The sequence below is a fragment of the Streptomyces populi genome, from assembly GCF_002911015.1.
GTDB lineage: Bacteria > Actinomycetota > Actinomycetes > Streptomycetales > Streptomycetaceae > Streptomyces > Streptomyces populi.
Genome location: NZ_KZ626851.1, coordinates 1 through 57,671, shown reverse-complemented (window position 1 = coordinate 57,671; position 57,671 = coordinate 1). Strand labels below are relative to the sequence as shown.

At 71.7% G+C, this 57,671-nt stretch carries 49 protein-coding genes and 1 pseudogene (1 of these 50 running past the window's edge); 22 read left to right on the top strand and 28 right to left on the bottom strand.

Features of this window, described 5'->3' with window-relative positions; genetic code table 11:
- Both CW362_RS09195 and CW362_RS44390 read right to left on the bottom strand, forming a co-directional pair.
- Positions 1–641 carry the 5' portion of a hypothetical protein gene (locus CW362_RS09195; RefSeq protein ID WP_103548878.1) on the bottom strand. The gene continues 157 nt to the left of window position 1, outside the view, so the window shows 641 of its 798 coding nt (coding positions 1–641); it begins with the start codon at positions 639–641; the stop codon falls past the left edge of the window.
- Between the two features lie 512 nt (positions 642–1,153).
- Positions 1,154–1,605, bottom strand: a pseudogene (locus tag CW362_RS44390) (RNA-guided endonuclease InsQ/TnpB family protein); the annotation flags it as partial.
- A 152-nt stretch (positions 1,606–1,757) separates the two neighbouring features.
- Between CW362_RS44390 and CW362_RS09180 the strand changes: the two are divergent.
- Together CW362_RS09180 and CW362_RS09175 are read left to right on the top strand one after the other, a co-directional pair.
- Positions 1,758–2,525 (top strand): MerR family transcriptional regulator, encoded by a 768-nt coding sequence (locus CW362_RS09180; RefSeq protein WP_103548876.1) that lies wholly within the window; start codon positions 1,758–1,760, stop codon positions 2,523–2,525.
- A 237-nt stretch (positions 2,526–2,762) separates the two neighbouring features.
- On the top strand, positions 2,763–3,485 hold the full coding sequence (locus tag CW362_RS09175) for a hypothetical protein (RefSeq protein ID WP_103548875.1): 723 nt from the start codon (positions 2,763–2,765) through the stop codon (positions 3,483–3,485).
- 133 nt (positions 3,486–3,618) lie between these two features.
- Here the strand turns inward: CW362_RS09175 and CW362_RS09170 are convergent, their stop codons facing one another.
- On the bottom strand, positions 3,619–4,155 hold the full coding sequence (locus CW362_RS09170; RefSeq protein ID WP_103548874.1) for a hypothetical protein: 537 nt from the start codon (positions 4,153–4,155) through the stop codon (positions 3,619–3,621).
- Positions 4,156–4,638: 483 nt separating this feature from the next.
- Here CW362_RS09170 and CW362_RS09165 point away from each other — a divergent pair, with 483 nt between their 5' ends.
- Both CW362_RS09165 and CW362_RS09160 read left to right on the top strand, forming a co-directional pair.
- The gene (locus CW362_RS09165; RefSeq protein WP_103548873.1) at positions 4,639–5,319 is read left to right on the top strand and encodes an NADPH-dependent F420 reductase; all 681 of its coding nucleotides are present in this window, start codon (positions 4,639–4,641) and stop codon (positions 5,317–5,319) included.
- A 227-nt stretch (positions 5,320–5,546) separates the two neighbouring features.
- Complete coding sequence (locus CW362_RS09160; protein ID WP_103548872.1) at positions 5,547–6,008, top strand: pyridoxamine 5'-phosphate oxidase family protein; 462 nt, start codon at positions 5,547–5,549, stop codon at positions 6,006–6,008.
- A 232-nt stretch (positions 6,009–6,240) separates the two neighbouring features.
- On the opposite strand, the gene CW362_RS09155 is transcribed toward CW362_RS09160, so the two are convergent.
- Entirely contained in the window at positions 6,241–7,350 is a 1,110-nt protein-coding gene (locus CW362_RS09155) for an FAD-dependent oxidoreductase (protein ID WP_103548941.1), read from the bottom strand.
- Between the two features lie 70 nt (positions 7,351–7,420).
- On the opposite strand from CW362_RS09155, the gene CW362_RS09150 reads away from it, so the two are divergent.
- From CW362_RS09150 to CW362_RS09135, 4 genes are all read left to right on the top strand, one after another.
- Positions 7,421–8,101, top strand: a complete 681-nt coding sequence (locus tag CW362_RS09150; RefSeq protein ID WP_103548871.1) for a TetR/AcrR family transcriptional regulator — start codon at positions 7,421–7,423, stop codon at positions 8,099–8,101.
- Between the two features lie 209 nt (positions 8,102–8,310).
- Positions 8,311–8,928 carry a hypothetical protein gene (locus CW362_RS09145; protein ID WP_162684014.1) on the top strand — a complete coding sequence of 206 codons (618 nt, stop codon included), beginning with the start codon at positions 8,311–8,313 and terminating at the stop codon, positions 8,926–8,928.
- Between the two features lie 177 nt (positions 8,929–9,105).
- Positions 9,106–11,361, top strand: a complete 2,256-nt coding sequence (locus CW362_RS09140; protein WP_103548869.1) for a DUF4139 domain-containing protein — start codon at positions 9,106–9,108, stop codon at positions 11,359–11,361.
- Positions 11,362–11,370: 9 nt separating this feature from the next.
- Positions 11,371–12,930 carry a mucoidy inhibitor MuiA family protein gene (locus CW362_RS09135; RefSeq protein ID WP_103548868.1) on the top strand — a complete coding sequence of 520 codons (1,560 nt, stop codon included), beginning with the start codon at positions 11,371–11,373 and terminating at the stop codon, positions 12,928–12,930.
- A gap of 73 nt (positions 12,931–13,003) precedes the next feature.
- Here the strand turns inward: CW362_RS09135 and CW362_RS43225 are convergent, their stop codons facing one another.
- The 10 genes from CW362_RS43225 to CW362_RS09090 form a co-directional block, all read right to left on the bottom strand.
- Positions 13,004–13,165 (bottom strand): hypothetical protein, encoded by a 162-nt coding sequence (locus CW362_RS43225; RefSeq protein WP_162684013.1) that lies wholly within the window; start codon positions 13,163–13,165, stop codon positions 13,004–13,006.
- Positions 13,166–13,189: 24 nt separating this feature from the next.
- The gene (locus CW362_RS09130) at positions 13,190–13,723 is read right to left on the bottom strand and encodes a 2'-5' RNA ligase family protein (RefSeq protein WP_103548867.1); all 534 of its coding nucleotides are present in this window, start codon (positions 13,721–13,723) and stop codon (positions 13,190–13,192) included.
- 537 nt (positions 13,724–14,260) lie between these two features.
- A complete protein-coding gene (locus CW362_RS09125) occupies positions 14,261–15,001 on the bottom strand; it encodes a hypothetical protein (RefSeq protein WP_162684012.1) in 741 nt (246 codons plus the stop codon).
- A gap of 394 nt (positions 15,002–15,395) precedes the next feature.
- Positions 15,396–16,034, bottom strand: a complete 639-nt coding sequence (locus tag CW362_RS09120) for a TetR/AcrR family transcriptional regulator (RefSeq protein ID WP_103548865.1) — start codon at positions 16,032–16,034, stop codon at positions 15,396–15,398.
- A gap of 64 nt (positions 16,035–16,098) precedes the next feature.
- Complete coding sequence (locus CW362_RS09115) at positions 16,099–17,178, bottom strand: alcohol dehydrogenase catalytic domain-containing protein (RefSeq protein WP_103548864.1); 1,080 nt, start codon at positions 17,176–17,178, stop codon at positions 16,099–16,101.
- 198 nt (positions 17,179–17,376) lie between these two features.
- The gene (locus tag CW362_RS09110) at positions 17,377–18,846 is read right to left on the bottom strand and encodes an aldehyde dehydrogenase (RefSeq protein ID WP_103548863.1); all 1,470 of its coding nucleotides are present in this window, start codon (positions 18,844–18,846) and stop codon (positions 17,377–17,379) included.
- Between the two features lie 162 nt (positions 18,847–19,008).
- Positions 19,009–19,587: a TetR/AcrR family transcriptional regulator gene (locus CW362_RS44385; protein WP_103548862.1), complete on the bottom strand. Its 579-nt coding sequence runs from the start codon at positions 19,585–19,587 to the stop codon at positions 19,009–19,011.
- Positions 19,588–19,743: 156 nt separating this feature from the next.
- Entirely contained in the window at positions 19,744–20,154 is a 411-nt protein-coding gene (locus tag CW362_RS09100) for a GntR family transcriptional regulator (RefSeq protein ID WP_103548861.1), read from the bottom strand.
- A complete protein-coding gene (locus CW362_RS09095) occupies positions 20,147–20,947 on the bottom strand; it encodes a hypothetical protein (protein WP_103548860.1) in 801 nt (266 codons plus the stop codon). The genes CW362_RS09100 and CW362_RS09095 overlap by 8 nt, the downstream gene beginning before the upstream one ends.
- Positions 20,948–21,233: 286 nt before the next feature.
- Positions 21,234–22,181, bottom strand: coding sequence for a M28 family metallopeptidase (locus CW362_RS09090; protein ID WP_103548859.1), 948 nt, complete (start codon positions 22,179–22,181; stop codon positions 21,234–21,236).
- A 610-nt stretch (positions 22,182–22,791) separates the two neighbouring features.
- On the opposite strand from CW362_RS09090, the gene CW362_RS09085 reads away from it, so the two are divergent.
- From CW362_RS09085 to CW362_RS09070, 4 genes are all read left to right on the top strand, one after another.
- Positions 22,792–23,403, top strand: a complete 612-nt coding sequence (locus CW362_RS09085) for a hypothetical protein (protein WP_103548858.1) — start codon at positions 22,792–22,794, stop codon at positions 23,401–23,403.
- On the top strand, positions 23,403–25,712 hold the full coding sequence (locus CW362_RS09080; protein WP_103548857.1) for a bifunctional serine/threonine-protein kinase/ABC transporter substrate-binding protein: 2,310 nt from the start codon (positions 23,403–23,405) through the stop codon (positions 25,710–25,712). The genes CW362_RS09085 and CW362_RS09080 overlap by 1 nt, the downstream gene beginning before the upstream one ends.
- Positions 25,712–27,958 carry a bifunctional serine/threonine-protein kinase/ABC transporter substrate-binding protein gene (locus CW362_RS09075; RefSeq protein WP_103548856.1) on the top strand — a complete coding sequence of 749 codons (2,247 nt, stop codon included), beginning with the start codon at positions 25,712–25,714 and terminating at the stop codon, positions 27,956–27,958. Before CW362_RS09080 ends, CW362_RS09075 begins: the two co-directional genes overlap by 1 nt.
- A 180-nt stretch (positions 27,959–28,138) precedes the next feature.
- A complete protein-coding gene (locus tag CW362_RS09070; RefSeq protein WP_103548855.1) occupies positions 28,139–29,155 on the top strand; it encodes a DUF6215 domain-containing protein in 1,017 nt (338 codons plus the stop codon).
- Between the two features lie 133 nt (positions 29,156–29,288).
- Here the strand turns inward: CW362_RS09070 and CW362_RS09065 are convergent, their stop codons facing one another.
- Entirely contained in the window at positions 29,289–30,569 is a 1,281-nt protein-coding gene (locus CW362_RS09065; RefSeq protein ID WP_103548854.1) for an MFS transporter, read from the bottom strand.
- A 49-nt stretch (positions 30,570–30,618) separates the two neighbouring features.
- A complete protein-coding gene (locus tag CW362_RS09060) occupies positions 30,619–31,377 on the bottom strand; it encodes a GntR family transcriptional regulator (protein WP_103548853.1) in 759 nt (252 codons plus the stop codon).
- Between the two features lie 400 nt (positions 31,378–31,777).
- Between CW362_RS09060 and CW362_RS09055 the strand changes: the two genes are divergently transcribed.
- Positions 31,778–32,263 (top strand): hypothetical protein, encoded by a 486-nt coding sequence (locus CW362_RS09055; RefSeq protein ID WP_240657728.1) that lies wholly within the window; start codon positions 31,778–31,780, stop codon positions 32,261–32,263.
- Between the two features lie 57 nt (positions 32,264–32,320).
- On the opposite strand, the gene CW362_RS09050 is transcribed toward CW362_RS09055, so the two are convergent.
- The 7 genes from CW362_RS09050 to CW362_RS43220 all read right to left on the bottom strand — a co-directional run bounded on the left by CW362_RS09050 (position 32,321) and on the right by CW362_RS43220 (position 39,127).
- The gene (locus tag CW362_RS09050) at positions 32,321–33,517 is read right to left on the bottom strand and encodes an ABC transporter ATP-binding protein (RefSeq protein WP_103548852.1); all 1,197 of its coding nucleotides are present in this window, start codon (positions 33,515–33,517) and stop codon (positions 32,321–32,323) included.
- A gap of 38 nt (positions 33,518–33,555) precedes the next feature.
- Positions 33,556–34,389 (bottom strand): carbohydrate ABC transporter permease, encoded by an 834-nt coding sequence (locus CW362_RS09045; RefSeq protein ID WP_103548851.1) that lies wholly within the window; start codon positions 34,387–34,389, stop codon positions 33,556–33,558.
- Positions 34,389–35,231 (bottom strand): carbohydrate ABC transporter permease, encoded by an 843-nt coding sequence (locus CW362_RS09040; RefSeq protein ID WP_103548939.1) that lies wholly within the window; start codon positions 35,229–35,231, stop codon positions 34,389–34,391. The genes CW362_RS09045 and CW362_RS09040 overlap by 1 nt, the downstream gene beginning before the upstream one ends.
- A 95-nt stretch (positions 35,232–35,326) precedes the next feature.
- Positions 35,327–36,598, bottom strand: coding sequence for an ABC transporter substrate-binding protein (locus tag CW362_RS09035; RefSeq protein ID WP_206300904.1), 1,272 nt, complete (start codon positions 36,596–36,598; stop codon positions 35,327–35,329).
- A 239-nt stretch (positions 36,599–36,837) separates the two neighbouring features.
- Entirely contained in the window at positions 36,838–37,176 is a 339-nt protein-coding gene (locus CW362_RS09030; protein ID WP_162684011.1) for a hypothetical protein, read from the bottom strand.
- 586 nt (positions 37,177–37,762) lie between these two features.
- Positions 37,763–38,116, bottom strand: a complete 354-nt coding sequence (locus tag CW362_RS09025) for a hypothetical protein (protein ID WP_162684010.1) — start codon at positions 38,114–38,116, stop codon at positions 37,763–37,765.
- A 105-nt stretch (positions 38,117–38,221) separates the two neighbouring features.
- Complete coding sequence (locus tag CW362_RS43220) at positions 38,222–39,127, bottom strand: hypothetical protein (protein ID WP_162684009.1); 906 nt, start codon at positions 39,125–39,127, stop codon at positions 38,222–38,224.
- A gap of 83 nt (positions 39,128–39,210) precedes the next feature.
- On the opposite strand from CW362_RS43220, the gene CW362_RS09015 reads away from it, so the two are divergent.
- Genes CW362_RS09015 through CW362_RS09005 form a run of 3 tightly spaced genes read left to right on the top strand, consistent with a single transcriptional unit; the run spans position 39,211 to position 44,374 of the window.
- A complete protein-coding gene (locus CW362_RS09015) occupies positions 39,211–40,971 on the top strand; it encodes an FHA domain-containing protein (RefSeq protein ID WP_103548848.1) in 1,761 nt (586 codons plus the stop codon).
- A complete protein-coding gene (locus CW362_RS09010) occupies positions 40,968–42,536 on the top strand; it encodes a serine/threonine-protein kinase (protein WP_103548847.1) in 1,569 nt (522 codons plus the stop codon). Before CW362_RS09015 ends, CW362_RS09010 begins: the two co-directional genes overlap by 4 nt.
- A gap of 44 nt (positions 42,537–42,580) precedes the next feature.
- Complete coding sequence (locus CW362_RS09005) at positions 42,581–44,374, top strand: hypothetical protein (protein WP_162684008.1); 1,794 nt, start codon at positions 42,581–42,583, stop codon at positions 44,372–44,374.
- A 164-nt stretch (positions 44,375–44,538) separates the two neighbouring features.
- Here the strand turns inward: CW362_RS09005 and CW362_RS09000 are convergent, their stop codons facing one another.
- The 5 genes from CW362_RS09000 to CW362_RS08980 all read right to left on the bottom strand — a co-directional run bounded on the left by CW362_RS09000 (position 44,539) and on the right by CW362_RS08980 (position 48,436).
- The gene (locus CW362_RS09000) at positions 44,539–45,420 is read right to left on the bottom strand and encodes an alpha/beta fold hydrolase (RefSeq protein ID WP_103548845.1); all 882 of its coding nucleotides are present in this window, start codon (positions 45,418–45,420) and stop codon (positions 44,539–44,541) included.
- A 422-nt stretch (positions 45,421–45,842) separates the two neighbouring features.
- Positions 45,843–46,121, bottom strand: coding sequence for an STAS domain-containing protein (locus CW362_RS43215; RefSeq protein WP_162684007.1), 279 nt, complete (start codon positions 46,119–46,121; stop codon positions 45,843–45,845).
- A 2-nt stretch (positions 46,122–46,123) separates the two neighbouring features.
- Entirely contained in the window at positions 46,124–46,624 is a 501-nt protein-coding gene (locus CW362_RS08990) for an ATP-binding protein (protein ID WP_103548844.1), read from the bottom strand.
- 179 nt (positions 46,625–46,803) lie between these two features.
- Complete coding sequence (locus tag CW362_RS08985) at positions 46,804–47,469, bottom strand: phosphoribosyltransferase (RefSeq protein ID WP_103548843.1); 666 nt, start codon at positions 47,467–47,469, stop codon at positions 46,804–46,806.
- A 763-nt stretch (positions 47,470–48,232) separates the two neighbouring features.
- Complete coding sequence (locus CW362_RS08980; protein WP_037623149.1) at positions 48,233–48,436, bottom strand: cold-shock protein; 204 nt, start codon at positions 48,434–48,436, stop codon at positions 48,233–48,235.
- Positions 48,437–48,971: 535 nt separating this feature from the next.
- On the opposite strand from CW362_RS08980, the gene CW362_RS08975 reads away from it, so the two are divergent.
- The 6 genes from CW362_RS08975 to CW362_RS08950 all read left to right on the top strand — a co-directional run bounded on the left by CW362_RS08975 (position 48,972) and on the right by CW362_RS08950 (position 57,624).
- Complete coding sequence (locus CW362_RS08975) at positions 48,972–51,584, top strand: glutaminase domain-containing protein (RefSeq protein WP_103548842.1); 2,613 nt, start codon at positions 48,972–48,974, stop codon at positions 51,582–51,584.
- 38 nt (positions 51,585–51,622) lie between these two features.
- Positions 51,623–53,494, top strand: coding sequence for a glycoside hydrolase family 76 protein (locus CW362_RS08970; RefSeq protein ID WP_103548841.1), 1,872 nt, complete (start codon positions 51,623–51,625; stop codon positions 53,492–53,494).
- Between the two features lie 759 nt (positions 53,495–54,253).
- Positions 54,254–55,303: a GNAT family N-acetyltransferase gene (locus CW362_RS08965; RefSeq protein ID WP_420856865.1), complete on the top strand. Its 1,050-nt coding sequence runs from the start codon at positions 54,254–54,256 to the stop codon at positions 55,301–55,303.
- A gap of 131 nt (positions 55,304–55,434) precedes the next feature.
- Positions 55,435–55,974 carry a GNAT family N-acetyltransferase gene (locus CW362_RS08960; protein ID WP_103548840.1) on the top strand — a complete coding sequence of 180 codons (540 nt, stop codon included), beginning with the start codon at positions 55,435–55,437 and terminating at the stop codon, positions 55,972–55,974.
- A 151-nt stretch (positions 55,975–56,125) separates the two neighbouring features.
- Positions 56,126–57,067: a MerR family transcriptional regulator gene (locus CW362_RS08955; protein ID WP_103548839.1), complete on the top strand. Its 942-nt coding sequence runs from the start codon at positions 56,126–56,128 to the stop codon at positions 57,065–57,067.
- A 281-nt stretch (positions 57,068–57,348) separates the two neighbouring features.
- Positions 57,349–57,624, top strand: coding sequence for a hypothetical protein (locus tag CW362_RS08950; protein WP_376452172.1), 276 nt, complete (start codon positions 57,349–57,351; stop codon positions 57,622–57,624).
- The last annotated feature ends 47 nt before the right edge of the window (positions 57,625–57,671 follow it).

Below are 57,671 nucleotides of genomic sequence, written 5' to 3'. Positions count from 1 at the left end.
CCCTCCGCGTCAGCGGTCGCGGCGAACGCCACCGACTCGTCACCGTTCCCGGAGGCCTTCTCCCCCACGACCTTCGAGAACTTCTGCGGCTCGTCCCCGCCCGTGACGGTGAAGCCGCCGCCACAGCCCTTGAGCGCCTCGGAGACCGACGACATGGTCTCCTTCGCGCCGTCCCCCTCGTACGAGGAGAGCGAGACGATGGTCGTCGTCGAGCCGAGTGCGTCGGTGACGGAGTCCAGCGCCTTCTCGAGCTCCTCCGGCGACATGTCCTCCATCTTCTTGCTGGGGGACGCCGCCGCCTTGGCCGCCGGGTCCTCATGGGCCATGCGGCTCGCGAAGGAGGCCGAGTCGCCCGGCGCGAAGCCGGTGAGGACGTACGCGAGAGGCGCGCACTTCTCGTCGACGACCTTGACGTCCCCCTTGGAGGCGGCGAACGCGTCGGCCTTGCCGGGCGGGGTGACCTTGAAGCCCTTGACGTCGGCCGTCGTGATGATCAGTTCGCCCAACTCGCTGTCGCTGAGGGGCTTCGCGGCCGCGGCAGAGTCCTTGCCGCTGTCCTTGCCGCTGCCCTTGCCGTCAGAACCCGACCCGGACCCGCTGTCGGAACAGCCGGTGACCAGGGCCAGGGAGAGGACGGACACAAGCGCTGCGGCTCCGGTACGAGGCCGCGCGAATCTCTTCATTATTTCGAAAATTCCTTCGATGATGGGGAGTTGCAGGGGAAGTCTGAGGTCAAGGTCAAAGAATCGTCAAGTCGATTCATCCGGAGCGGCACGCCGGGCCTCGGAGCCCGCCAAGTCCACGGCCGCTTCCGCCCGTTCAGATACCGTTTGACGCGCCGTCACCCGGGCCGACCTCGCCGAGGCGAAGCTCGGCTTCGGCGCGTCCGTGACCGGAGCGAAGGGCCGGATCCGGGTGACACCGACGGACAGGAGTGGCTACGCAGTCGGCACGCAGGACCCCGTCGAGCGGAATCTGCCGCCAGCCGGCACGCAGCACCTCAGGCCGGGCACGCGCCGCACGCCGAACTTCGACACCGGTGCGGTCGGCCCCGATCCGGCAGACGGGTACACGGTCACCACGGGTTGAACCTCACGCGAGGTGAGGGTGCATCGTGGATCCTTGACCCCCTCCTCCTGAAGGAGGGGGATTCCTACGGCCCGCGCCGTGGGGTTTCCTGCTTCGTCGCCGACCGTCCCGTCCGGGAGGACTCCCGTTGAGGTCTTGCATCGGCTCCACAGGCTGTCACCGCCGGTGCGGCGGCCGGCAGGTTCTTCGCCGCGTTCACGTCCCGGTCGTTGACCGTGCCGCAACCGCATGTCCAGGTAGCGACCTCGCGCCGGGCCTTGGCCCGATTGGCGCCGTCACCTTTCGCTTTCTTCGCCAGGCGGCACTGGGCGAGTGCGAGGCGGGCAGTGGTGTCACGGCCGGGTCCTCGACGAGGAGGGAGACGGACCAGCGGCCGGCCGCGTACCGCGACACCGTCACCGTCGAAGGCACCGCGCCCTCGGGCAAGGGACGCGACCACACGATGCCCAACGGCTCCGCCGTCTTGGCCAGGGTCAACTTTCCCGCACGGAAACGGAATCCGCTGGTGGTGTGCTCGGGGGCCGATCAAACCCGCTGGTCACCGCACCGCGATCCGCTCTGGCGGCGGATCGCGGTTCTTCGCCTGCTCCGCAGGAGTCCGTCTCCGCTCGCGAACGGGAGGCACCCCCGCCCCGCCCTGAAGTGCAAGGTATCCACGGAGGAATCCGATGACCGCATCTGAGACCTGGAAAGTGGGCCGGCTCGCGAAGGCCAGCGGGCTGACCGTGCGCACACTGCACCACTGGGACACCATCGGTCTGCTCAGCCCCTCCCGACGCACCGTGGGAGGGCACAGGGAGTACACCGAGGACGACCTCGTCCGTCTCTATCAGGTGCTGGCGCTGCGCGGTCTGGGCCTCTCCCTGGACAGCATCGCCGTCTGCCTCGATGCCGGGGTGGATCCGGTACGGCTGATCCGCGACCACCTGGCTGGTGTGGAGGCGTCCATCGCCGCGCTCGGCGTGCTGCGGAAGCGGCTCGTGCTGCTCGAAACCGCACTGGTCTCGGGCCGGGAACCAGGTGCCACGGCTCTGCTCGACGCGCTGGAGGCGACCTGCCGCACGGGTCCGGAGGGCGAGCACGCGCTGGACCGTCATCTGGACGCCGACCAGGTGCAGGCCCTCCAGACGCGCGCCGCGGCCCTCGGACCTTCGATGCATTATCTGCTGGAGGTCGAGTGGCCAGAGTTGTATCGCAGGGCCGAGCGGCTCCGGACGGCCGGGATCCCTGCCACCGATCGAAGAGTGCGCCGGCTGGCCGATCGCATGGACGAACTCAGCACGCTGTTCACCGGCGGAGATACCGGCCTCTCCGCCGGGGTGCGGGCCGCATGGCACGACGATCCGGCCGCCCTGTCGGGAAACCCCGACGCTCCGGCGGACGACTGGCGTGAGCTGGCCCGGTACCTGGACCGCGCTCGCCATGGCACCGCATGACCCGCGCCCACCGAGGTCACCCGTCCCGTCCTTCTTCCTCTCCCGCGGTTTCCCCGGCCGAGGCGTCAGTCGAGTCGCGGTGCCGCCTTCGAACTGCATCTGGTCGAGAAGTGACAGCGGCTGGACGGCGTCGGTGCGACCGCTCATGCCGTCGCCGGGTCATGTCGAGCCGCCGACGACCGGGGACGAGGCCCTGTGCGTCGCTGCTCGGTCGGGGAACGCGCTAGCGTCCTCCGCATGCCGGACCGTCCTGACGTATCGATGGCACTGCGCGGCGGAGTGCGCACTCGCTTCCAGGCGTGGGAGTTCGTGCGCTGGTACGCCGACACGTGGATGGGCTGCCCGCTGCGGCCGGAGGACGGCTGCACCACGGAGGAACTGGCGGACGCGGAAGGTGATCTGGGCTTCGAGCTGCCGGCGGTGCTGAGGCAGGGGTACGCGCTCTTCGGCCGCCGGGACGACCTGACCCGTCGGCAGGACCCTCTGGTCCTGCCGGCGGGCCTCTGCGTCGATGACGCCCTGGACGGCGTCCTGGTCTTCCGCCGCGAGAACCAGGACTGCGCCTCCTGGGGAATTCCGCTCGCCCGGATCGAGCAGGACGATCCACCGGTGGTGGTCGAATCGCACCAGGGCTGGATCCCCTTTCTCGACCGGATGTCCCTGGCCTGGGTCGAGTTGGTGCTGAGCGAATCGCTCTTCGGGACGGGCAGCCGCTACGACGCCTGCGAGCTGCCCGACGCGCTGATGCCGAATCTCCACGCCCGCTACACCCGGGTCGGCCTGCCCGACCATCCGATGTGGGCGAGTGAGGAGGACTCGCCGGTGCGCTGGTACGCGGCCCCCGGTCGGCTGGTACGCAGGGACGGACTTCAGGACCAGTCCTGGATCCACGCGCACGGGCACACGATTTCCGATCTCGAGACCATCCGTGAAGAATTGCCGGGCCCTTGGGTCGGCTGAGGCCGCACCCGGCACCGGCCGGGGGTAGGAGAAGCCGCGAGTCCGCCCGGAGCGACGTCCGACCGGTCGTCGGCCCCGCCCCACCGACTCCGGCCACATGCGCGGCTCGGCCGGTCGATCCGGACAGAACCGCCTAGGCCCACTCCTCGTCGTCGTCAACGGGTTCGGGCTCCCGGCTGTGGGCGAGGTCCAGGACGTACCGTTCGGCGACCGGGCAGTTGTTCCACGCCTCGGTGAGCCAACTGTCGGGGGCGTCGTCGGCGAGCCGGGCGAGGGTGGTGTCGTAGTAGTCGCCTGCCGCCTGCCGGCCGGCCCACCAGGCGTGGCCCTCGTAGACGCCCGGGCGGGGAAGGACGACGTCGCCGGGGGCGGGGCCGCGGTCGAGCTGTCTCACCACGAGGATGCCCGTCTCGGACTCGAGACTGATGCCGACGTGGCCCTCGGCGTCGGCCGGCGGCTCGGGTGGGGTGTCCCAGATGCGGATGGTGATCCGGACGGGCATGTCGGGTTGCAGGCTGAGGAGGTACAGGTGGTAACCGTTTCCCGCCACCACATGCGCCTCGGCGGCGTCCAGGGCAACCGTGTCGCCGAGGAAGGCGTCCGCGTCGTAGACCTCCAGGACGCGACGGCCGGGGGTTGCGGTGACGTGGTGCTCGGCGAGAAGCGCCATGGCCGGTCGGTCCCTTCACGGCCATGAGGACGGCCGTCTCGTCGACGCCGGCCAGACGCTTCTCGGAACAGCCCCCGCCGATGACGAGGCGGGCGCGGGTGCCGTCGGGGCGCAGCTCACGCCGGGAACCGCCCCGGATCCCGGCGGCGACACGTGTCGCGTTCCACCACTGGCCGTCGGGTATTCCTACCACCCCCAACTCACCTGGCGGGACCGAGCGTCGGCCCTCGCCGAATTCCTCGGCGGCGGTCTCCGCCTCGCTCGGGCCGATGACGGTCGGCCGACGTGCGCGATGTCCACGAGACGCGGTGTCGCCCCGGCGTTCTTCGAGTTCGGCCACGGCCCGGACCGCTCCGGCGGACCGCCTCCTGCTCCCCGCCCCGCGCCATGAGAACGAGCGGGCCAGGCGCCCCTCACACGTCCGGCCGGACGGTTCCTGGCCTACGGCGGAATCAGCGGCCGTGACGCGAGGTTGTGATTGGCATGGCGACTCTCGGACTCATCGGCAGTGGACACATCGGCGGCACGCTGGCCCGGCTGGCGGTGGACGCCGGCCTGGACGTGGTGCTCAGCAATTCGCGCGGCCCGGAGACCCTCGGCGACCTGGTCTCCGAGCTCGGCCCGCGAGCCCGCGCGGCAACCCCCGCGGAGGCCGGCGCGGCGGGCGACTGGGTGGTGGTGACCGTACCGCTCAAGGCGTTCGACCGGATCCCGGTGGCTCCGCTGGCCGGGAAGACGGTCATCGACACCGGCAACTACTACCCGGAGCGGGACGGCGAGATCACCGCGCTGAAGGACGGCACCACCACGGAGAGCCAACTGCTCCAGGGCCACCTGCCGGACGCGCATGTGGTGAAGGGGTTCAACAACATCTTCTTCCGTCACCTGGGTGCGCTGTCCCGCCCGAAGGGGGTGCCGGACCGCACCACGCTGCCCCTGGCGGGCGACGACCCGGCGGCGGTGGCGCACGCCGCCGAACTGCTCGACCTGCTCGGCTTCGACGCGCTGGCGTACGGCGGCCTCGCCGACAGCTGGCGCTCGCAGCCCGGCACCCCCGTGTACGGACTGCCGTACGCGGGCGACGCCGCCGACTTCATGAACGCCGAGGCCACCCCGGCCGGAGCCGACGTCGTCCGCGCCCGACTCGAGGCCGCCACCCGCTGACACCCGCGTCCCTCAGGGCTCGGCGCCAGTGCTTCGGCGCTGCCGGACGGATCGAGGATTCCCGGGCCGCTGTCCGCCTCGTCCATGTCGGCGAGCGCGGGCAGCGGCGGTGGCCCGCTCAGAAGGGCCAGGGGCCCATCGGTCTCCGGACGAGGGGTTCATCGGTCTCCAGGAGTAGGTCCTGCGCCCCAGGCGCGCCCCGTGCCTGCTGGTTAGGGTCGGTCCTCATGAAGACCACGGAAACCGTTCGCCGCCACACGGCGGAACGCGTGCGCGACACCCTGGAGCGGCTCGTCACCGAGCGGGACGTGTGGGTGTCGACGGCTCACCCTGATCGCGGGCCGCACCAGGTGCCGTTGTGGTTCTCGTGGGACGGGCGAGCGGTGTGGATGTGCACCGGCGCCGCTTCCGTGACCGCGCGGAACGTCCGCGAAGAGCCGCGCGTGCGCCTGTCGCTGCCGGACACCTTCGACGTGGTGCTCCTCCAGGGTGAGGCGGAGTGCTTCTCGGACCAGGATGTGCCCGAAGACGCGGCGGAGGCGTTCACGGCCAAGTTCGGGTGGGATCCACGCGCGGAAGAGGGCTCCTTCCTGTACGTACGCGTGGTCCCGAGGACCGTGCGTGCTTGGCGCGGCGAGCCGGAACTACGCGGGAGGGTCGTCATGCGCGACGGGATGTGGCTGGAGTGACGGCCGTCCCTCGCCGACGCGCCCCTCTCGGATCACGGTCCGTGGCCCGAGCAGCGGCCGTCGCGCCGGTCGGAGGCGGCTTCGCGGGCGGGACGGCCGGGATGAAGCCTCCGGGACCACAGGCATCACTGTCGGTTCAAGCGGTCGGACTCCCGTCCGAGCGCTTCGGTCCGCTCGCGGCCCGTGCCGTGGAGCGACTGCCGGAGGCGGCGCCCGAGCCCTTCCGGCCGCCTCAGCCGGGCTGGAAGAACGCGAGCACCTTCTGGGCGGCGTCCGGCGACGCCAGCAGTTCGTGCATGCGCGCGGACATCCGGGCGGCGGCGCCGGCACGTTCGAACATCTCGCGTTCGTATTCTTCGACGGCGGCGGGAAAGTCGTCCGGGTGCGCGGCCAGCGCGAGACCGAGCAGGGCACCGTCGAGCAGCGCCATGTTGGCGCCCTCCCCCACCGGCGGCATCAGGTGCGCGGCATCGCCGACCAGCGTGACGTCCGGCATCGACGGCCAGGTCAGGCCGACCGGGAGAGTGGTGATCGACCGCGGCATGATCGTGTCGTCGCAGGCCTCGATCAGCGCGGTGAACCGTGGGTCCCAGCCGGGGAGCAGTTCGATCAGCCGCGCCCGGGCGGCGGCCGGGTCGTCGAACGGGATCCCGCTGGTGGCGAACCAGTCCTCGGCGGTGTTGTAGAAGCCGAGGCCGATGCGGACGCGGCCGTCGCCGTTGCGCTGTGCCGCCAGGGACAGCCCGTCGCCGAGCGCCCAGTAGGTGCCGCGCCCGACCATCGCCGCGAGGTCGGGGTGCGTGCGGTCGATGTCGGGGATGCCGACCTCGACGACGTTGTGGCCCGTGTGCGCCGGGCGGGCGTCGGTGAGCAGCGGGCGGACCCGGGACTGCGCGCCGTCCGCGCCGACCAGCAGGTCGTACGGCGCACTGCCGCCGTCGGCGAAGTGCAGCCGGCCGTCGTCGGCGGACCGGAACGCGTGCCCCCAGCGCACGGTGCCTTCGGGGAGGGAGTCCAGCAGCAGGTCGCGCAGGTCGGCACGGTCGACCTCGGGTCGCAGGAGCGGGGCGTCGTCGGGCGTGTCCTCCTGGAGCAGCAGGGTGCCGTCCGGCTCGAGGAGGCGCATGTCCTGGCCCTCACCGCGGGCGATCTCGTAGAACCCGTCGATCAGACCGGCCTCGCGCAGCGCCCGCTGGCCGGAGTGGATGTCGAGCATGCCGCCCTGACCGCGCGCGCCTCGTGACGACTCACGTTCGTACACGACGGAATCCATGCCGTTCACGTGCAGCACGCGGGCGAGCGCCAGGCCTCCGAGGCCCGCTCCGACGATGGCTATGGTCATGATCACTCCTCCTCGATACACCGTATCTTTCGATACACTGTATCGCTCGATGCGATGTATCGTTATCCGCATGTTGGTGTGGGAGAGGCCGGAGCCACCGAATCGACCCGTGCCGGCCTCGTTGAGCCGGGAGCGGATCGTGCGAGCGGCGATCGATCTGGCCGACGCGGACGGCCTGGAGGCCGTGTCGCTGCGCAAGGTCGCCACCGCACTGGACGTCCGTCCGATGCGGCTGTACGGCTACATCGCCGGCAAGGAGGAGCTGCTCGACCTCATGGTCGACGCCGCCTACGCCGAGATCCGGGCGACCGGGGACGGCTGGCGGGAGGCTCTCCGGTCTCATGCCGAAGCCACCCGCCGCGCCGCTCACGAACACGAATGGCTCGCCGACCTCCTGGGCGGCCGGCCCCAGCTCGGGCCGCACGCCCTGGCCAGCGGGGAGACCGTGCTGGCCGCGCTGGGCGACGTGGACGTGGACTCCGTCATGCCGATGGTCGCCGCGGTCAAGGCGTACGTGATCGGCGCGGTGCGCCGGGAGATCGCCGAGCGGCGTGCCGAACGGGCCACCGGGATGGACGAGAAGCACTGGCAGGCCGCGCTCGGGCCCTATCTCCAGCGGACCCTCGCCACCGGCCGGTTCCCCGCGCTGGCCACGGTGGTGCGCGACGCCGCGCACCTGGACGCCGACCAGACCTTCCGGATCGGCCTCGACTTCCTGCTCGACGGCATCGAAGCCCGCGTCTCAAGGTGACGCACGGCTGAAGGACCCGTTCCGGTCGACGGCCGCCGGTTTCCTCCGCGGCCAGAATTCACCCCGCCGACCCGATGCGACCGGGCACACCCGAGTGGGGCGATCCGCCCCTGATTCCCGGAACGTCGTAGCCGTGGCGAACATCCTCAAGGACGGAAGATCTTGCCCCACGCCGTGTCCGCGCGGCGTTCGACAGAGTCCGAGGAAGCATGACCAGGCATGAATCCGTGCTGTGGCACGGCCGACGGGGGGCCGGAACGAGTCCTGCCCTTCCGGTCCGGGAGCGCCGGACGGGGGCGGGTGCCCCGGCGCGCGGCCCGATGACCGCGGCGCTGGCGGTCGGCGTGCTGTTCGCGGCGCTGACCGGGTGCTCGTCCATGGACGACGTCCGCTACGCCGAGGACTACGCCGGCCATGAACCCCTGCACGTGCTCGGCTATCCCTCCACCGGCTCGCTCGGCGTCACGCAACAGCTCGTCTGGCGGATCGCGGACGACTCCCCCGACCGGCTCGCGGCACTCGCCACCGGTGACGGCGGCGAGGACGCCGCACGCAGCACGGCCGACAACTGGATCGAGGCATTCGGAAAGGGAGCGAAAGGGAAGGTCGCGGCCGACTTCTACGACGAGGGCTCCGAGCGCCAGACCGTCGTCCTGTACTTCCAGGACACCGGGCAGAGGAAGGAGATCAACGTGCGCCTCGACGGGAACGGGGGTGACGACGGCTGGCACGTCCTGATGGACGAGCCGTCCATGAAGGAAGCCACGGCCGAGCCGACCTGGGCGCCTCGTACCCCGGGCGGCTCGGGAGCGTCCCACACCCGCTGACCCTCCCCCCGGGCAGCCGCGGCGCCCTGGCGTCCGTGTCGCGCGTGCCGTCGGCCTGCCCGGCACGCTTCCGGAACCGACCGCCCCGGCCCCATGGATTCCACCCCGTTCCTCGGGAAGCACGGATCACCTGGACGTAAGCTTCGCTCAGCACGAGCGAGGCGGGGGACGGAGCACATGACGGCGGAGACGGCGCACAGGTGGGGGTCGGCCCTCGATTCGGTCGTGGTGTACGCGCAGGGCGCGGTCTGTCGGCGCCTGGCGCGGGGCAGCGTGCCGCCGGACGGCCGCGTCCGGGTGACGGGGCTGCCGCGCTCGCTGGACCCGGGGTCGTTGCGGGCTCGTGTCACGGGCGCCTCCGGGCTGCGCGTCATCGAGGTCCGGGTGGAAACCGAGGCCGAGCCGCTCGACGCCGCCGTGCCCGACACCCTGCTGGGCGAGGTGGAGCGGCTGCGTGAGGAGTGCGCTGCGGCACAGGGACGCCGGGACCGGCAGCTGGGTCTGATCGAGGAGGTCAGGGCCCTACGGCCGGTCGCGCCGCCCCGCGGCCCGGACGACCCGCACCGCCGCACCCCGGTCGATGCGTGGCTGGAGCTCGCCGAGTTCGTCGACGAGCGGCTGGCCGGGCTGCACACCCGTCTCGTCGAACTGGAGGAGACGCTGGGCGACGTCGAGCACAGGCTCCGCGTGGCAACCGACCGGCTCGCTCGCGCCTCCACCGACGCACCGCAGACGCAGGTGGAGACCACGGTCTCGGCGGTCGTGACCTTCGACGGCACCGGTGACGCGGAAGTGGAGCTGGAGTACGGGGTACCGGGCGCGGTGTGGGTGCCGGCCTACCGTCTCACCCACCGCCCGGGCGACAGCAGCGGCCGTCTGGTGCTGCGCGCCTCCATCGCCCAGCACACCGGCGAGGACTGGACCGGCGTACGTGTCGCGCTGGCCACCGCCGACCTGCGTCGCCGTACCGACCTGCCCAGGCTGCGCTCCCTGCGGATCGGACGCCGCCAGCCCTCCCCCGCGCCTTCCGGCTGGCGCGAGCCGCCGACGGGGCTGGCCGACCTGTTCGCCGGATACGACGGAGCGGGCCCCCGCCCCTCCGTGGCCACCGCTCCCCTGCCCGTCGGGGGCGGCACCGTGGTCGCGGCGGGCGGCTTCGCGTCCGCTCCCGTTCCGCCACCGCCACCGCAGCCGACGCCGACGCCGACGCCGCAGGGGTACGGCCAGCCGCTCACCGGGGCGTCACCGACTCTTCTGGGGTACGGCCGACCGGCCGCCGGGGGGTCACCGGCGGCCCAGGGCCATGACCGGCCGTTGACCGCGGCTCCGCCGACACCTCAGGGTTACGGCGCGCCGTCCCCTTCCTTCTCTCCTGACAGCGCATACCCGGAGGTCTTCGACAGCGGCGTGGGTGACTTCACGCCGCCGGTCCCGTCCCGGCCGAGAAGCGCGGTCCCGTCCCGGCCGGGGAGCAGGTCGCGTGCCGGTGGCGCGGCCTGGCCGGAGGCCCCCGCCGCCTCCGCCGCGCCGCCGGCTCCCTCGGCGCCCGCCGCCCCCGGCCGGGACGCACCGCGGCCGGCAGCGGCGGTGTCCGGTCCGCCGCAGCCGAGCGGTGCCGAACTCGACTACACCGCCCTCGTCCTGTGCGGCCCCGACGAGCAGGGCGGTCACCGGGGCCGGCTGTTCCCCGACTCCGCCTTCGATCCGGTGGCGGCCGAGCACCGCCGCCGCGCCGAGACGGTGGCCACGCTGCCACTGCCCGGACACGCCGTGCGGCCCCGCGAATCGGCCGGTTCCTTCGACCACCGCTTCGACGCCGTCGCCCGTGTCGACATCCCCTCGGACGGCATCTGGCACACCGTCACCGTCGGCGAGATCCCGGTCGGTCTGCGCACCGATCACCTCTGTGTGCCGTCCGTGGAGCAGACCGTGTACGCGACGCTGGTGCTCTCCAACTCCACCGACCAGGCGCTGCTGGCCGGTCCGATGGAGGTGAGCGTCGGCGACGACTTCCTGCTGACGACCGCGCTGCCCACCCTCGCCCCCGGCGGGGTGCGCCGGGTGGGTCTCGGGCCGACCGAGGGGATCCGGGTGGCCCGTCGCACGAACCTGCACGAGTCGACGTCGGGAATGCGCGGCACCACCACCGTGCTCGACCACCGGATCCATGTGGAGCTGACCAACCGGCTCGCCGGGCCCGTCACCGTCGAGGTCCGCGAACGGGTCCCGGTCGCCTCCGACACGGACATCCGGATCGAGGAACGGGCCGACTGGGCCACGCCCCCGGACGAGGCGGAAGGGGAACACCACGCACCCGGCACCCGTGTCTGGCGGGTGGACCTGCCCGCCGGAGCCACCACCGCCCTCGACGGCGGCTACGAGATCCGCATCCCGTCCGCCAAGGCCCTGGCCGGCGGCAACCGCAGGAGCTGACCCACCCCCATGTCCACGGCACCGGAACCGATCCCCCTCCCCGTCACCGCGGTCACCTGCCTGGAGGACCGCGCCCACGTCGAGCGCACCACCGCGCTCGAGCTCGAGGCCGGAGTCCAGCGGCTGCGTCTGGGGCCCGTCAGCGCGCTGGTCGTCGACCGTACGCTCCACGCCGAGCTGACGGCCGAGCACCAGGCGACCGTGCTCGACGTGCGGATCGTCCGCAGCTGGACTCCGCGCGGGCCCCGGCCCGCTGACCACGACTCCGCCCTGCGCCACCGCGTGCACGCCCTCGAGGAGGACCTGCTCGCCCTGGGCCGGGAGCGCGACCGGCTCCAGACCCGGCTCGGCACGCTCGGCCGTCTCGCCGCCGATCTGCTGCGGGAGATCGGCGAAGGCGCCGGCTCCGGCGAGGCGGAAGGACCCCGCTGGACCCTCGAACTGAACCGTGTGGACGACGAGCGCGACTCCTACAGCGAGCAACTGCGCGCCCTGGAAGCCCGCTTGGTCTCCCGCACCGCCGAACTCGTCACGGCACGACAGGCCATGGGCCTCGCCGAGCAGGAACCCGCCGAACTGACCGGCCTCGTCGAACTGACGGTGGAGGCCGCGGTCGCCGGGCCGGCCGAACTGCGTTTGAGCCACCTCACCGCGTGCGCGCTGTGGCGGCCCTCCTACCGGGCCGTGCTCGACGGGGACCGTCTCACGCTGGAGACCGAGGCGACGGTCTGGCAGCGCACCGGCGAGGACTGGTCGGACGTACGGCTGACGCTGTCGACGGCCCGCTCCACGCCGGCCACCGATCCGCCCCGGCTGAGCGAGGACCGGCTCACGCTCCAGGACCGCTCCTCCGCGGAGCGCCGGACCGTCGACGTCGAGCTGCGCGAGGAGGAGATCGCGGACCTCGGTCCGGCCCCCGTGCTCGGCCTGCCGGGAGTGGACGACGGCGGCGAGGTACGGGTGCTGCACTCCCCCGCGCCGGTCGGCGTGCCCGCGGACGGCCGCGCCCACCGCGTGCCGCTCTCCTCCTTCACCACGACCGCGAGCAGCGAGTACGCCTGCGCACCTGAACTGTCCCCGTTGGTGACCCACGTGGTGCGGTTCGACAACCTGTCCGGCCACACCCTGCTCGCCGGCCCCGTCGACCTCGTCCTCGGCAGCCGGTTCAGCGGCCGCGGCACCCTGGACCTCACCGCTTCCGGTGCCCCCGTCGAACTCGCCTACGGCAGCCGCGACGACCACCGGGTCACCCGGCACACCGACGAGACCCGGGACACCGCCGCGATCAGCCAGCGCACCGTGCTCACCCGCACGGTCCGCGTGCACCTGTCCCGGTTCTCCACCCCCGACGAACACGACGAGCGGGTGATCGTCCTCCGTGAGCGGATTCCGGTCTCGGAGATCTCGGCGGTGCAGACCCGTCTGCGTGAAGAAGCCTGCTCCCCCGTCCCCGACACCGTCGACGCCGACGGCATCGCCCTCTGGAACCTCGTCCTCCCGCCCGGCGGCCGACGCACCGTCACCCTGGTCTACGAAGTGACGGCGAACGCCAAAGTCACCGGGCTCTGAAGCCTGGTGCCGGTTGTCGGAAGCGGCGCTGCCCGGTGGAGCCGCGTGCGCGTCGCGGGCGGCTCGGGAAGCCTCACGGGAGGCTCGCCGCCGATGGCCCCGGCGTGGACGTTCCGAGACGGTGGCGGTGCGGGAAGTCGGGGTCGGCGAGCAGGGCCGGATCTCCGTACCGCAGCAGCACGGCCGCGGTACCGATGAAGTGCGGGTCCAGAGCGTGGTCGCCGAGGGCAGACATGTCGGGCCGGCGGGCGGCGCCGTCTCAGGGACGGGGCTCCAGCATCTCCAGGGCGCCGGTCTCGGTGTCGTAGCTGCGCAGGGTGGTGAGCCGGACCGACAGCGGCGGCGCCGGCAGCAGTTCGGGGACCCGCCGGTCGGCGAAGGCGCCGGCCCGCCGGGAACGGCCGAGGGTGACGTGCGGGCTCCAGTGCGCGGGGGCGTGGAGAGGGTTGAGGGTCTCGGGCGGACTGTCGGAGGCCACCGCGTCCCACACCCGGTCGTGCAGGCCGGCCAGCGCGGAGTCGAGGTCGAGGCCCCAGGCCAGCACCGAGGTCGGCCGCTCGAAGCGGACCACGCCGGTGAATCGCACCGGCAGGGGCAGGGCTGCGGCCACCTCGGCCAGTTCCCAGCGGATCGGGGCGGTCAGCTCCGGGCAGGAGGCCAGGGTGAGGTGCGGGCTGTTGGTCGGTGAGCGGTGACGCGCCTGACTGGGCAGCCCCGCATCCGCCAGCCGTCGCCAGGCTTCCCGGACCGCGAGGTCCGCCTCCTCGTCCAGCAGGACCTCGACCGTGCGCACCGACGCAGCTTACCGGCGACGGCCTGCGTTCTTTGCCTCCCACCGGCAGGACCGTGACACCAGGAACGCGGCGGGGAGCGGCGCCGGGTCGGGAACCGGCCGAGGAATGCGGTCGACGTGCCCATGAGCGGGACCGCAGGAGGTTCGGGTCCGTCACGTAGTCGGTGGTGACGCCGGGTGCCTGTCGGCGGAGCAGGATGTGGTGGCGGAGAAGGTCGAATCCGACGCGTCCGTGCGTCTGTCTCACGATCCGTTCGGTGCGGGTGTTGACACCGACCGTCGGTGCCGCGGTCCTCGTCCAGCCCGTCGACGACGAGCACCGGTCGCTCCCCGCACGCCCGGCACACGGCCGCGGCCTCGTTGAGCTTGGCCGGCGGATGCGCGTCGCGGGTCGCCTCGGTCAGCGGCGGAGGCACCGGCCGCCCGAGCGGTGCGGGGGTCTGTTCCAGCACGGCTTCCGCGAAGGTGACCCGATCGTCCTGGCGGGCGAAGCGGGCGGTGACGAAGAACAGGGCGTCGGAGCAGGTGAACAGGTGCTCACTGCTGGGGAATTCTCGGCGCTTCGTCCTGCGGTCCTCGGACACGGGTGAGCAGGCGGTCGACGGCGGGACGCAGGTTCGCGGACGGTGCGGTGGACGTCCAGGTCTGCACCCCCACCGGTCGGCCACCGTCCCGTTCGATGCCCTGTACCAGAAACGCCAAGTCCTCCTGGTGCAGCGTGCCGTTGACGAACAAGTACGCGGCGCAGTCCGTCTCCCGCGCCCGCCGTACGAAGCTTTCCAAGGACGTCTGCGCGACGTGACCGGAAGTGTCCAGCGCGTATGCGGCGAAGACACCGATCCTGACGTCGTCGGGCTGCGCCACCAGGACGGCAAGCGGCTCGCCGAGCCCGGCGGCGAAATGGTGTTCCACCCGCTCGTTGTCGGCGTGCGCCGCCTCCACGGCCTCCAGGACGCGGTTCTCGAAGACGTTTATCTCCAGTGCGTGAACTTCCGGGTCCCGGTCCGCTCCCGGGTTCAGCTTCTTCAGCAGGTCCAACGTGGCCTGGGCCTGCTCGTTCAGCCCGGCGCGGGCCTGTTCGGCCGCCTGCCTGCGCAGCTCCGCCATCGTGATCTCCCAGTCCCCGATACGCACGCTCTCGATGGTGCGGCCGCTCACGGCCATCAGCAGGAACAAGCCGCCCAGTGCGGTCAAGGTGACGCTGCCCGCCTGATTCTTCGAGACGAAGACCGCCGTCCCGCCGGCCGCAGCGAGCAGGCTCCCGATCAGCCCGGTCACGGGCCGCTCCCACCGGGCGAGCCGTCCCAAGCGGATGGGACGGGCCCCGCTCCGTGCGCGTGCGGAACTCTCCGTCTCTCCTGCCATACAGGGATCCTAGAGGGCCTCCATCCCGACCGGCGATCGATCCGCCTCAACTCCTCATTTCACGAGCCGAGTTGGGATCGGACTCCGTGAAGGACAGTCGAGCGGAAGCGGCCGGTTCCGCGGTCGGGTTCCGGCGAGGCTCGCCCGCCACCCGGCCTGCGGCGTATCGGGACTGCCGCACCGAGCGGGCCCACGCGGCGGTGACGGGGGCCTGGCGCACGGCACTCGCCCGGCCGGGAGAGCCCGCCGCACGGGCCGACCGGCCTCACCTGGTCACCATCGGCGTCGAGCGGGTACGCGCGGGTGCTCACGCGCCCGCCGGGTCGTACTCCTCGAAGATCAGCACGAGCCGCTCGCGCATCCGTGACCATTCGCCTTCGAGGTCGCTCTCGCTCAGGCCCAGGGCTCGGGCGGTGAGGAGCAGGCCCCGCATGGCGCTGATGGTGGTCATGAGCGCGGCGTCGAAGCCCGGTCTGTCGGCGACGATTCCCACGAGGCGGCGGACGGCGTCGTCGAGCGCCGCGTTCAGGTCGCCGTCGAACTTCCGCAGCGCGGACCGCAGTTCCTCGTCGCCGCGGGCGCCCGCGATCAGTTCCAGGCACGCGGCGTACTCGCGGCTGCGCTTGAGGCTCCACAGGGTGTCCAGGGCCCGTGCGATACGTCCCTCGTCGGGCCCGTCGGTGATCAGGTCGAGGTGCAGCGGCACCCGCTCCCGGTAGCGTTCCACGAGGTGGTCCAGCGTCGCCTCGACGAGGGCCAGCTTCGTCGGGAAGTGGTGCACGAGCCGGCCCCGTGAGACTCCGGCCGCCTCGCCGACCGCGAGTGTGGAGAACTGGGCGTAGCCCTGCTCGGCGAGCACCCCCACCGTCGCGTCGAGAAGGAGCTCGCGGGTGTCCAGCGCGCGCTGCTGCACGCGTCGGCGGCGGGGTGGGGGCTGCTCTGGCATGCGGAGATCCTACGGCGCACGCGGGGTGCGCCGTGGAAACGTCCTTTCCGTCCGTCCGGGCCGGTCAGGCGTTGGTGAGCATGACACGCAGGGACTCGCCGCTGCGCATCAGGTCGATGGCCTGGTTGACGTCGGCGAGGGGCATGCGGTGCGTGACGAGGGCCTCCAGGTCGATGCGGCCGGCCCGGATCAGGTTGATGACGCGGCCGTAGGTGCGGGTCACGTCGTCGCCGCCGTAGATGGACGGCACGATGCGCTTGGCGCTCGCGAAGAGCTCCAGCAGGTTCACCGGCATCATGTCCTGGGCACCGCCGACTCCGACGAGGCAGACGGTGCCGCCGCGGCGGGCTGCCTCGTAGGCGGAGCGGACCGTGGCCGGGCGGCCGACGGCCTCGATGACGTGGTCGAAGCCGAAGCCGGCGGTGATGTCCCGTACGGCGTCGGGCAGTTCGTCCGGGGAGACGGCGGCGGTGGCGCCGAGGTCGAGGGCCCACCGACGGCGCCCGGCGACCGGGTCGACGGCGACGACATGGGCCGCGCCCGCCGCCTTGGCGCCCATGACGGCGCTGATGCCGACGCCACCGCAGCCGATGACGGCGACGCTCTCGCCCGCCTTGACGTCGCAGGAGTTGATGGCGGCGCCGAGCCCGGTGGTGACGCCGCAGCCGATGAGCGCGGCGGCCTCGTAGGAGACGTCGTCGGGGAACGGAGCGGCGAATCCGGCCTCCAGGACGACCTCCTCGGCGAAGGTGCCCGCGCCCATGAACCGGAAGAAGTCGGTGCCGCGGGAGCGGAACGCGGGGATGCCGACGGCGGCGACACCGGCCATGCAGAGGTTGGACTCGCCGCGGTGGCAGTACGCGCATGTGCCGCAGGAGGGACGCCAGTTGACGATGACGCGATCGCCGGGCCCGACATGGGTGACGCCTTCGCCGACCTCCAGGACCTCGCCCGCGCCCTCGTGGCCGAGGACCATCGGGACGGCGTTGGGGATGATGCCCTTCATCCCGGACAGGTCGGACTGGCACAGACCGGTGGCCTTGATGGCGACGCGGACCTTTCCGGGACCGAAGCCGATGGTCTCGACGTCGTCGCGGACCTCGAGCTTGTCCTGCCCGAGTTCGGTCATCAGGGCAGCGAGCATGGTGACTCCTTGTGGAGGGGTGGAGGGCCGGTGGCGTGATCGGCGTCACCGGCGGGCGGGAGAGTGAGGGAGACGGCCGGGGCCCGGCCTGCGAAGCGAGCGGCCCGCGTGGGCGCCCGCGGCGATGCCCCGTCGGGGTCCGGCCGGCCGTGGGCACCGGGGGATGTGCGACGGCCGGCCGGGGCGATGTGCCGCGGGTCAGGCGGCGGGCAGGGCGATGGCCTTCTGTTCCAGGTACGCGGTCAGTCCCGCGACCCCGAACTCGCGGCCGATGCCGGAGTTCTTGTAGCCGCCGAACGGCGCGGTGAGGTCGATGGAGAACCCGTTGACGGTGAAGGTGCCCGTGCGGATCCGGCGGGCGATGTCCAGGCCGTGTTCGACGTCGGCCGTGATCACCGCGCCGGAGAGGCCGAAGTCCGAGTCGTCGGCGATTTCGACGGCCTCGTCCTCGGTGTCGTAGGGCATGAGGCAGACGACCGGCCCGAAGATCTCCTCGCGGGCGATGCGCATGGTGTTGGTGACGTCGCCGAAGAGCGTGGGCTCGACGTACGCGCCCGCCTCCAGCCCTTCCGGGACACCGCCGCCGAGCAGGAGGGTGGCGCCCTCTTCCTTGCCGATGCGGATGTAGTCGAGGTTGCGCGCCTGCTGGCGCCCGGAGACGAGGGGCCCGACCTGGGTTTCCTCCTTCAGCGGGTCGCCGACCGCGAGTGCGGCGACCGCTTCGGTGATCGCGGCGGCGAGCTCCTCGTAGCGGCTGCTCGGGAGCAGGACGCGGGTGAGGGCGACACAGGCCTGGCCGTTGTTCAGGAACGAGCCGGTCAGGACGGTGCGTACGACGTCGTCGGTGGCCGCGTCCGGCAGGACGATCGCGGCGGACTTGCCGCCGAGTTCGAGGGTGACGCGGGTGAGGTTGCGCGCGGCGACCTCCATGACCCGCTTGCCCGCGCCGACGGAGCCGGTGAAGGCGACCTTGTCGACGCCGGCGTGCCCGACGAGGTACTCACTGACCTCCCGGTCGGCGGGCAGCACGCTCAGGACGCCCTCGGGCAGCCCGGCTTCGGCGGCGATCTCGGCGAACAGGAAGGCGTCCAGCGGGGTCTCGGGCGACGGCTTGAGCACCACGGTGCAGCCGGCGGCGAGCGCCGGGGCCAGCTTGGAGGCGGCCGTGAACTGGGGCACGTTCCACGGCACGATCGCGGCGACGACACCGACCGGCTCCCGGCGCACGACCAGCGGGGACCGCATGCCCTGCTTCCGTTCCTCGAACGGGAAGGCGGCGGCGGCCTGCGCGGTGACGGCGAAGTGACCGATGGCACCCATCACCTGGTTCGTCAGCGACCAGGAGATCGGGGAACCGTTCTGCCGGGTGATGAGCTCGGCGAACTCCCGTGCCCGGGCGCTCATCAGCTTCGTGATGCGGCCCATGACCTCGACGCGTTCGCCGACCGTCATCCGGGGCCAGGGCCCGTGGTCGAACGCCTCGCGGGCGGCGGCGACGGCCCGGTCCACGTCCTCGGTGGAGGCGTGCGGGACGCGGCCGACGAGGTGACCGTCGTGCGGGGAGACGACCTCGATGACGTCCGTGCCGGCCGGGTTCTCCCAGTGGCCGCCGATGAAGAGTCGGGTGTGCTCCACGAGTTCCGTGGACGCGGTATCCCCTGCGGACATGGCATCTCCTCGACTGTTCGCCCCGGCTCCGGGGCGTCCGTACGGCCGGCGTCTGCGCCGACCCGTTAAACATACAGCGCTGACCGTTTTTCTCAACCTATGCGGTCAACACTGACTGTTTTTTGGACGAAACTCCGAGCCGACCGCCCGGAGGACCCACCGCTACCCGCGTACCGCCTTGCGCACGGAGCGCGGCCGGTACTCCACCACGGTCAGCGCCAGCGACACGTACCGCTCGACGAGCTCCTCGGGAGTGACCTCGCCGTCGACCCGGTACCACTGGGCGATGGCGTTGCACATGGCGATGACGGCGCGCCGGGCGTCGTCCGGATAGGGCGTCAGGAACACCCCGTCGGCCACACCCCGCTCGATCACCTCACGGAACTGCCGCGTTCCGCGCTCCTCGTTCTTGCGGTAGCGCGCGAGGGGTTCGGGCTCCAGGCTGCGCCCCTCGGTGAGGACGATGCTGCTCTTGACGGGGTGCTCGATCCGGAACCGGACCGTGGCCGCGACCAGCGCCTCCAGCCGTTCGGCCGGATCGTCCCCGGCCTCCCGCAGCGCGGATTCGCAGGCGCCGAAGTAGGCGTCGAGACCGTCGTCGAGGATCGCGACGAGGAGTTCCTGCTTGCCCTTGTAGTAGTAGTACAGGGCGGAGAGGCTGACCCCGGCCCGCTTGGCGATGTTCCGGATGGACGTCGCGCTGTATCCCTGCTCGGAGAACTCCTCGCGAGCGGCCTCGATGGTCGAACATTCGTTAAGTTACGAGCCGCCGCCCCCCCCCCTGTCCACCCTCCCCCCACTGTGATCCACCACGCATCCCGGGACGGGTCTACGCCGCGACCGGCACAGGCCCACACCGCGAACCGGTGCGGGCCGACGCCACGAGAGCCGCCGGCCTCATACGGAACCGGGACGAGAAGGCTGGGCGCGGTCCGGGTCCAGGGCGTCCCGGACAGCGGCCAGGATCGCCTCGGTGTCGGCGCCCAGCGCGCGGGCGGAGGACGTGAAGTCACGTGCGAGGGTCGCGAGTTGGGGGGCATAGGAGCGGGTCGGCCCGGCCGGGGGCGCCGCGACCCGGGAGCCCGCCCCGCGACGGGTGCGGATCAGCTCGGCGGCCTCCAGTTCGCGGTAGGCACGGGCCACGGTGCCTGGCGCGAGGCCGAGGTCCGTGGCCAGCTGGCGCACGGTCGGCAGCCGGTCGCCCTCGACGAGCCGCCCGGTGAGGATCAGCGCGCCGAGCTGGGCGCGGATCTGCGCGTACGGCGGTACCTGGCTGGTGGTGTCGACGCGGACGGCGGGCTCATTCATTGTCGGGGAGCTCCTCCGCCGCCTCGTCGTCGACGGCCCGGGGAACCACCAGGGTGACCAGGGACCAGACGACGGTGAACAGGTTCAGCAGGGCCAGGGGGTAGAACACCCAGAAGGTGAGCGCGCCCATCGCACCGGCGCAGCCCGTGTCCGTCAGCGAGACGGAGACCATCAGCACGGCGTACAGCTGCTGGCTCGACACCAGCAGACCCCAGGCCCCGGTCACCGCCCACGCGCGGTCGCGCCGCTGCTGCTCCCCGCCCGGCCCGTGGGCGATGCGGCGCAGGGCCCACACGCAGGTGGGAGTGGCTATGGCGAGCGCGCCGAACATCGGGAGGCTGTAGTACAGACCGGGCCAGGGGCCCAGGGACGCCCGCATCCCGTTGCAGGTGACGACGACGACCTTCCCCGTGGTGAAGATGCGGTCGGGGTCGACGGAGGCCGTGACGGCCGCGATCGCCAGCAGCACGGTGAGCGAGATCCCCTGAAGGGCGATCAGGGGGCCCATGCGCGGTGGCACATGGTCTCTGACCAGGCGCGGGGCGAGACTCGCGGTGCGTACCACGTCCTGGGGGACCAGGGTCAGCGCGTCGGCGAGAAGGACGCCCGCCACCGCACACAGGCCGAAAGCCGTGATGCAGAACACGACGCGCTGCTCGAACTCGACGTCCCCCAGCGTGGACAGCGCCTGTGCGGCGATGACGCCGATGGCCAGACCGGACCAGCGGGCGTAATGGTCGGCGTGCTCGAGGAAGCGGCGCTGGAACGGGGCGGCGTCGAGCGTGTCGAGCATGGAGAGGTCCCCTCAGATCATCTTGTACCAAGCAGCAGGTACAAGATGCCGTGGGCGGGATCTTGTGTCAAATACTCAGTACAAGCTGACGAGAAGAGAGACGGATTCCGGCGCGAGGAGGTTCCTTCGTGGCGCGGAGAGGACCAACTCCGGCCTCTCCCCCTCTCTTTGTCCTGCTGGACACGGCAGAGCGCGGGTACGGGCCCGTCGGCCCCTACCCGCACTCACGGAACGGCTCACGGGGACCGACGGCCCACCGTGCGGATGGCCTACGGCCGGAACGCGTCTACGCCGACAACTGCCACACCGCGTACGCCAACGCGTCCGCGTTCCGGTCCAGCGCGGTGTCGTTGATGTTCGACGACGTGTCGCACGAGGAGTGGTAGCAGGCGTCGAAGGCCTTGCCCGCGGTGCCGCCCCACTTGGCGGCCTGGGCGGACGTCTTGATGTAGTCGGCGCCGCTGAACAGGCCGCCGACGGGGATGCCCGCGCTCTTGAAGGGCGCGTGGTCCGAGCGTCCGTCACCCTCGGTCTCGATCTCCGTGGAGACACCGATCCCGGTGAAGTACGTCTTGAAGGTCTTCTCGATGGTCGGGTCGTCGTCGTAGACGAAGTATCCCGGGTTCGGCGAGCCGATCATGTCGAAGTTCAGGTAGCCACTGATCTTCGAACGGTTCGCGGTGGTGAGGCTGTTGACGTAGTAGCGCGATCCCACCATGCCCAGCTCCTCCGCGCCCCACCAGGCGAACCGGAGGTGCTTCGTGGGCTGGTAACCGGCCCGGGCCACCGCGAGTGCCGTCTCCAGCACGGCCGCCGAACCGGAGCCGTTGTCGTTGATGCCGGGGCCCGCGGTCACGCTGTCCAGGTGGGAGCCGGCCATGACGACCTGGCTCGTGTTGCCGCCGGGCCAGTCGGCGATCAGGTTGTAGCCGGTGCGGCCGCCGGAGGTGAACTGCTGGACGGTCGTGGTGAACCCGGCCGCGTCCAGCTTGGCCTTGACGTAGTCGAGGGACGCCTTGTAACCGGCACGGCCGTGCGCGCGGTTGCCGCCGTTGGCGGTGGCGATGGACTGGAGCTGGGCGAGGTGGGCCTTGACGTTGGCCACGGGCAGGTCGGGTGCGGCGGCCGCCGCCGCGGGGGCGGGGGCCGCCCCGGCTATGGAACCGCCGGTGAGCAGCGTGGCGGCGGCGACGACAGCGGTCGCCGAGGCACGCCCAGGAATGGAGAGCTTCATGTGGGGGGCTCCGAATTCCAGGAAACCCGCCGGAGTTCCCACGAGGGGGCGTGAGGTGTCCGGGGATTCCACGGTGAGTGGGGTGCCTGGATGGTGAAGGTGGGACTGACATACCGTCAAGAGCAGTATTCGGTCAGGCACGTTCGTATACCGGATAGCCTCCGGGTATCGACTCCGTCCGGCACCGGCGCGGAAGGGCACCACCCGACGCGCGACAGTCGTCAGGGTCCCCCGAACCCTCGCATCCGACGCGCGCCGACCCGGCTCGTCCCCCCGTTCGTGCAACCGCCCGCCCGCTCCTCGCGTCCGTCAGTAAGATCACCACAAGCGAGCCGGTGCTCGCGAGCGAGGGGGAACGGGGATGAGCAACGGCAACACCGTTGTGCACAGAAGCAATTGGCCTTGGCGGGTCGCCGCGTCGGTCGCCGCGGCGACCGTGGTGCTCGGCGGCTGTAGTTCCGAGGGCGGCGACAAAGCGGCCGGACCGAGCTCTTCGGCACCTTCGAAATCCGCCGCGGCCGCGTCCGGCTCTCCTTCGGCCGCGGCGTCCGCGTCCGCCTCAGGGGGTGACGCGTCGCCGGGCACCCCGTTCAAGGCGGACCCCGCCAAGGTGCCCGGGACGAGGAGCCGGGCCGAGGCCCTGGCGGCGGCCGTCGCGCTGAAGCCGCAGGGATGGGGCGCGGGTTTCCGGGCGCAGCAGCAGGCCGCGAGCACCCCGGGCACCGTCGCCCTGCTGGACGAACAGTGCCGGTGGGAACGGCGCGCGCTGCCCAAGGGCGTCCTGGCCTCCCTCTCCCGCTACAGCGAGATTCCCGCCGCCGGCGGCAAGGGTGAGATCAAGGTGAGCGCGGCGGTCACCGTGCACACCACCGTGCGCAATGCCGACGAGCAGCTGGCCGCCACCTTGGAGGAGCCGTTGCGCTGCCGGCAGCAGCAGGTCCGTACCGACGAGTGGATCTCGGGACTCATCTCGAACGCCACTCCCTACGGCCAGGGCAACAACACCTATTCCGACGACCAGGTCGTGGAAATGGGCAAGTACCTCACCGGGAAACGCGAGCAGACCTACTACTGGCACGTCACCCGGCTCGGCACGGTGACGCTGGCCGTGTCGGTGAAGGGCGCCAAGGGCTACTCGAACAACGAGTTGGCGAAGTACGCGTCGGAGGCCGACGCCGCGATGCTCATCCGCCTGGAGTCCGAGCTCGGAGGAAACAGCTGATGGAACCGCTGCGTTCGTCGGATCCCGCGCGTATCGCGGACCATCGTCTGCTCGGCCGGCTCGGCGCCGGAGGCATGGGCGTCGTGTACCTGGCACGCTCGCAGGGCGGCGCGCTGGTCGCGCTGAAGGTACTGCTCGCCGAGTACGCCGAGGAGCCGGGCTTCAAGGACCGGTTCCGCCGTGAGGTCGAGGTCGCCCGGCGGGTCGACAGTCCCTCGGTGGTGCCACTGGTGGACGCCGACCCGGACGCCGAATCGCCCTGGCTGGCGACGGCGTTCGTGCCCGGACCGTCACTGGCCGAGGCCGTGACCGCGTACGGGCCACTGTCCGAGCGCGGTCTGCGGCTGCTCGGCACCCGGCTGGCCGAGGCGCTGGGCGAGGTGCACCGGGCCGGGCTGGTCCACCGGGACCTGAAGCCGGGCAATGTGCTGATCGCCCATGACGGACCGCGGCTCATCGACTTCGGCATCGCCCGCGCGCCGGAGGACCGGACGCTCACGGCGACCGGGGTGGTGGTCGGCACACCCGGCTATCTGTCTCCCGAGCAGGCCGAGGGGCGGGTCGGGGACGGCATCGGGCCGGCGAGCGACGTGTTCTCGCTCGGCTGTGTCCTGGCGTTCGCGGCGACCGGCCGGGCGCCGTTCGGCAGCGGGGCGGTCGACGCCCTGCTGTTCCGGGCCGTCCACGACCCGGCGGACCTCGAGGGGGTGCCGGCGTGGCTGCGCGACGTGCTGGACCGCTGTCTGGAGAAGGATCCCGCCCGGCGGCCGGACGCCGGTGAGCTGGTACGGGAGCTGACCGCCGACGGCACCGCCCGGGACGGACGTGCGTCCGACGCCGCACCGCAGGACCAAGGGGCGCCCGAGGCCGCACCGCGGGACGAAGGGGCCGACGGCTGGCTGCCCGAGCCGGTCACCCGACTGATAGCCGAGCGCTCGGCCGCCGCGCTCGCGCTGCCGGACATCGAGCACACGCTGGCGCCGTCCGACGCGCCGGCCACTCCCGACCCGGCGGAGCCCGACACGCACGGGACGTCCGCCCCGGCAGAGGCCGACACGCGTGAGACGTCCGGACCGGCGGATCCTCAGGACTCCCGCCCGGCGAGCCGTCGCCGTTTCCTGCTGCTCGCCGGCGGGGCCGTGGCACTGGCGGCGGGCGGGGGCGGGGCCTGGTGGGCGGCCACCCGCGACGACGGTTCGGACGGCGACCACAGTGCCGCCGCGTCCTCGCACCGGCCGGTGCACACCATCGCTCTGCACGGCGACCTCAGCGGCCCGCAGCGGGACACGGGCCGGGCCCAGGAGCGCGGACTGCGGCTCGCGGTCGCGGAGTTCAACGCGCGGAGTGACGCGCCGTTCACCGTGAAGGTCAAGACCGTCGACGACGGGGGCGATCCGGTGGCCTCGGCCCGGCTCGCCGCGCAGCTCACCGCCGATCCGTCGGTCCTCGCCGTGGTCGGCCCGACCACCGACGAGACCGCGCAGACGGCGCTCGCGAAGTACGACGCCGGTCTGCTGCCGGTCGTCGGCGTGTCTCCCGGCTCGGCCTTCCTGACCTACCAGGGGTTCCGCCCGTTCCTGAGCGCACGGCTGCCCGACGCGGTGCTGCCCCTCTACGCGAGCGCCTACCTGCGCGGCCAAGCTCGATCGCGCAAGATCGGCATCGTCGTCGACCGCCCGGCCGGCAGCTACGGGACGACTCTGGCCAGTACCCTCAGCAACGACCTCAACAAGATCCCGTACCCGTCCGTGCCGGAAGTGGTCAGCGCGATGCGCCGCGACTTCGGCAGCGCGGTGGGCACGGTGCTCTCCGCAGGCGCCGACTCCGTGTTCTTCGCCGGTCTGCCCGACCGGGGGGCGCTGATCGCCGCGACGCTGCGGGAACGCTCCTTCAAGGGTGCGCGGGTGTCCGGTCCGGCACTGCTGGACGAACGGTTCCTGACGCAGGCCCGGGAAGACGCCGAGGGCTGGGTGATGGTGGCCCCGGTCATCGACGCGACCCGCAAGCCCGAGGCCCGGAAGTTCGCCGCCGCCTACCGCGAGCGCTTCGAGGAGGCGCCGCCCCGGTACGCGGCGGAGGCCTACGACGTGACCGGGATGCTGCTCAAGGCGCTGGCCGGGCTGCCCTCGAAGAGCCGCACCCGGCAGAACCTGCTCACGACCGTGCAGGGCGGGAAGTACAAGGGCATCACGAGGACGTTCGCCTTCGACAAGTACGGCGCCATGGCCATCGACAGCACCGGCGGCTTCCTCTGGCGGGTGGACAAGGGTGCCTTCGTGTACGACGGCCCCGCGCCGCTGACCGCCTGATGGAGCACCTGCGGGCCGGCGACCCGTCCCGGATCGGCCGTTACCGTCTGCTGCGGCGGCTGGGCGCCGGCGGCATGGGCGTGGTCTTCCTCGCCCGTGCGCCGGGCGGGGCGATCGCCGCGGTGAAGACGGTCCGGTCCTCGTACGCCGACGAGGGCGGGTTCCGGGCCCGTTTCCGCCGTGAGGTCGAGACCGCCCGGCAGGTCAGCAGCCGCTGGGTGGTGCCGCTGCTGGACGCGGACGCCGACGCGGAGACACCGTGGCTGGCGACGTCGTACGTGCCGGGGCCCTCGCTCGCCGAGGCTGTGGACACCTTCGGGCCGCTGTCGCTCGCTTCCGTACGGGTGCTGGGCGTGCGGCTCTCCGAGGCGCTCGAGGCGGTGCACGAGGCCGGTCTCGTGCACCGCGACGTGAAGCCGGCGAACATCCTGCTGGCCCCGGACGGACCACGTCTCATCGACTTCGGTATCGCCCGCGCGCCGGAGGGCACCGCGCTCACCTCCAGCGGCGTGGTCGTCGGCTCGCCCGGCTTCCTGTCGCCCGAGCAGGCGCGGGCGCGGAGCGGCGAGATCGGCCCGCCCAGCGACGTGTTCTCGCTGGGGTGCGTGCTGGCGTTCGCCGCGACCGGGGTGCGGCCGTTCGGCGGCGGCGCGGCGGCGGGGGTGCTGCTGCGCACGGTCTACGAGGAGCCCGATCCGGCGTCGTTCCCGGACGGTCTGACGCCCCTGCTGAGCGCCTGTCTGCACAAGGAACCGGCCGACCGGCCGAGCCTCGCCCGACTCCGTGCGGCGCTCGGGGAGGGAACGGCGGGCGACTCCGCCGAGCCCTCCGGCTGGCTGCCCGCGCCGGTCACCCGGCTCATCAACGACCGGTCCGCCGCCGTGCTCACCATCGGCTCGATCGAGCCGACCCAGGTGTCCGCGTCGGCACCGTCGGACACGGCGGACACCGCGGGCACGGCAGGCAAGGCGTCGCCGGAGGCCGTGACGATGACGGCCGTCACCGCCACCTGTCCCACCGGGGGCACCGTCGGCCGACGTGGCTTCCTGCGCCTCGGCTCGACGGCGGGACTCCTCGCGGCGGGCGGTGGCGGAGCCTGGTGGTGGAACACCCGGGCGAAGCCGGGAACGCCCACGCCGTCCGGGACCGGCCGTCCCCGCCCCGAACTGGTCGTGGCGTTCCACGGCGATCTGACCGGCGCGAGCAAGGAGAGCGGGAAGGCCCAGCTCAACGGTGCCCGGCTGGCCGTCGAACAGTTCGAGGCGCGGAGCGACCGGCCTTTCCGGCTGAAGCTGCGGACGTACGACGACGGCGGCGACACCGGGCGCGCCAAAGAACTGGCCGCCCGGCTGGCGAAGGACACGAAGGTGCTCGCCGTACTGGGCCCCACGACGGACGCCTGCTTCAGCGCCACCGAGAGGACGTACACCGAGGCGGCGATGCCCGTCGTGTCCGTCTCGGTGGGCGCCGAGACCCTGAGTTCGTCGTTCGGCTCGAAGTTTTTCCACTGCCATGCGGCGTTGCACGTCACGTACGGACTTCTCGCCGCCCCCTGTGTCCGCTACCTCAGCCACCACGTCGACGCCCGTCGGGTGTTCCTCGTGGACGACCGGGCACAGGGCGACTTCGCCTGGACCGTGTGCGACCAGGCCGAGCGGGCACTGCGGCAGAGCGGCCGGGACACCACGGTGAAACGTGTGGCCGCCGGGAGGATCGACTACGCGTCGCTCGCCGCCGAGGCGAGGTCCGTCCGCGCGGACGCGGTCGTCTTCACCGGCGACGCGCCCCGGGCCGCCGGGTTCGCGTCGGCGCTGACCGCCGCCCGGTTCACCGGCACCCGGCTGGCGACGGAACGCGCGCTCGACCCGCGGTTCCTCGAAACGGCTGGCGCCGCCGCACAGGACTGGGTCTTCGCCACCTCCTTCACCGACCCGGCGGCCCGTGCCTCCGCCCGCGCTTTCACGGCCGCCTACCGCGCCCGCTTCCACGCCGACCCCGGCTGGTACGCGGCGGAGGCCTACGACGCCGTGATGTTCCTGGCCGAGGCCTGCGACAAGAACGGCACCGTGCTGAGGGAACGGGGCGCGATCGCCCGCCGGATGCCCGAAATCACGTATCGGGGCATCACTCGCACGGTCAAGTACGAGTCGGGGTTCGGCTACAGCCGCGACGCGATGTTCGAGTTCCAGGTCGTCGACGGCGCGTTCCGGTACCTGGGGCAGTACCTGGACGCCGCGGTGTCGTGAAGCGGGGCGGCCGTTGTGCGTTCCGGCGGTGCGTGCGTCCCGCCACGAACACCGGTCCGGCCCCGAAACCGCGTGCAGTCGGCCGGCTTTCGGCACACGACCCGTTCGCGGATCCTGCGCATCCCCGGAACTGTGGCTTCCATCACGGCGGATGTGATCATGGCCTGATCAAATCGTAGGATGCTCGGTATCATCCTGCGCCTCCTGCCGTTCTGGGTCCGCGAGCCCCTGCTCATCGTGGTCGGGTCCGTTTTCGGCGTACGCATCATGTATCTCGCCGTCCATGACAGCGATTGGGTGCCGGCCGGTATCGGCACGGTGTTCCTCGTGTTCACCGCGATACGAATCCACATGGTGGTCCGGGCCCTGCGCGCACGCCGGAACCCGAGTCCGGCGGCCTCCACGAACGGGTCTGCGGCCGATGCCGCTCCCCAGCCTCAGCCTCAGCCTCAGCCTCAGAACGTGCCCGGACCGCGTCCCGGTCCTGGCACTCCGAAGAAGGATCACAACGCATGGGGCCAGGCCGTCGCGGCCGTGGCCGTGTTCGGGGCGATCGGGGCCACGTTGTGGCTGGCCCCGGACTTCACGCCGTCCGACGTCAACACCTCGCAGCCCGCCTCGTGTTCGGACGGAACACACGAGAAGCTCCCGAAGGTCTACACGCACACGCCCCGGCCCGTGACCGGTGAAGAACTGTGCAAGGCGCTCAACCGACCGGACCTGGCCGAGCTTCTCGGAACATCCGGAGAGACCGCGACCACTGCTTCCGGCAGCAACAACACCGCTGCGCTGACCGACGGGAAGGTCGCCGAGCCGGAGGCCCAGGTCGCGTTCGACACGTACACCGTGAACGTCTCGGCCACTTACAACGACCTGACGACCGACCAGTACGTGAAGCTGATGAAGTTCGGGGACGAGCAGAACATCAAGACCCTCACGGTTCTCGGACGGCCCGCCGTCCTCTTCTCGGACCACACCATGAAGCTCGAGATCAACCTCGGGAGCGGCGGATCCGGCGGACCGGTCCAGCAAGGCCCCCTGGCGAGAACACTGTCCGTGGCCCTGGACCGTCATGACCGGGGCGGCTACTGCGACATCACCGTGTGGAGCGAGTCCGGAGCCCTCCCGAACGACAACGCTCTCCTCCACATCGCCGAGAAGGTTCTTCCGGGGATCCCCGAGCGGCCTGCCCGCTGAGACGCCGACAGCGTTTCGACGAGAAGGCCGGCCCGGTCTCGCCTCCGACTGATCACCGACGAGCCCGATCTCATCGCCGTCGCAGTCGGCGCTTTCACAGCGGTCGGCGCAATCGATCGTGCGGAGGATCGCGTCAGGGGTTCGGTGATCCCGCCTTCAAGGGCTGCCCCGTGCACTTCTCCGCGGGCAAGGTGCGCGTTGTCCGAAGCGGCGAGAGGAGGGCGGGAAGGACACTCAGCGTCATACCGGCGGCACCGATCCACAAAGTGCCTGTCGCCCCGAGCACAGAGCCTGATGCTCCGCCCAGAAGCCCGCCGAGAGGCACTCCGCTCCAGGAGACGAATCGAGCTGTCGCGCTCGTCCGGCCCAGAAGCCGGTCCGGCGTCAGGGCCTGCTGGAAGCTCGATTGAGCCACCACGCGGACGACTCCCCCCAGTGAGAGAGCCGCGAGTCCGATCGCGGCCACGTACACGCTCCATCCCGTTCGCGCCAACGGCATGAGAGCGGTCAACGGACAGGTGGCCAGTGACGTGAGCCAGATGACCGGGCCCTGTCCGACCCGCCCGGAGACCTTGGTCGCCACCAGTGCGCCCAGCAGCGCACCACAACCCATTCCCGACAGGACGAGGCCGATGCCGAAGGGCTGAAGTCCCATCTCCCGGTCCAAGAAGACCAGCAGCATGGTTTGATACACGACCAGAAAGAGGTTGAATATCGCATCACCCAGCATGATCGCACGCAGGGAAGGGTGTTTGACGACGAACTTCAGCCCCTCCCTGATTTCCCGGACCAATCGAGGACGCCCATTCGGCTCCGGTTTCCGTTCGTGTTTCCGAATGGTGATCGCGAGCAGCCCCGACATGGCCATTCCGATCGAGCTCGCCAGGAGCGTCACAGGAGCTCCGACCAGGCCGACCAGTGGTCCCGCCACCGTCGGCCCACCGATACTGGTCACCGAGCGCACGGCCGAAAGTTTTGAATTCCCCTCCATGAGATTGCCGCGCCCCACCAAGTGCGGGAGATAGCTGGCGTACGCGACGTCGAAGAAAACAGTCAGCACTCCATGGACGAGAGCGACCGTGTAGAGCCACCAGATGGTGAGAAGTCCCGCCCACCACGCCATCGGTATCGCCATGAGAACCAGCGCGCGGGCGAGATCGGTACCGATCATCACCGACCGCTTCCGCATGCGTTCCACCCACGCGCCCGCCGGCAGCCCGACCAGGAGCGATCCTGCCGTGGTCATCGCGGTCAGCGATCCCACCTGGAACTCATCGGCGTGCAGTGCCGTGATGGCGACCAGGGGCAGAGCCAGAAAGACGATGCGATCGCCCAGCTGACCAAGCGCAGTGGCAGCGAGCAACCGCCCGAAGTCCCGGTCGCGCAAGAGACCGAGCCGGGAGGATTTTTTCATGGAACACCCTGTTGTCGGACTTGCAATGCGTCTCCCATGGGTCCAACGACTACGGTCGGTCGACCCCGAACTCGTAGACCACTTCCCGGCGCGCGTCCGGAATGACCATGTCGGCCGTTTCCACCGGACGCCCGTCCGTGTCGAAGATGGTCCGCTCGATCTGAAGCACGAGGTCCCCCACGCCGATCCCCAGGAGGTTCGCCTGTGCCTGGGTGGCACGAGCCGGGCGCGGCACCTCGGCCACGGTCGAGATGACCACGCCGATGGAACGCATGCGCTCGGCCACCCCCTTTCCCGCCAGAGGGCCCATCTCGGGCAGCACGACCGGCGTTCCGTCCGTGACGGCCATCGGCTCCCAGGATTCGGAAAGCTGGACGGGCTGCCCGTCGGCGAGGAATTCGTAGTGTGTTCGGACGCAGAGGTCCCCTGGGCTGATGGCGAGCCGCTCGGCGATCGCCTCGGGGGCGGGGACGCGCGCCTGACTGTGTGCGTCCCAGGCATCGGCCCTGCCCCGCTCCCTGCTGTCGGGCCGGAGAGGAGAGCCCTCCCGGCGCTCGCGGTGGCGCGAGCGGACCAGCCGCAGGCGCTCGCGCGGCATGCGGACGTAGGTGCCCGAACCGGCGCGTCCTTCGAGGAGACCGTCGACGATCAGACGGTCCACGGCCCTGTGCACGACGTTGCGTCCGACCCCGTACTCCACGGCGAGCCGTGCCCGGGACGGCAGCCGCTCCCCGATCGCCCACTCTTTCCCGAGAATCCGTGCGCGCAGCATGTCGGCCACTGCGAGGTACGGCGCCGCTCGGGGCATGGATGATCCTCCGGTTGCTCTGCTCTGCGCCGGCCGGTCGTCCCCAGGGCGCGTTGGCAAGCTACTGCACCGGCAAGAAGCTGCTGGAGTAGAAATACGCTCCGGGATCACGCCCCTGCTGCCGGGGCTCCCCAGGGGGTTGCACAGCCCTCGGTCACGACCGGGCGAGTTGCGCCTCGCTGCGCTCGAACCGACTCCGGTACCGGCGCGCGAAGTCGTGCCCGGTCGGCACGGTCCCGCCGTCCGCCGGCCTCAGGCCCTCCCGGGCGGCGCCCCGGTGCGGGCCCGTCATCACCGGAGGTACACCGCACCGGCATGGGGGTTCCCTTCGGCCTTCCCCTTCGGGATCTTGGAGGTAATCCGCTGTCCTGTCGGAGTGGCTCTTCCATAAGATCGCGCCATGACTGCCGACACCCCGCTCACCCGAGAGTCGTTCCGGCGCCTCAAGCCGATCAGCACGCCCCGGCCGGTGTCCCGGTTGCCGGACCGTGTCTGGACCGACGGGGACTGGGACCGGATCCGGCACGGATACGCGGCCCGGGACATGGACGAGAAGTGGAACGTCTTCACCGAAGGCGATGTCGTTCTCATGCACCGGAGTTGGACCGGTCACTGCGTCTACGAGGTGACCTTCGTCCCCGCGGCCGGTGGGGGGAGGAGGATCGCCTCCGCCGTGGCCGAGGCCGACGGGGAGCGCCGTCGGAACATGGGCGACGAGTACGACTGCCTGATGATGGAGCTCATCATCAGCGCGATCGTCCTCGGTGAGCCCGCCGCCGAACTCCGTGCCGGCCTCGTCGAGTTGGCTGCCAGGGCTTCGGGAAGAAGCGATCTTCCCTCGGGCCTGGTGGAGCACAGCGTTCTGGGGTCGCGTTCCGGATCGTGAGTCCCGCGGCCCGGAGGGTACGGGGAGAACCGCCGCGGCCGAGTCCGCTCCTGCCGGTCAGTCGGCGGGCTCCTCGGACAGCGTCAGGTTGGCTCCGGAGGCCGGGTCGAAGACGTGCATCTTGGTCGTGTCCACCCAGAGTTCGGCCCGGCTGCCCTCACGCACCTGTGTCGAGGCGTTGAGACGGGTGACGATCTGGTGCCCGCCCGCGCCGGTGTCGGCCGTCCCCGAGTCGGCCGCGAGTTCGGCGAGTTCGGAGGTGGCGGTGGGCTGCCACTCGTCCTCGGTGAAATAGGCGTAGACATCGGATCCCAGGGATTCGACCACGTCGATGTCCACGCCGAAGGTCGTACCCGATCCGATCTTGCCCCGGTCCACCAGGGCTGCGTCCTCGAAGGCTTCCGGGCGCAGCCCCACGATCAGGTCCCGGGGGGCGTCGTGCCGCTCGAGGGCGCGGCGCAGTCGGTCGCCGAGGCCGAGGTCGCCCACCGACGTGCGCAGGCGGCCTTCCTCCAGTGTGGCGTGCAGGAAGTTCATCGCGGGCGATCCGATGAACCCGGCGACGAAGAGGTTCTCCGGCTGGTCGTAGAGGTGCTGCGGGGTCCCGATCTGTTGCACGACTCCGCCGCGCATCACCACCACCCGGTCCCCCAGCGTCATGGCTTCGGTCTGGTCGTGGGTGACGTAGATCGTGGTGCTGCCCAGGCGTTGCTGGAGGCGGGAGATCTGGGTGCGCATCTGGACCCGGAGCTTCGCGTCCAGGTTGGACAGCGGCTCGTCCATCAAGAAGGCCTTGGGATCGCGCACGATGGCCCGCCCCATGGCCACGCGTTGGCGCTGGCCGCCGGAGAGGTTGGCGGGCTTGCGGTCCAGGTGTTCGGTCAGGTCGAGGATGCGGGCGGCCTCTTCGACCTTCTCCCGGATGGTCGCCTTGTCCACTTTGGCCAGCCGGAGCGCGAAGCCCATGTTGTCGCGCACGCTCATGTGCGGGTAGAGGGCGTAGCTCTGGAAGACCATGGCGATGTCGCGGTCCTTCGGAGTCTTGTCGTTGACGACCTGTCCGTCGATCCGAAGGGTTCCCTCGGTGATGTCCTCCAGCCCCGCGATCATGTTGAGGGTGGTGGACTTGCCGCAGCCGGAGGGGCCGACGAGGATGACGAACTCGCCGTCCCCGACACTGAGGTTGACGTCCTTCACCGCCACCGCACCATCGGGGTAGCGCTTGGTGATGCCTTCGAGAACGATCTCTGCCACGGTCGGTCCTTCTTGTCCTGACGAACGGCTGCCGCCGGTCAGCCCTTGACGGCTCCGGAGGTGAGCCCGGCCACGATGCGCCGCTGGAAGAGCAGCACGAAGACGATGATGGGGATGGTGATCACCACGGCGGCGGCGGCGATCGAACCGGTGGGCTGGGCGAACTGACTGCTTCCGGTGAAGAAGGCGATGGCCGCCGGCACGGTCCGGGCCGCCGAGGTCGAGGTCAGCGAGATCGCGAAGAGGAAGTCGTTCCAGCAGAAGATGAACACCAGGATCGCCGTGGTGAACACTCCCGGTGCCGCGAGCGGAGCGATCACCAGCCGGAACGCCTGCGCCGGGGTGGCGCCGTCCACCTTGGCCGCCTTCTCCAGGTCCCAGGGGATCTCCCGGAAGAAGGCCGACAGGGTGTAGATGGCGAGCGGCAGGGAGAAGGTCATGTACGGGATGATCAAACCGGTCCAGGTGTCGAAGATGCCGATGATCCGCTCGATGTTGAACAAGGGCGAGACCAACGAGATCGGGGGGAACATGGCGATCAGCAGCGACATCCCGATCAGCAGGCTCTTGCCGGGAAAGCGGAGCCTGGCCACGGCGTAGGCCGCCATGGTGCCCAGCACGACCGCGATCACCGTGGAGATGAGGGCGATGCCGATGGAGTTGATCAGTGCGCGGGTGAACTCGGAGGTCTGGAAGATCCCGCGGTAGTTCTCCCACGTCCAGTCGGTCGGGATGAAGTTGCCGTCGGTGAGGGTGCTGGGCTCCTTGAAGGACAGGGCGATGATCCACCAGACCGGGAACAGGGCGTAGGCGATCACGAGGATGTTGACCACGGCCCACTGCGACACGCGTCGTCGTCCGGTGGCGGACATCAGCGTCCCCCTTCCTGGGCACCGGGAGCGGCTGCCCCGAAGAGTTTGATGAAGGCGAAGGCGATCAACGCCACGCACAGGAAGATGAGTACGGAGATGGCCGAGCCGATGCCGAGGTTGAGCGCGGTGAAGAGGTTGTCGTAGCCCAGGATGGACACCGAGCCGGTGCCGTGCGCGCCGGAGGTGAGGATGTAGATGTTGTCGAAGATCCGGAAGGCGTCCAGGGTGCGGAAGAGCAGGGCGACCAGGATGGCCGGCTTCATCAGGGGCACGGTCACCAGGAAGAAGCGCTGCCAGGCTCCGGCTCCGTCCACCTGGGCCGCGCGCAGCGTCTCCTCCGGCACCAGGGCGAGGCCGGCGAGCAGCAGCAGGGCCATGAAGGGCGTGGTCTTCCACACCTCGGCCAGGATGATCAGACCGATGGCGGGCCAGTGTTCGGTGAGGGGCGCGGAACCCGAGGGCAGGAGAGCGGCCAGGTAGCCGGTGTCCGGGGTCCAGGCGTACTGCCAGGAGTAGGCGGCGACCACGGTGACGATGCCGTACGGGACCAGGATGGCGGTGCGAACCGTCCCGCGGCCGAAGATCGCACGGTGCATGACCAGCGCTAGGGCGAATCCGAGGACGAGTTCCACGGCCACGGAGACCAGGGTGATGAACACCGTCACCCACAGGGCCTCCCACCAGAACTCGGAGGACAGTACCGCGCCGTAGTTGCTGAGGCCGACGAATTCCGCTTGTTGCGGGAACCGCAGGTCGTATCGCTGGAGCGAGAGGTAGACGGCGTAGACGATGGGATAGGCGGTGACGGCGAGCATGACGATCACGGCGGGCGCGCACAGCATCCAGCCCAGCCGGCGCTCCTGCCGGGCCCCTTCGGACAGGGGGCGGTTGCCTTTGGGCGCCTGTGCGTCCTGCGGAGCGGTCGGAGCCGACTGGGTCACGGGATCAGCCCCTTCGAGGCGAGGGCGTCCTTGATCTGGTCACCGATCTTCTGCACGTCCGGCCTGGGGTCGATCCCGTTCGGCGGGGACAGGGTGTGCGAGATCGCGATGGACACGTTCTGGTACGCGGGGGTCTTGGGCCGGATGCTGGCGTTCTCCAGGGAGGCCAGAACGGTGGAGGCGAAGGGGTAGTTCTTGACCAGGGAGGGGTCCGAGTAGAGCGGGCGGAGCGTGGGCGGGAGGCCTCCCTTGAGTGCCGCGGTCAACTGGTTCTGCCGGTTCCGCAGGCACAGCGCCGCCTCGAAGGCGAAGTCGGAGTGACGGGAGTAGGCGCCGACGGCCAGGTCGATGCCGCCGATCGTGGGCTTGGCCGGCCTGCCCCTTTCGACCGCCGGGTAGGGCGCCCACCGGAACTGCTTGAAGAGCTCGGGGTTGTTCGCCTTCATCGAGGGATACACGAAGGGATAGTTGAGCTCGAAAGCCGCGCTGCCGGACTCCATGGCCAGGCGGTTCTGGTCCTCCATCTGGTTGGACAGGGACGGGTCGGCCGCGGCCGAGGTGGCCAGCGCCTTCATGACGGAGGCCGCGCGCACGGCGGGCGGGCCCAACGAGGGAGCCGTGGCGGTGGCGTTCAGGATGGAACCGCCCGCACTCTCCACCAGCGTGTTGAACCAGACCGTGAGTCCTTCGTACTGGGCGCCCTGGATCTCCACGTAGTGCGGCTTGCCCTGCTTCGCCAGACGTCCGGCCATCAGGAGCATCTCGGCCCACGTCTCGGGCGGCTCGGGCACCAGGTCCTTGCGGTACCAGAGCAGCTGGGTGTTCGTGTTGTACGGGACGGCGTACAGCCGGCCCTTCCACGTGGCCGTCCGCAGCGGAACCTCCAGGGTGTCCCGCATGGCCGTGGTGCGATTGCTCCCGGTCCACGGCAGGATCCATTTGGCTTCCGCGAACTCGGCGGGCCAGGTGACGTCCAGCCCGATGATGTCGACCGTGTCGTCCTTGGCGGCCAGCCGACGCACCAGTTGCTGGCGCTGTCCGTCCGCGGTGCGGGGCAGCTTGTTGTAGCTGATCCGGTAACGCCCGCCGGACTGCTTGGAACAGACACTGGCCGCACTGGCCAACGCACCTGAATCGTCAGGGAAGTTGTACCAGTTGAGCGTGACCGGCCCACCGCCCCCGCCACCGCAGCCGGCCAGCGGAGCCGCCGACAGGCACAGGGCGAGCAGGATCCGCGGGAGGCCCCGGACACCGAACAGACGCGCCACCCGCACACTCCTTCCTGACCAGGACCGAGAATCCGGACAGAACGAACGAAACGTCGAATGCGCGACACATTAAGTCCGCGCCCGGCCTCACGCCCGCACGCCTCACCGATGATCATCCGATCGGCCGCCCGGAGCGCGGCGCACACCTCACAGCCGAGGCGGTCCGCGGCCGGCGGATTCACAGTCGCCGTCGTCGTCGAAGCCGTCGACGGGCGGCTCACGCCCCCACGGCGGGAACGTCACGGCTCTCTTTCCACGGTGATCCGCTGCCCGTCCCAGCGGAGCGTGTCCCCCGGCCCCGCGATGATCATCGCCTCGTCACCGCGTTGGATGACGTATCCGCCGTGCCCCGCGACGGCTCGGTAGCCGTGTTGGTGACACCAGCGCTGGGGGATGTCGATGAGCATCGTCCAGGTGATGGCGATCCTGCCGGGGTCGACCGCCTCACGGTTGCAGACCATGCGCCGGAACAGCCTCGCCGACTCCAGGAGCGCCCGCCGGTCGCGCTGCCACACCAGCAGACCTGCCGCTTCGCTCTCGTAGTCCCAGGCGAGGTCGAGCAGCGTCCCGCTGCTCATGGCGCCCATTCCTCACCGTGGTGATCGGGGTTCCGGGCGAACGGCCGAGCGACGGACCCGGAGGTGCCGACGTCGGTCTCCGGCTCGTGGCGTGCGTGCGGGAAGTCGGCGATCTCGCTCACTGCATCACCCCGAGGTCGATGGTGCCGATGCGTGTCGATGAGTTCATCGAGTGCCTCCTGATGGAAGTGCCCGGACAGTGGTTCGTGACGTCATCCGGGTAGCCCACTGCCGTGGGGCGAACTCGTGCGGGTACCGATTCACCAACGTGGCGGACCGGGCCACGGACACGCCCGGGGCGAGGAGTTTGTCGTGCAGCTTCCAGAAAGGCCGTGAGCTGTTCAGCGGATCGATGCGGTGTTCCCCCGGTCGGTGTGACCGTCCGGGCCGCCTCACCGGTGGCCGTATCCGATCGGTGCGCGACCGGAACGACCGGCCCTTTCCGGAGGCATATTCGGCGAGGTGTACTGCTCCTGGCCTTGCGCGGGCCATGCCATGCCCCTTATAACCGTCCGTGCAGGCATCGGTGGGGATGGCCGGAAATGGCAGGTGCCGTCGGTCAGGGGGATCCTCAGCTCCGCCGGGATCAGCAGCAGCGTACGCAGACCCACGGAGACCCGAGGACATGACCGACAACGCCTTTCGCGATGCCATGACCCGCCTTGCCGTCGACCCGGCCTTCAGAGCCGAACTCGACGGCGACACCGAGGAGGTGGCCCGAAGACTCGGTCTGACACCCGCGCAGGTCGGCGAACTCCGCGCCCTCCGCGTCGAATCCGGCACCGGCGAGGGACCGGCCGCACTCGACCCGCGACTGTCCAAGTCGTCCCTGTTCTTCGGGAGCGCCGCACACGCGTTGGCACACCATGACGTTCCGCATGTCCCGGTCGACCACCTGCCCGGTGATCACGCCTCCGTCGATCAGGCAACCGTCGATCACACCACCGACCTGCCGGTTCCCGCTGACGGCCACGAGAGCGCCGACGGCTTCGACGTCCCTGCCACCGGTACCCAGAGCCTGCTCGGCGGCGGGCTGGTCCAGGAGTCACCGGCCGACGTGAGCGGCGGATTCGGTGAGTTCGGTGACTTCGGAGAGTTCGGGAACGAAGCCGGGACAGACATCGGCGGGCTCGGGGGGCACGACGGTGGGGGCCTCGAGGGTGGCTCGGGCGACTTCGGCGGCTTCGGTGACGGCGGTACCGACGGTGGGTTCGGCGGCGGCTTCGGTGACGGCGGTAACGGTGGCGGTTTCGGTGACGGCGGTGGCGGTGGCGACCTCGGCGGATTCGGAGGTCACGGCGGCGGCTTCGGCGGCGAGGACGGCGGCGACGCCGGCCACTTCGGACACGGCGGTATCTACGACCGTGGCGAGGGCGGCGACGGCGGCGGGGGCGGCGACAGCGGCGGTGGTGGCGGCGGCGACCAGGAGAACACCGGACGCCGACCGGGTGGCGGTGGTGAGGGCGGCGGGAGCGGCGGTGGTGAGGGCGGCGGGAGCGGCGGCGGTGAGGGCGGCGGCGGAACCGGTGACGGTGGCTCCGGCCACGGCGGTTCCGGTGGCGGTGAAGGCGGCGGCCACGGCGGCTCCGGCGGTGGCGACGGCGGAGGGTCCGGTGGCGGCGACGGCGGGGGCGGCGAAGAGGGCGGTGGCCACGGTCACGACGGCGGCTCCGGCGGCGGCGGTGGCGGTGAAGGCGGTGGCAGCGGCGGCGGCGACCAGGAGAACACCGGACGCCGACCGGGTGGCGGCGGCGGAGAACCCGGCGGCGGCGACGGGGGCGACGGCGGTGGCAGCCAGGAGAACACCGGACGTCGGCCCGGTGGCGGCGGCGGAGAACCCGGCGGCGGCGACGGGGGCGACGGCGGCGGTGGCCGCACGGGCATGGTCGACGGCACCGAGCGCATGCGCGGCGGTGTGAGCGCCCCCGGCCTCGGGAGCATCTCCACCCACCTCTCGCCCTCCGCGCCCGACACCGACGGCGGCTTCACCGACGGGACGTTCATCAGCGGATCCGGCGCGGGCTGAGCCGGCCCATGCTCTGCCACGCCTGCCGCGTCCACGTGCGGCGCGACTTCCCGTACTGCCTGCACTGCGGCACGCTGCGCCGCGGTGCGGCACCGACGTCGTACGCCGCGCCGCACCTGCGCGGCCTGGACGACCCGACCCTGCTCGTCCCGCTCACCGGCCCGGTCACCACGCTGGGCCGGGGCGCGGACAACGACGTCGTCCTGGGCGACGCCAGCGTGTCGCGCAGCCACGCCCGGATCCTCCGCACCGAATCGGGCTTCCGGGTCGAGGACCTGGACTCGTTCAACGGCACGGCCGTGGCCGGCGTCGATCTGCACGGCGGCGCGGCCCACCTCGCCGACGGCACCGAGCTGTCCGTCGGCGACGTACGCCTGGTGTTCGAACAGCCCCGCGACGCCCACATCGGCCAGCGCACCCAGGTCGTCGGCACCCAGCTCACCCAACTCCCCACCGCCGCGCAGGAGGAGGCGGCACCGGAGGCGAACGGCCCGCTCACCGCACGTCCCCGCCGCCGCTCCGGCTGGGCGCTCAAGCAAGTACCCACCGACCGCGGCGAACCACGCTGGGTGCTGAACAACACCCGTACCGGCGTGTACCTGGAACTGGACGAGCGCGAGGTCTTCCTCTGGCACGCGGTCGACGGCGAGAACACCGTACGGGACCTGCTGTTCGCGTACGCCGACCGCTTCGGCGAGCTCGCCCTCCCGCGCATCGAAGCGGCCCTCGCGGCGTTCGCGAACGCCGGACTGCTGCGCGGCCTGCCCGGCCGCCCCGAGGAAGCGGAGCGGAAGGGCTGGCGGCGCCTGGGACACGCCGTGTACCGGACGCTGTTGAAGCTGGAGATCTCCGTCCCCGGCATCGACCGGTCCGTCACCCGTGTCTACCACGCCGTCGGTTGGCGGTTCTTCACCCGGACCGGAGTGACGCTGGTCTGGCTGTCGGTGATCGGCGGCCTGGCCGCGTTCCTCGTCGCCCAGGACCGGCAGCACCTGCTGGACTTCGGCGGGGCGGGCGTCCTGGGCCCGGTGCTGCTCGCGGCCGGGTACATATCCGCCCTCGTCGTCCACGAGTTGACGCACGCGCTGGCCGTGAAGTCGTACGGCCGCAAGGTCAGGCGCGGCGGGTTCCTGCTCATGATGGGCATGCCGTTCGCGTTCGTGGACACCAGCGACATGTGGTTCGGCACCCGCTGGTCCCGGGTCGTCGTGGCGCTGTCCGGACCGCTGTCGACGGCGGCGCTGGCCGGCTGGTGCGCGGCGGGCGCGGCCTTCCTGCCCGCGGGACCGGCCTCGGCCGTCCTCTTCCAACTGGCCTTCGGGCTCTATCTGAACACGCTCTACAACTTCAACCCCCTGATGCCGCTGGACGGTTACCAGGCCCTGACCGACGCACTGCGGGTGCCACGGCTGCGCGAGGAGGCGAGCGCGTACTTCCGCAAGGGCCTCTGGCATGACCTGCGCGCGGGCAGTCGGCCCGGCCCGCGGCAGGCGGGCATGGCCGCGTACGGTCTCGCGGTCGTCGTCGGCACGTACGGCTTCCTGGTCCTCGCCCTGCTGGCCTGGCGCTCCCGGATCGGCGACCTGCTGGACGGGTGGCTGTCCCCGGCGTGGACCACGGTCGTCGAGGTCGTCGTGGTCGCCCTGGTGGCCTTCCCGGTGTGGTCGGCGCCGGTGCGATGGCTGGCCCGCCGGATACGGCGTCGGCGTGACGCACAGGGTACGGTCCCGGCTCCGGCGATGGGCGCCGCCGTGGAGGGAACGGCATGAACGAGGACACCGGCGGCCCCGGCCAGTGGACCGTCCCCGATTACGAAAAGGTGCGTACGCTCGGCGAGGGCGCCGGGGGACGGGTCGTACTGGCCCGGCACACCGCGACCGGGGTACCCGTAGCGATCAAGTACCTCGGCGAACGCCTGCGTGGCGACCGCGAGTTCCTCGCCCGCTTCCGGGCGGAGGCGCGGCTGCTGGGCGAGTTGCGGCACCCGTGCGTCGTACGGCTGTACGAGTACGTCGAGGCGCGCGGCGGAGCCGCGATCGTGATGGAGGCGGTGGACGGCGTCAGCCTCCGCCAGCTGCTGCGCCGGCACGGGGCGACGGGCCCCGAGGCCGCCCTGGTCCTGCTCAAGGGCTCGCTGTCGGGCCTGGGCGCGGCCCACACGGCCGGGGTGGTCCACCGCGACTACAAGCCGGAGAACGTGCTGGTCCGCGCCGACGGCACGAGCGCGCTCGCCGACTTCGGGATCGCCGTACGCACCGGGCGCGAGACCGAGGTCGCCGGCACGCCCGCCTACATGGCGCCCGAGCAGTGGCAGGGCGAACCGGCGGGACCGGCGGGCGACGTGTACGCCGCGGCGGCCGTGTTCCACGAGTGCCTCACCGGACGCCGCCCGTTCACCGGCGACGACGTGACCGCGCTGCGCCTGCAGCACCTGAGGGCCCCCGTCCCCCTGGACGACGTACCCGCGCCCGTACGCGGGCTGCTGCGCCGGGGAATGGCCAAGGACCCGGCACAGCGGCCGGGCATCGAGGCCTTCCTCGCCGACCTGGAGCGGTCCGCCACCGAGGGGTACGGCGTCGGCTGGGAAGAACGCGGACGCCGCAGGCTCACCGAACTCACCGCGCTGCTCGCCCTGTTGTTCCCCTTCACCGCGACGGCGACCCTCGAGGCTCCGGCCCAGGCCCTGACGCTGCTCGGCCGGTTGAAGCTCGGCGGATGGAAGGCCGCCGCCGGGGCCGCCGCGCTGGCGGTCGTCGCGGGCGGGCTGACATCCGTGGCGGCCCGCCCGCACGACACGTCGACGACGGTGGCCAGTTCGGTGCCCTCGGGCATCGACTCGCCGACACCGTCGGCTCCTTCGGTCTCCGCGTCCGCCACCGACGCCTCCCCCACGGCCGACACCACCCCGACCGGAACCCCCTCGGACAGCCCGACCGTCTCGCCCACCCCCACCGTGAGCAGCGCCCCGCCGGCGGAATCCCCCACGCCGACGACCGCGAGCCCGGCCACGCCCACACCTACGCCCGGCACGGTCACGATCACCATCGGCTCCTGGCAGCGGGGACAGACCCCCGGCGCGCTGGTCGCCGACGTCACCGTGGACACGACCGGCACCGGGCCCGTGACCGTCACGGCCGACTACTACGTGGACACGCCCGCCGATCCCTACGGCAACCAGACCCGGCAGTTGTCCGGCGGCACGCACTACCCCGTGACCTTCGTGGCCGACTTCGCCAACCACCCGTGCCGGGGCACCTGGACGGTCACGCTCACCAGCACTCCGGCCGCCGCGAACGGACCGCAGACAGCCTCCCTGGACGCTCCGCCGTGCTGAGCGACGACGAGGGACGGGACGAGGGACGGCGAGAACGGATCGACATGACGACAACCACCACGGTCGCCGGGCGTCCCCTGTCCGGCTGGACGCGGGACGCACGCCACGGCACCTGGCACGCGCTGCTCCCGGCCCGGCCCGGCGAGTCCGAGCTCGGCGCGCTGCGCATCGACCGCGCCCTGCTCGCTCCGGAGGGCACCCGTGAGCGGCTCGCGGCCGCCGTGCTCGCCGTCGCGAAGCTCCGGCTGCCCGGGGTGCTCGGCACGGTCGACCTCGTCGCGGAGGCCGGGGAGGTGTGGCTGATCACCTCCCGGCCGCCGGCTCCCACCCTCACGGACCTGCTGGCCCGCGGGGGGACGGGCCCCGACGCGGGCAGCGCGGCCAGTGTGCTGAACGAGACCGCGCAGACGTTGCTCGCCCTGCACGCGGCCGGTCTCGCCCACGGGGCGCTGGACACGGACGCCGTCGTCCTCACCCAGGACGGCATCGCCCTGCTCGCCGAGGCCGCGCTGGGCACGGTGCTGGGCGACGCGCCGGACTCCGCGCGCCGCGAGGCGGACATCACGGCCTGGGCAGCTCTCTCCGGCACCCTCGGCGAGGCCTGGGCGACGGCCGGAACCCCCGCGGCCGCCCTGTTCGCGCACTGTTCCGCCATCGCGGGGTCCGAGGGGATCGCGGCGGCCCGAGCGGCACTGGTCGCCGGGCGCGCGGCGCTCCCGGCGGGCTTCCTGCGGCGTACGGAACTCCGCGCGGCGGTGGCCGCGGCGGCTTCGGGGAGCACCACGGCGTCGACGGCGGACGGGACGGACGCGGACGCCCGGAGCGCGCACTCCCAGCAGGGGGGAGGCGGAGCCCCCGGTTCCGTGGCCGACGACTGCGACGACTGCGACGTCGCCGGTCCTGAAGCGGCAGGGCCGGGGGCCTCGGAGTCCGAGGGCGTGGGTGCCGGGAGCGCGAATGCCAGGAGCCGGGATTCCGAAGGCGCAGGCCCCGAGGACAGGGGTCCCGAAGACACAGGTCTCAGGGACAGGGATCCCGAAGACACGGGTCCCGGGGACAGAGGCCCCCGAAGCACAAGCCTCAGGGACAGGAGTCCCGAAAGCACAGGCCCCGGAGACGTGGTCCCGGAAGCGGACGGGTCCAGGTCCAGGCCCGTCGTGCCGGACGAGCAGCTCACCATGCCCGGCCGCACCCGCTCCGCCCCGCACCGGCCCCGCTCCGCCGTCCCGGACGACCAGGCCACCCTCCTCGGCAGACGCAACCGCACCCCCGCCGGGCCCCCGACAGCGACGCCCGCCGAGACGACGGCACCGCCCCGGACCGGCGAGGACGACGGCGAGATCCTCCTGCGCTTCGGCCCCGGCATCCCCCTCGAGGCCCAGGACGTCCTGCGCGCCCAGTGGCACACCGCGCCCCCACCTGACGACCGCCGTGCCCGCCGTCGGAGACGGCGGGCCTGGACGGCGACGACGGCCTTCCTGGCCGCCGCGGCCGTCCTTCTCTGGCTGCTGCTGCGCCCGTCCCCGGCCCCGGCGGTCACCGCCGTCGAAGTCCGGGCGCCCGCCGGGCGGTTGCACTGCGGACAGACCGCCGACCTGGTCGGTGTCGTGACCACGGACGGCCGCGGCGGCGCGGTGACGTACCACTGGCTGCGCAGCGACGGCCACGACTCCGGCGAGCTGGTCCACACGGCCCGCCGGGGCGACCGCAAGGTCACCGTGCACCTCCGCTGGACGGTCCGCGGCCCCGGCAGTTTCCGGGGAACCGCCCGTCTGCGGATCGTGCACCAGTCCAGACCGACCGAGGCGGAAGCGACCTTCACCTACGCCTGCTCCTGACGGCCTGCCACCGACGCGTCGGCCGGGCCGACGGCGTACGGCACCGCGGGCGCCACGAAGCCGTGCGCCGGCGCCGCCGCCGGGATCGCGCCGCCCGCCACCCGAGCGAGGGTACGTCCGCCTCGGCAGTGTCACCGCCGACGTTCTCCCTCGTCAGGCTCCGGTCATGATCCGGCGGACGGGACCTGGAGCGCGGCGATCTCACCCAGGACCCGTGCCGCCGGTGCCGGGTCGACCAGCCACTTCAGATGGCTGCCGGTGAGCGTACGGACGTCGTAGGGGTTCTCCGGCGTCAGCGCGTCGCCCTCGCGGATCATCCGGTCCTGCACGGCGAGCGGCAGGCTGGTGTCCTCGGTCAGCCGGATGTACGTCTTGGGGATCCGGCCCCAGGTACCGGCCTGCGCCCGGTCGTCGGGGGAGCCTACGTCGAGGTTCTCGTCGGGCTGGAAGGTATTGAGGAAGACCATGAACTCGTCGTCCGTCCCGTCGGCGAGGAAGGCCGCTTTGAAGGACGCGAGGACGCCGGGGTCGGCGGTGCGGAAGTTGGAGCGCAGCAGCCCGAGTTCGGCGGGGTTCCCGACCAACGCCGATGCCAGCCCCCTGGCGTCGACCGTGGCCATCTCGGGCTCGGCGTAGTAGGCGCTGACGTCGAGGTCGACGGGGCACCACGCGGAGACGTAGACGATGCGGTCGATCAGTTCGGGCCGCTGATTGGCCGCGACGGTGGCCGTCATGCCGCCACGGCTGTGGGAGACGAGGACGACAGGCCCGTTCCGCTTGGCCCGCTCCAGTACCCCGATGAGGTGCGCGGCGTTGTCGGCGAGCGTGACGCCCTTGATGGCCCCCGGCGCGGCGGCGAGCTCTCCGAGGTCCTGCGGCGCCTGGTAGGCACGCGGGTACGTCGCGGCGAACCCGTGCCCCGGAAGGTCGACGGCGACGGAGCGGTGTCCGAGGAGGCCGAGTTCGGCCTGGAGCGGCGCGAAGGAGAAGGAGTTCGCGAAAGCTCCGTGAACCAGTACTAACGTCGGCTGCATCTGTCTGCTCACTTTCTGGTCTCTGGGGCGTCGGCGGCACGTGCGTCGCCCGCTCCGGTGTCGCGTGTCGCCTCGTGGCCGAGGCCGGGGACGAGCCGTCGTCCCACGGCGCACCGTTCCCGCCGCAGAGGCGTCTTCGCACGGGGCGACGGCGGTCGGGCACGGAGCCACGAGGGCGGCTCGCGGCCGACTGCCCATGATCCGATGCGTCACAGTACTCAGTGAAAGATCATCCGCACTACTCGTACGGGTCGTTCCGTTTGTGCGCTTCGCCGCCCGTCCCCGCACGTCCGCGGTTTCGACGGGCAGATCTCCCGAGCGCCGCTGTCGAGGATCGTCCCGGGTGCGGTCTCCGGGCACCTGGGAACGGGGCGGGCCCGGCGGCGACGGGACGGGGCCGCAGGGCACTCCACCGGACCGGAACGCGCTTCCGGTCATGGAGCGTCGTGGGCGCCCCCGGCCGGTGCGCTGTACGGCAGGGCGGCGAGAGTCAGTACGGCCACGGCCGTCGATCCCTCCGCTGCGATCAAGTCGAGTCGTCGGCCGTGGCTCTCGGCTCGCTCGGCCGCCGCGTGCAGGGTCTGCACGCCGGCGCTGGCCAGATGGGTCACGCCCGTCAGATCCACCGTCAGGGAGAACGTCCCGGCGTGCGAACTGGTCAGGATCTGCTTGGCCAGCACGTCGGCGCTGGTGGCGTCCGCCGTCCCGGACACCGTCAGACGGCCGGGGCGTCCAGCGTCTCCTCCACCACGAGTTCCTGACGCTCCACCGGCGTCGCGGTGCGGCTGCCCTCGGCGATGGACACGGGCCGGCGCAGTCGGCGCGCGGTGCGAACGGTCGTGCCCGAATCGCCGTGTTCCACCTCGGACCTGTCGGTGAACAGCTCGACCATGGTCAGGCCGCGCCCGCGGAACGGATCGGGCTGCGGCTGCTCCAGCCAGCGCCCTTGGCCCCCGACCTCCACGTGCACCACGCCGTCGGCCGCCAACCGGCCCCGCACGCTCACCGTCGCTCCGTTCGAGGTCTTGTCCGGGTAGGCGTGTTCGACGGAGTTGGTGACCAGCTCGACCACCGCGTGCTGAAGGCTGCTCTCGTCCTCCCCCACGCAGCCCAGACCGATCAGCCACTGGCCGAGCTCGAACTGGACGACGCGGATGCTGTCGGCATCGGCCGGTCCAGGGCGGCGTCGGTGGCGACGCGGGCCAGGTCCGTGCACCCGTCCCGCGGCACCCTAAGTGGGGCCGAACAGGCATAGTTGACAGGGCGTCAGTCCTTCAGCTCTTCGTCAGCCCGATGTCCCGTCCCCTGGAGGTACGGCCGAAGGCGGCCGGCGGCCGCGGCACCTCCACCGGTTCGATCCGGCTCCCTGTGGGCACCCCAGGAACGGCCGGCCCTTCACGCCCGGTGTGCCGAGCCGCGCTGCCGGTCCAGGATCTGGATGACCTCGGCATCACTCACCTGCTCGAAGTCGTCGTACCAGTAGCCGACCGCCCCGAACTCCGGTGGCTTCCGGAGACAGACGACGTCGTCCGCGTCCGAACACATGTCGGCGGCGGCCCCGGGAGCACAAACGGGTACGGCCAGGACGAGCAGGGCGGGTTCCAGACGGCGGAGGTGGCGCAGAGCGGCGCGTGCGGTGGCGCCGGTGGCCAGGCCGTCGTCGACGACGATCACGCATCGGCCCTTGACGTCGGGCGGGGGCCTGTTGCCCCGGTACAGCAGCGCGCGGCGCCTCAGTTCCTCGCGCTCACGGGCGACGTCCCGCGCCAGCAGGTCCTCGCTCAGGCCGAGCATCTCCAGGGCCCGCTGGTCGAACAGCGGCGGATCGTCGCCCACGATCGCCCCGATGCCCGTCTCCGGCCGGCCCGGCACACCGATCTTCCGTGCGACCAGCACGTCCAGTGGCGCGTCGAGGGCCCTGGCGACCTCGGCGGCCACCGGGACACCGCCACGGGGCAACGCGAGGACGAGGGGATGAGGAAGGCCTCCTTCGGATGACCGTTCCACGAGGCGGAGCCCGAGTTGTTCGCCTGCTTGCCGACGGTCGCCGAATCGCTTCATCTCGTGTCCGCCTTTCTCCTCCGTGCCCCCCTTCGGAAGAACCGGGAGGTCCGACGTGGGCTCCCCGTGGGGCAGCTCCTGGAACCTCGGCACCGGAAAGTCGCCGCGGCCGCTGCCGGAAGCGGGATCGCCTCGGCCGTGGCGCGGAGCGGGAGGACCCGGGAGCCGGACGCGACCGGCGTCCACGGACAGGGAACGCTCCGGGCGTATGCGCGCCGCCGACGGCGGGGAGCCGGCCGTGGAAGCGGTTCTCGTCCGCGCTCGGGAGGACGAGCCAGGACCCGGCTGCGTTCCCAACTCGGGCCCCGGTCCGACAGGCCCGTTGCGGCCCATCGGTCCTGTTCCACGTCGTCGCGACCTCAAACGGGCCGGCCTCATCCAGTCGCGACCTCGAACGGGCCGACCTCGTCCACCGGAAAACGGAAGCTCTCGCGCCGGTCCGGGGAACGACCTCTCCAGGGGGCCGGAGCATCGTCGTGTCGTGCGCTGTCACGAGGCGGGCGGCCCGTGCCGGCGCCGGCCAGTGGACACGAGCCCGTTGCCCTGGTGGGCGAAGTGGGCACGCAGGGCCGAGTGCGCCTCCGACTGCCGATGCCACAGCCCTCGGCGATCATGCCGGTGGCCGTTTCGATCACGGCCTCGGTGGCGACGGCCGCCCGGGCGGGGCGTCTCCGCCACAGACGCACACCCGTGGCGCGAAGGACCAGGACCACGAGAAGCGGGGCCCGGCGACAGCCGGACCCCGCTCTCCGCTGCGACATGGTCAGCCGCGGACGATGTTCTCCGCCTGAGGACCCTTCTGCCCCTGGGTCACGTCGAAGGTGACCGTCTCACCCTCGACCAGCTCCCGGTAGCCGTTGCCGGAGATGTTCGAGTAGTGGGCGAAGACGTCGGGGCCGCCACCGTCCTGCTCGATGAAACCGAAGCCCTTCTCGGAGTTGAACCACTTCACGGTGCCGCTGGCCATGCTGATGTCCTTCGATATCGCCGGGGAGGACCCCGGCTGGTACATGAAACGGGCCTGTCCGTCACCGGACAACACCCGACGTACGTTTTACCCCAGAAAACCGCTGCCGTCACTGCGGTTCCATGGTGAGTTGGATCATGAGTTGCCGGTCGCTCGCCCCCATCAGCGGCGTCGGCGGACGACGCCGCAAGGAGCCGCGGCAACCGCCGGAAGCCGACACACTCGGCGCCGAGGCCGCGGACCGTCCGTTCCCGCGACTCCTGATCCGTGAGCCCGACACGGCGCCGGCCCTGTCGGCCATTTCCGTCACAGGCATAGACATGACAGGGCGCTGGTGGTGTCATGCCGTTCGGACAAGCTTTTGCAACGTTAGAAAGACAGCCCTCGGCAACCACTCCGGGCCGCCTCCTCTCCGCGGCCCGGTGCCGACGGTCCCCGTGCTCACCGCGCCACGCACCGCCGACCGGCCCCGCCCCGTACCTGAACATCTCCGAACGGCCGTCCGCCGTCCCCCACGCATCGGAGAGCGGATCACATGGTGACCCCCGAGAACTCCAGCACCCCCGGCCCCAGCCGTCGCGCGCTCTTACGGTGGAGCGGCGCGCTGGCCGCCGCCACGGCCACCGACGGGTTGTTCACCGTGCGGGCCGCACGGGCCGCCACCCCTTCCGACGTCCGTCCGGCCCCGTCCGCGGGAGCCCTCGCCGGTTCCACGTTCAGCCCTCTGCGCCCGCCCGCCGTTCCGCTGGCCGTGCGCTCGCCCTACCTCTCCACATGGGTGCCCGCGGACAACCTGGCCGGGACCTGGGCCACCTTCTGGACCGGTCACGTCACAGCGCTGTGCGGCCTGGCCAGGATCGACGGCGCGGCCTATGTCTTCGCCGGATCCCCCGCACTGCCCGGCGGCCCGGCCCTGATCACGATGCAGCAGCTCTCGCTCCAGCTCACCGCCACCCGCTCCGTCTACACCCTCAGCGGCGGCGGGGTGACCCTCACCGTCACCTTCTTCTCCCCGGTGGACCTGGGGAACCTCCAGCGCCAGTCGGTGCCGCTCAGCTACGTCACCGTGCAGGCCGCGAGCAACGACGGCCGGGCCCACAGCGTCGACGTCCACGTCGACGTCTCCGGCGAGTGGGTGCACGGCGACAACGCCACCCCCATCACCTGGGCGCAGCAGCAGTCCGGCGGAACGACCGTCCTCAGCGCCCAGCCCGCCTCCCCCGCGGTTCTCCAGGAGAAGGGCGAGCAGGCGGCGTGGGGCCGGCTGGTGCTCGCGGCCCCCGCCGGAACGGGGACCACCTGGCAGATCGGCCAGGACACCGTGGTGCGGGCCGCCTCGGCGAGCGGCGGACGCCTCTCCGGCACCGTGGACGGCGTCCAACCCCGGGCGATCAGCGACCGCTGGCCGGTACTGGGCTTCAACCGGGACTTCGGGACCGTCGGCCCGGGTGCGCCCTCGACCGCCTTCACCCTCACCCTCGGCCATGTCCGCACGCCCGCCATGAGCTACCTCGGCACCCGGCTCCAGCCCTGGTGGACCCGCTACTGGAACTCCTGGGCCGACATGGTCGCCTGGTTCGACGCCGACCATGCCGCCGCGCTGGACGCCGCCACGGCCCTCGACCGGCGCATCCATGACGACGCGGTCGCCGCCGTGGGCGGGGGCACCACGGGCGAGCACTACGCAGCGGTGTGCGCCCTGGCGCTGCGCCAGGCCGTGGGCAGCGCCGAACTGGTGGACCGGGGCGGTGTCCCCTGGGCGTTCCAGAAGGAGATCTCCTCCAGCGGCAACATGTCGACCGTGGACGTGGTCTACCCGACGTTCCCGGTGTACCTGTACCTCTCCCCCGCCTATCTGCGGATGCTGCTGGAGCCGCTGCTGGACTACCCGGAGCACGGAGCCTGGCCCAACACCTTCGCCGAGCACGACCTGGGCCGGTCCTACCCCGACGCGGACGGGCACGACGACGGCAACGAGGAGTCCATGCCGGTCGAGGAGTCGGCCAACATGCTCGTCATGGCCGCCGCGGTCGTCCAGAGGCTGCCCGCGGCCGACGCTTCCGCCTTCGCCCGTACCCACTACACGATCCTGCGCCAGTGGGCCGAGTACCTGTCCGCCAACGCCCTGGACCCCGGATACCAGAACCAGACCGACGACTTCACCGGTTTCATCGCCCACAGCTCCAACCTGGCGCTCAAGGGCATCATCGGCATCGGCGCCATGGGCGTCATCGCCACCGCCGCGGGCGACACCGGCGACGCGGCCCGCTACTCCACGCTGGCCCGCAGCTGCATCAGCCGCTGGACGACCCTCTCGGAGGACTCCTCGGGCAGTCACCTCAAGCTCGCCTACGACCAGGACGGCACCTGGAGCCTGAAGTACAACGGCTTCCCCGACCGGCTGCTCGGTCTGGACCTGGTGCCGCTCGGCACCGCCGCCCGCGAGGCGTCCTGGTACTCGGCGCACGCCGGGAGGTACGGGGTGATCCTCGACCCGCGCAACGACTACACGAAGGTCGACTGGGAGCTGTGGACCGCGGCCTGGCTCGCCGATCACCCCGCCACCCGCGACACGCTGGTCGACGGCGTGTACAACTTCGCCAACAGCACTCCCCAGCGGACCCCCTTCACCGACTGGTACGTGGTCGCCACCGCCGCCCAGCGGGGTTTCGCCGACCGGGCCGTGGTCGGCGGGGCGTTCGCGCTGCTGCTGCCCCCGGCCGCCTCCGGCACCCCCTGGCGCCGGATCCAGAACCGCAACTCGGGGAAGGTGCTGGCCGTCTCCGGGATGTCCCTGGCCGACACGGCCGAGGTCACCCAGTACGCCGACAACGGCACCGCCGACCATCTGTGGACGCTGATCGACAACGGCGACGGCACCGTACGGATCGCCAACCGCAACAGCGGCAAGGTGCTGGCGGTGCACGACCAGAGCCTGGACAACGGCGCCCATGTGCAGCAGTACCAGGACAACGGCACCCCGGACCACGTCTGGCGGATCGTCGACGACGGCGACGGCTGGTCGAAGATCGTGAACGTCCGCTCGGGGAAGCTGCTCGCCGTCGACGGGATGTCCGGCGCGGACGCCGCCCAGGTCACCCAGTGGGAGGACAACGGCACCGCCGACCATCTGTGGCGGTTCCTGTAGCCCTGTCCCGTCAGGAGGCCCCCTCAGGAGGACCAGCCATGTCCGTTCATCCCCTGCCCAGAATCCTGCTGGTGCTGGCACTGGTGCCGCTGCTGCTCGCGACGGGCCGGGGCCGGGCACCGGAGAGCGCCGCACCGCAGCCGTCGGCCGCGGCCGCGGCCGCGGCCGCGGTGTGCTCCCTGTACTGCGACACGCTGGACCCGTCGAAGGCCGCGCAGGAGACCTTCCCCGTGCCCGACGTGAACCTCAACGGCCGGCTGCTGCGGCTGCACGTCGACGACGCCGACGGCATGGCCTGGGCGAGCATCGACCGCGGGAAGCAGAACGACGCCGTCTGGCTGGACCGCTCCTGGGACGGTGGTGCCACTTGGGAGGGGCTGCTGGGCAAGGCGGCCGTCCCGGCGACGTGGACCGGCACCCGGACCCTCATGTACAACCTCTACGACCCCGGCGGCCATCGGCGCGGCCTGCTGCGTGCCTGCGGTGACGCACAGGGCGTGACCTGCACGGCGTGGGCGCACACCACGGTCTGCGCGGCGGTCTGCGACGGCGGGGGCACGGCCCCCGGCGACAGCCGGCCGGTGGCTCCCACCACGCTCGCCGGACGCACCATCGCCCTGCACACCGACAGCGCCGGAATGGCCTGGGCGACCCTGGCCGACGGCCGGGCGGGCGACGAGGTGTGGCTCGACCGGTCCTGGAACAGCGGCGCGAGCCGGCCCGACGGCTCCTCGCTCGGCCGGCTGTCGGTACCCGCCGGGGCGACCGGGACCGGCACCGCCCGGTTCAACACCACCGATCCGTCGGGCCGCCTCTACGGCGGCGCGGTGCGGGCCTGCGGGCGCCCGGTGGAGGGCCAGAACGGCAGCTGCACCGCCTGGGCCCGGCCGGTGACAAGCCGCGCGTCCGCCGCGGCCGACGCGCTGATGTACTCGTACAACCCCGACACGGCCTACTGGCGCTCCAGTTGGTGGAACTCCGCGGTGGCGCTGACCACGGTCATCGACTACCTGCGGCAGAGCGGCGACACCAGGTACGCCTGGATCGTCGGGCAGACCTTCAGGATCAACCGGGTGGCCTTCCCCGCCGGGGCGCGCAGCTCCGACCCCATCGAGGGGGACTTCATCAGCCGCTCCACCGACGACTCCGAATGGTGGGCACTGGCCTGGATCGACGCCTACGACCTCACCCACGACAGCCGCTACCTCGACGAGGCCGCCACCATCGCAACGTACGTCGACAGTCTCTGGGACAGCGGCAGTTGCGGCGGTGGAGTGTGGTGGGACCGCGAGCGGACGTACAAGAACGCCATCACCGCCACACTGTACGTCCGTCTCACCGCCGCGCTGCACAACCGGCTGCCCGGCGACACCGTCTGGCTGGCCCGGGCCACCACCGCCTGGAACTGGTTCCTGGGCAGCGGAATGGTCGACGCCTCCGGCCTGGTCAACGACGGACTCACCGGCGGCTGCGCCAACAACGGCCAGACCGTGTGGAGTTACAACCAGGGTCTGGCGATCGGCGCAGCGGTGGAGGTCTGGCGGGCCACCGGCGGCGCCACCGCGCTCACCACCGCCCGGCGCCTCGCCGACGCCGCTCTCGCCTCCCCCGCGCTGGTCGAGGCCGGCATCCTCACCGAGTCCTGTGACGCGCCCACCTCGGACTGCGACGACAACGCCGAACAGTTCAAAGGGATCTTCATGCGATACCTCCAGGACCTGAACTCCGTCACCGGCAACAGCTATCGCGCTTTCGCCGCCGCTCAGGCCGACCGTGTCTGGACCGCCGACCGCGACGGCCTCAACCGTCTCGGTCAACGCTGGTCCGGCGGCGGCTCCGCCGCCCACCCCAACACCGTCGACTGGCGGACCCAGGCCTCCGCCCTGAGCGCGCTGCTGGCGGCAGGCTGACCGTGGAGCCGGATCCCCGACAGGGTGGCTGCGTCGAAGCGAGCCGGTCGGCGACGGACTCGCGGAGCCACGGTTCCGCGGCGGAACTCCGTACGCCCCTGGTGTTCGGCGTGAAGGGCGCGGACCTCGCTCCCGGTCCGCCTCCCCCGGCCCGACGCCCGGCTCGAGCCTGCCCGGTGGCCGGGTACCGGTAGCGGATCGAGCCGACCAGCCGGGCCGAGGACGCCGACGACCGCCACGCGCCGCGTCGGCGACACCGACCTCATGCGCGGGCGTCGACCGCACCGCTGCACCGCGCGGTCCCACGTGGTGCCCGGATCACCGCGGACCGACTCGGCGTTTCAGCCAAGATCGCTGTCGCCTCCGGCCCTGCGGAGTACGGGTGGCTGTATCCGGCACGCTCCGCATCCCTGTCGTCAGGCGGATCTCAGCGCGTCTGAAAAACGTGCGTTCGAAGGCTTGTCGACGTCGTTGAGCCAGACGTCCTCACATCCTCGCGCACCGGGAAGGGGAGGCCCCTTCTGCACTCGCCGCTCGACACCGATCCAGTCGGTCCCGCCTCGCCCGCAGCCGTGCCGGCGCCCGTCATCCGCCACTCGGTGGCGGCCCGCCTCCGGACAAGACCGCACCGCTCGCGGCGGTCTCCGGGGAGTACGACGCCGCCCACGGTGATCCCGAGCCGGTCGAGCGCGGCCGACGGCCGCCGGTCCGGCAGCGCGCCGAAGACCCCGCACCGCACTCGTCGACAGGAGAAGCCCGGTGAACGCCGACCCCACACCCACCGCCACGACCACGGCCGAACCGCAGGATGCCGCCGGACGGCCCCCGGTCCGCGCGGCAACGCCGGCGGACGCCGGGGGCATCATCCGGATGCGCTCCGAGCACGTCCTGTCCCGGCCCCTGGACGAGGAGTGGATCCGCCGGTGCACGCATGAGCTGGCACCACGGCTGAGGCCCTCGGGAGACGCACGGGCCTTCGTCATCGACGCCCCGGACGGCACGATGGCCGCCTGCGCCCTGGGTCTGATCCATCCCGTGCTCCCGGCCCCGGCCTACTCCCACGGTCTGGCCGCCCGCGTGCAGGTGGTCGCCACCCACCCGGGGCTGAGGCGCCGCGGCTACGCGCGGGCCGTGGTCTCCGCACTGCTCGACCACCTCGCCGACGTCGAGCACGTCACGCTGTTCGAACTGAACGCCAGTGCGGAAGCGGCACCGCTCTACCGCGAGCTGGGCTTCGCGGGCAACCCGGCGCTGATGCGGATGACCCGGCTCGAAGAGCCGGCCCCTGCGGGTACCGCGGAGAACGGCACCACGTGGCTGCCGCCGCAGCAGTACGCCGAGACGGTTCCCAAGGCCACCGCGTTCGCGTGCCTGTACTTCACCGACGAGGAGGACCAGCCGCTCCAGTTGCACTCCGTCTACTCCCCCGCGCATCCCTGGCAACTGGTCGGCGGCACGATGGACGAAGGCGAGCGGCCCTGGGACACGGCCGTGCGCGAATGCCGGGAGGAGACCGGCCTGACCGTCTCCGGGCCGCCCCGGCTCCTGGCCACCGTGTACGGGCTGCCCGGCGCCGAGTGGCCCTACAGCACGATCGGGACGGTCTTCGACGGCGGCCTCCTCACCGCGGCACAGATCCGCGGCATCGCCCTGGACCCGCGGGAGCACGACGAGGTCCGCGTCCTGCCCCTGCCACGGTGGGAGGCCCTGATGCCACCCCATGACTTCGCGCGCCTGAACGCGGTGGCCGAGGCCCGCCGCACCGGCCGGGCCGCGTACTTCGGCACCTGGGACTGGAACCACGCGTGAGCGACGGCACCGTGTCGGCACCCGGCCACGGCCCCCGTGCCCCGGCCACCGCGAGTCGCCCGCCTCATCACGCGGGACACCGCCCGAACGTTTCCCGTTCGGCTGGTTCGACCGCCTGTTACCGTGCCCGGATGGACGATCTGGGACTCGCGGACTGGCCGCCGGAGCCGATCAGGACCGAGAGGCTCGTGCTCCGTGCGCCCGAGGCGCGGGACCGTGCGGCGTTCGTCGAGCTGCTCGCCTCGCCCGAGGTGAACGCCTACCTCGGCGGCCCCCGGCCGCGTGACGAACTCGAGCGCGAGACGCCCGAGGTGCCCGAACGGTGGCCCGGGAGCTTCGTCGTCGATCTCGACGGGGCGATGATCGGCCACGTCCTGCTCAGGAGAGCGGCCGGACACCGTCGCCCGGCCGCCGCGGGGAAGGCCGATCTCGGCTACCTGTTCCTGCCGCGGGCGTGGGGATCCGGGTACGCCGCCGAAGCGTGCGCGGCAGCGCTCGGTTGGCTCACCGGCGTCCTTCCCGGCGAGCCGGTGGTGCTCACCACCCAGACCGCCAACGCCGGCTCGATGCGCCTCGCGGCGAGACTGGGGTTCACCGAGGTGGAGCGGTTCGAGGCCTGGGACGCCGAGCAGTGGCTCGGCATGTGGTCCCCGCCCACGCCGTCCGGTTGAGGTCGCGACGGAACCGCCGGGCGGTACCCGCCCGTCACGGACCGACCTTCACCGCCTCGATCACGGCGTCGGCCACAACTCGTGGAGCGATCGCCCGTCGGCGGGCGGAGGGGCTTGAGTCTCCCGTAGGGGGAGACGTCAAGGTGGGGGCATGGACGGCGACACGCTCTACTCGATCGGTGAACTGGCCCGGCGGACCGGTCTGACGGTCAAGACCATCCGGTTCTACTCCGATCGCGGGATCGTGGCGCCGACGGACCGCAGCCCGGCCGGCTACCGCCTCTACGGCATCGACGCCGTCGCGCGCCTGGACCTCGTACGGACCCTGCGGGACCTGGGGGTGGACCTCCCCACGATCCGCAGGGTCGTGGACCGGGAGCTCTCGCTTCCCGAGGTCGCCGCGGCGCACGCCGAAGCACTGGCCGTGCAGATCCGCGTCCTGCGCCTGCGGCACGCGGTGCTGACGACGGTGGCCGAGCGCGGGCTCACCACTGAGGAGACGGATCTCGTGCACAAGCTGGCCAGGCTCTCAGGAGACGAACGCCGACGTCTGGTCGGGGACTTCCTCGACGCCGCCTTCGGCGGTCTCGACACCGACCCCGCGTTCGCGGGCATCAGGCGCTCGATGACCCCTGAAATGCCCGACAGACCCGAGGCGGAGCAGGTCCGGGCGTGGGTGGAGTGGGCCGAACTGGCCATGGACCCGGATTTCCGTGCCGGTGTGCAACGGACGGCCGAGGGCCTTGCGGCCGAACGGGCTCAGGGCGACGCCGCGGGCCTGTGCCGCGACCTCGGTGCGGTCGTCCGTGACCAGGTCGGCCCCGCCCTGGCCGCGGGCGTCGCCCCTGCCTCGCGCCGGGCCGATCCGATCGTCGCGGCGCTCACGGCCTGCTACGCGCGTGTCCTCGGCCGTCCCGACGACGCCGGGCTTCGCCGCCTGCTGCTGGCCCGGCTGGAGAGCATGAGCGACCCGCGCCGGGACCGGCACCTCCAACTGCTCGCGGTCATCAACGGCTGGCCCGTTCCGGAGAGCCTGGCGCCGACGTTCGAGTGGTCCGTCCAGGCCGTGCGCCTCCGAACGGAACGGCGGTGAGCCGGAGTTCGCCGGTGCGGGTGACGGGAGGCACTCCTGCGGGCGCGGGGCGCTCATCGGGTCCGGTCGTCCCCCTACCGTCCGCGCCCCGCCCACCCCACTCCGGAACGGACACCCCGGCCGGATCGACCGGCCGGCTCGGCGACACGGACGGAGCGTGACGGGATGAATTGCCCGCACTGCGGCGGCACCGCCCAGCAGGGCCCCGGTGGATCCTGGCTCTGCCCTCAGTGCGGCCCGATCTCGGGTACGGCACCGGGGCCGCGGGTAGAGTCTGGTCCGTGAGACGGCCACAGCGCACCCAGCACCCCGCAGCCGACACGGCCGCGACCGCCGCAGCGGCCGCCGCGTTCCTGGACACGCAGGAGATCACGACGACGGGCTGCCGCAGGTGCGGAACCGAGATCGCCGGGGTGAACGGACGCTACTCGTGCGGGGCTTGCGGATGGACGAATCCGTGGCACGAGGGGCACCGGGATCTGCCGGGTGCCGAGGACGATCCGGACTGGCCCGGTCGCAAGCGGAACTCCAGGCGTGACGACACCCCACCGGTGTGAGCCGGGGGCACTCACCGTGCCCGGTACGGCGTCCGCCCGGCCCGGAC

What these genes read in the sequence shown, in the direction of transcription:
- CW362_RS09150 (WP_103548871.1), top strand. Translation starts at nt 7,421, where the DNA reads ATGTTGGTGTGGGAGAGGCCGGAGCCACCGAATCGACCCGTGCCGGCC.
- CW362_RS08970 (WP_103548841.1), top strand. Translation starts at nt 51,623, where the DNA reads ATGTCCGTTCATCCCCTGCCCAGAATCCTGCTGGTGCTGGCACTGGTG.
- CW362_RS08980 (WP_037623149.1), bottom strand. Translation starts at nt 48,436, where the DNA reads ATGGCCAGCGGCACCGTGAAGTGGTTCAACTCCGAGAAGGGCTTCGGT.
- CW362_RS09145 (WP_162684014.1), top strand. Translation starts at nt 8,311, where the DNA reads ATGACCAGGCATGAATCCGTGCTGTGGCACGGCCGACGGGGGGCCGGA.
- CW362_RS09160 (WP_103548872.1), top strand. Translation starts at nt 5,547, where the DNA reads ATGAAGACCACGGAAACCGTTCGCCGCCACACGGCGGAACGCGTGCGC.
- CW362_RS09060 (WP_103548853.1), bottom strand. Translation starts at nt 31,377, where the DNA reads ATGCCCCGAGCGGCGCCGTACCTCGCAGTGGCCGACATGCTGCGCGCA.
- CW362_RS09110 (WP_103548863.1), bottom strand. Translation starts at nt 18,846, where the DNA reads ATGTCCGCAGGGGATACCGCGTCCACGGAACTCGTGGAGCACACCCGA.
- CW362_RS09135 (WP_103548868.1), top strand. Translation starts at nt 11,371, where the DNA reads ATGTCCACGGCACCGGAACCGATCCCCCTCCCCGTCACCGCGGTCACC.
- CW362_RS09030 (WP_162684011.1), bottom strand. Translation starts at nt 37,176, where the DNA reads ATGAGCAGCGGGACGCTGCTCGACCTCGCCTGGGACTACGAGAGCGAA.
- CW362_RS09180 (WP_103548876.1), top strand. Translation starts at nt 1,758, where the DNA reads ATGACCGCATCTGAGACCTGGAAAGTGGGCCGGCTCGCGAAGGCCAGC.
- CW362_RS09095 (WP_103548860.1), bottom strand. Translation starts at nt 20,947, where the DNA reads ATGCTCGACACGCTCGACGCCGCCCCGTTCCAGCGCCGCTTCCTCGAG.
- CW362_RS09100 (WP_103548861.1), bottom strand. Translation starts at nt 20,154, where the DNA reads ATGAATGAGCCCGCCGTCCGCGTCGACACCACCAGCCAGGTACCGCCG.
- CW362_RS08985 (WP_103548843.1), bottom strand. Translation starts at nt 47,469, where the DNA reads ATGAAGCGATTCGGCGACCGTCGGCAAGCAGGCGAACAACTCGGGCTC.
- CW362_RS09155 (WP_103548941.1), bottom strand. Translation starts at nt 7,350, where the DNA reads ATGACCATAGCCATCGTCGGAGCGGGCCTCGGAGGCCTGGCGCTCGCC.
- CW362_RS09115 (WP_103548864.1), bottom strand. Translation starts at nt 17,178, where the DNA reads ATGCTCGCTGCCCTGATGACCGAACTCGGGCAGGACAAGCTCGAGGTC.
- CW362_RS09120 (WP_103548865.1), bottom strand. Translation starts at nt 16,034, where the DNA reads ATGCCAGAGCAGCCCCCACCCCGCCGCCGACGCGTGCAGCAGCGCGCG.
- CW362_RS09005 (WP_162684008.1), top strand. Translation starts at nt 42,581, where the DNA reads ATGACGACAACCACCACGGTCGCCGGGCGTCCCCTGTCCGGCTGGACG.
- CW362_RS09090 (WP_103548859.1), bottom strand. Translation starts at nt 22,181, where the DNA reads ATGAAGCTCTCCATTCCTGGGCGTGCCTCGGCGACCGCTGTCGTCGCC.
- CW362_RS08960 (WP_103548840.1), top strand. Translation starts at nt 55,435, where the DNA reads ATGGACGATCTGGGACTCGCGGACTGGCCGCCGGAGCCGATCAGGACC.
- CW362_RS09040 (WP_103548939.1), bottom strand. Translation starts at nt 35,231, where the DNA reads ATGCTGTGCGCGCCCGCCGTGATCGTCATGCTCGCCGTCACCGCCTAT.
- CW362_RS09045 (WP_103548851.1), bottom strand. Translation starts at nt 34,389, where the DNA reads ATGTCCGCCACCGGACGACGACGCGTGTCGCAGTGGGCCGTGGTCAAC.
- CW362_RS09175 (WP_103548875.1), top strand. Translation starts at nt 2,763, where the DNA reads ATGCCGGACCGTCCTGACGTATCGATGGCACTGCGCGGCGGAGTGCGC.
- CW362_RS09165 (WP_103548873.1), top strand. Translation starts at nt 4,639, where the DNA reads ATGGCGACTCTCGGACTCATCGGCAGTGGACACATCGGCGGCACGCTG.
- CW362_RS08955 (WP_103548839.1), top strand. Translation starts at nt 56,126, where the DNA reads ATGGACGGCGACACGCTCTACTCGATCGGTGAACTGGCCCGGCGGACC.
- CW362_RS09080 (WP_103548857.1), top strand. Translation starts at nt 23,403, where the DNA reads ATGGAACCGCTGCGTTCGTCGGATCCCGCGCGTATCGCGGACCATCGT.
- CW362_RS09065 (WP_103548854.1), bottom strand. Translation starts at nt 30,569, where the DNA reads ATGAAAAAATCCTCCCGGCTCGGTCTCTTGCGCGACCGGGACTTCGGG.
- CW362_RS09075 (WP_103548856.1), top strand. Translation starts at nt 25,712, where the DNA reads ATGGAGCACCTGCGGGCCGGCGACCCGTCCCGGATCGGCCGTTACCGT.
- CW362_RS08975 (WP_103548842.1), top strand. Translation starts at nt 48,972, where the DNA reads ATGGTGACCCCCGAGAACTCCAGCACCCCCGGCCCCAGCCGTCGCGCG.
- CW362_RS09010 (WP_103548847.1), top strand. Translation starts at nt 40,968, where the DNA reads ATGAACGAGGACACCGGCGGCCCCGGCCAGTGGACCGTCCCCGATTAC.
- CW362_RS09055 (WP_240657728.1), top strand. Translation starts at nt 31,778, where the DNA reads ATGACTGCCGACACCCCGCTCACCCGAGAGTCGTTCCGGCGCCTCAAG.
- CW362_RS09170 (WP_103548874.1), bottom strand. Translation starts at nt 4,155, where the DNA reads ATGGCGCTTCTCGCCGAGCACCACGTCACCGCAACCCCCGGCCGTCGC.
- CW362_RS09015 (WP_103548848.1), top strand. Translation starts at nt 39,211, where the DNA reads ATGCTCTGCCACGCCTGCCGCGTCCACGTGCGGCGCGACTTCCCGTAC.
- CW362_RS09140 (WP_103548869.1), top strand. Translation starts at nt 9,106, where the DNA reads ATGACGGCGGAGACGGCGCACAGGTGGGGGTCGGCCCTCGATTCGGTC.
- CW362_RS09070 (WP_103548855.1), top strand. Translation starts at nt 28,139, where the DNA reads ATGCTCGGTATCATCCTGCGCCTCCTGCCGTTCTGGGTCCGCGAGCCC.
- CW362_RS43225 (WP_162684013.1), bottom strand. Translation starts at nt 13,165, where the DNA reads ATGTCTGCCCTCGGCGACCACGCTCTGGACCCGCACTTCATCGGTACC.